This window comes from Streptomyces sp. NPDC006140 (genome assembly GCF_040628815.1).
Lineage (GTDB): Bacteria > Actinomycetota > Actinomycetes > Streptomycetales > Streptomycetaceae > Streptomyces.
Genome location: NZ_JBEXTS010000006.1, coordinates 57,672 through 115,150, shown reverse-complemented (window position 1 = coordinate 115,150; position 57,479 = coordinate 57,672). Strand labels below are relative to the sequence as shown.

Annotated in this window: 48 protein-coding genes (2 of these 48 cut by a window edge); 14 read left to right on the top strand and 34 right to left on the bottom strand. The window is 73.0% G+C overall.

Going from position 1 to position 57,479, the window contains the following annotated elements:
* From ABZ386_RS17985 to ABZ386_RS17960, 6 genes are all read left to right on the top strand, one after another.
* Nucleotides 1-1,052, top strand: partial view of a helix-turn-helix domain-containing protein gene (locus ABZ386_RS17985; RefSeq protein ID WP_358965063.1) — the 3' portion only. It extends 628 nt beyond the left edge of the window; the window shows 1,052 of its 1,680 coding nt (coding positions 629-1,680); its start codon lies beyond the left edge, outside the window; the stop codon is at nt 1,050-1,052.
* A gap of 102 nt (nt 1,053-1,154) precedes the next feature.
* On the top strand, nt 1,155-2,474 hold the full coding sequence (locus ABZ386_RS17980; RefSeq protein WP_351341071.1) for a vanadium-dependent haloperoxidase: 1,320 nt from the start codon (nt 1,155-1,157) through the stop codon (nt 2,472-2,474).
* Nucleotides 2,475-2,581: 107 nt separating this feature from the next.
* Entirely contained in the window at nt 2,582-4,075 is a 1,494-nt protein-coding gene (locus tag ABZ386_RS17975; protein WP_355726981.1) for an ABC transporter substrate-binding protein, read from the top strand.
* On the top strand, nt 4,072-5,832 hold the full coding sequence (locus ABZ386_RS17970; protein ID WP_358965062.1) for an ABC transporter permease subunit: 1,761 nt from the start codon (nt 4,072-4,074) through the stop codon (nt 5,830-5,832). Before ABZ386_RS17975 ends, ABZ386_RS17970 begins: the two co-directional genes overlap by 4 nt.
* A complete protein-coding gene (locus ABZ386_RS17965; protein ID WP_358965061.1) occupies nt 5,822-6,790 on the top strand; it encodes an ABC transporter ATP-binding protein in 969 nt (322 codons plus the stop codon). Before ABZ386_RS17970 ends, ABZ386_RS17965 begins: the two co-directional genes overlap by 11 nt.
* The gene (locus ABZ386_RS17960; RefSeq protein WP_358965060.1) at nt 6,787-7,467 is read left to right on the top strand and encodes a dipeptide/oligopeptide/nickel ABC transporter ATP-binding protein; all 681 of its coding nucleotides are present in this window, start codon (nt 6,787-6,789) and stop codon (nt 7,465-7,467) included. The genes ABZ386_RS17965 and ABZ386_RS17960 overlap by 4 nt, the downstream gene beginning before the upstream one ends.
* On the opposite strand, the gene ABZ386_RS17955 is transcribed toward ABZ386_RS17960, so the two are convergent.
* Nucleotides 7,454-8,032: a TetR/AcrR family transcriptional regulator gene (locus ABZ386_RS17955; protein ID WP_351341056.1), complete on the bottom strand. Its 579-nt coding sequence runs from the start codon at nt 8,030-8,032 to the stop codon at nt 7,454-7,456. The genes ABZ386_RS17960 and ABZ386_RS17955 overlap by 14 nt on opposite strands.
* Before the next feature lie 86 nt (nt 8,033-8,118).
* Between ABZ386_RS17955 and ABZ386_RS17950 the strand changes: the two genes are divergently transcribed.
* Nucleotides 8,119-9,654 (top strand): MFS transporter, encoded by a 1,536-nt coding sequence (locus tag ABZ386_RS17950; RefSeq protein WP_358965059.1) that lies wholly within the window; start codon nt 8,119-8,121, stop codon nt 9,652-9,654.
* A 106-nt stretch (nt 9,655-9,760) separates the two neighbouring features.
* Here the strand turns inward: ABZ386_RS17950 and serA are convergent, their stop codons facing one another.
* From serA to ABZ386_RS17920, 6 genes are all read right to left on the bottom strand, one after another.
* Entirely contained in the window at nt 9,761-11,350 is a 1,590-nt protein-coding gene (gene serA / locus ABZ386_RS17945; RefSeq protein WP_114255474.1) for a phosphoglycerate dehydrogenase, read from the bottom strand.
* Between the two features lie 220 nt (nt 11,351-11,570).
* Nucleotides 11,571-12,569 carry a ketol-acid reductoisomerase gene (gene ilvC / locus ABZ386_RS17940; protein ID WP_003993149.1) on the bottom strand — a complete coding sequence of 333 codons (999 nt, stop codon included), beginning with the start codon at nt 12,567-12,569 and terminating at the stop codon, nt 11,571-11,573.
* 121 nt (nt 12,570-12,690) lie between these two features.
* Complete coding sequence (ilvN, locus tag ABZ386_RS17935) at nt 12,691-13,215, bottom strand: acetolactate synthase small subunit (RefSeq protein WP_010048631.1); 525 nt, start codon at nt 13,213-13,215, stop codon at nt 12,691-12,693.
* A 36-nt stretch (nt 13,216-13,251) separates the two neighbouring features.
* Complete coding sequence (locus tag ABZ386_RS17930; protein WP_358965058.1) at nt 13,252-15,096, bottom strand: acetolactate synthase large subunit; 1,845 nt, start codon at nt 15,094-15,096, stop codon at nt 13,252-13,254.
* Nucleotides 15,097-15,326: 230 nt separating this feature from the next.
* A complete protein-coding gene (locus ABZ386_RS17925; protein ID WP_358965057.1) occupies nt 15,327-18,341 on the bottom strand; it encodes an EAL domain-containing protein in 3,015 nt (1,004 codons plus the stop codon).
* Nucleotides 18,342-18,765: 424 nt separating this feature from the next.
* Nucleotides 18,766-19,716, bottom strand: coding sequence for a 2-hydroxyacid dehydrogenase (locus ABZ386_RS17920; protein ID WP_351341041.1), 951 nt, complete (start codon nt 19,714-19,716; stop codon nt 18,766-18,768).
* 77 nt (nt 19,717-19,793) lie between these two features.
* Between ABZ386_RS17920 and ABZ386_RS17915 the strand changes: the two genes are divergently transcribed.
* Nucleotides 19,794-20,792 carry an aldo/keto reductase gene (locus ABZ386_RS17915; protein ID WP_358965056.1) on the top strand — a complete coding sequence of 333 codons (999 nt, stop codon included), beginning with the start codon at nt 19,794-19,796 and terminating at the stop codon, nt 20,790-20,792.
* Between the two features lie 124 nt (nt 20,793-20,916).
* Nucleotides 20,917-22,089 (top strand): PQQ-dependent sugar dehydrogenase, encoded by a 1,173-nt coding sequence (locus tag ABZ386_RS17910; RefSeq protein WP_351341036.1) that lies wholly within the window; start codon nt 20,917-20,919, stop codon nt 22,087-22,089.
* Between the two features lie 8 nt (nt 22,090-22,097).
* Here the strand turns inward: ABZ386_RS17910 and ABZ386_RS17905 are convergent, their stop codons facing one another.
* The 7 genes from ABZ386_RS17905 to ABZ386_RS17875 form a co-directional block, all read right to left on the bottom strand.
* Complete coding sequence (locus ABZ386_RS17905) at nt 22,098-22,286, bottom strand: DUF6191 domain-containing protein (protein WP_114255466.1); 189 nt, start codon at nt 22,284-22,286, stop codon at nt 22,098-22,100.
* Between the two features lie 50 nt (nt 22,287-22,336).
* Nucleotides 22,337-25,411, bottom strand: a complete 3,075-nt coding sequence (locus ABZ386_RS17900) for an AAA family ATPase (protein WP_356614786.1) — start codon at nt 25,409-25,411, stop codon at nt 22,337-22,339.
* A gap of 242 nt (nt 25,412-25,653) precedes the next feature.
* Nucleotides 25,654-25,839, bottom strand: a complete 186-nt coding sequence (locus ABZ386_RS17895) for a hypothetical protein (protein ID WP_351341033.1) — start codon at nt 25,837-25,839, stop codon at nt 25,654-25,656.
* Between the two features lie 197 nt (nt 25,840-26,036).
* Entirely contained in the window at nt 26,037-26,585 is a 549-nt protein-coding gene (locus ABZ386_RS17890) for a hypothetical protein (protein WP_114255463.1), read from the bottom strand.
* 35 nt (nt 26,586-26,620) lie between these two features.
* Entirely contained in the window at nt 26,621-27,193 is a 573-nt protein-coding gene (locus ABZ386_RS17885) for a GNAT family protein (RefSeq protein WP_355722426.1), read from the bottom strand.
* Nucleotides 27,171-29,417 (bottom strand): MMPL family transporter, encoded by a 2,247-nt coding sequence (locus ABZ386_RS17880; protein WP_355722423.1) that lies wholly within the window; start codon nt 29,415-29,417, stop codon nt 27,171-27,173. Before ABZ386_RS17880 ends, ABZ386_RS17885 begins: the two co-directional genes overlap by 23 nt.
* 158 nt (nt 29,418-29,575) lie before the next feature.
* Nucleotides 29,576-29,908, bottom strand: coding sequence for a hypothetical protein (locus ABZ386_RS17875; protein WP_355722420.1), 333 nt, complete (start codon nt 29,906-29,908; stop codon nt 29,576-29,578).
* Between the two features lie 188 nt (nt 29,909-30,096).
* On the opposite strand from ABZ386_RS17875, the gene ABZ386_RS17870 reads away from it, so the two are divergent.
* Nucleotides 30,097-30,900 carry a methyltransferase domain-containing protein gene (locus ABZ386_RS17870; protein ID WP_356502071.1) on the top strand — a complete coding sequence of 268 codons (804 nt, stop codon included), beginning with the start codon at nt 30,097-30,099 and terminating at the stop codon, nt 30,898-30,900.
* Between the two features lie 97 nt (nt 30,901-30,997).
* Here the strand turns inward: ABZ386_RS17870 and gatB are convergent, their stop codons facing one another.
* The 10 genes from gatB to ABZ386_RS17820 form a co-directional block, all read right to left on the bottom strand.
* Nucleotides 30,998-32,512 (bottom strand): Asp-tRNA(Asn)/Glu-tRNA(Gln) amidotransferase subunit GatB, encoded by a 1,515-nt coding sequence (gene gatB / locus ABZ386_RS17865; RefSeq protein WP_351341019.1) that lies wholly within the window; start codon nt 32,510-32,512, stop codon nt 30,998-31,000.
* Nucleotides 32,513-32,527: 15 nt separating this feature from the next.
* Nucleotides 32,528-32,767, bottom strand: coding sequence for a hypothetical protein (locus ABZ386_RS17860; RefSeq protein ID WP_114255457.1), 240 nt, complete (start codon nt 32,765-32,767; stop codon nt 32,528-32,530).
* Entirely contained in the window at nt 32,764-34,257 is a 1,494-nt protein-coding gene (gene gatA / locus ABZ386_RS17855) for an Asp-tRNA(Asn)/Glu-tRNA(Gln) amidotransferase subunit GatA (RefSeq protein WP_358965055.1), read from the bottom strand. Before gatA ends, ABZ386_RS17860 begins: the two co-directional genes overlap by 4 nt.
* A gap of 4 nt (nt 34,258-34,261) precedes the next feature.
* Nucleotides 34,262-34,558 (bottom strand): Asp-tRNA(Asn)/Glu-tRNA(Gln) amidotransferase subunit GatC, encoded by a 297-nt coding sequence (gene gatC, locus ABZ386_RS17850; RefSeq protein ID WP_031117542.1) that lies wholly within the window; start codon nt 34,556-34,558, stop codon nt 34,262-34,264.
* 171 nt (nt 34,559-34,729) lie between these two features.
* Nucleotides 34,730-37,006: a bifunctional diguanylate cyclase/phosphodiesterase gene (locus ABZ386_RS17845; protein WP_351341010.1), complete on the bottom strand. Its 2,277-nt coding sequence runs from the start codon at nt 37,004-37,006 to the stop codon at nt 34,730-34,732.
* Between the two features lie 257 nt (nt 37,007-37,263).
* Nucleotides 37,264-39,459 carry an NAD-dependent DNA ligase LigA gene (ligA, locus tag ABZ386_RS17840; RefSeq protein ID WP_358965054.1) on the bottom strand — a complete coding sequence of 732 codons (2,196 nt, stop codon included), beginning with the start codon at nt 39,457-39,459 and terminating at the stop codon, nt 37,264-37,266.
* Between the two features lie 15 nt (nt 39,460-39,474).
* Nucleotides 39,475-40,482 (bottom strand): methionine synthase, encoded by a 1,008-nt coding sequence (locus tag ABZ386_RS17835; protein ID WP_358965053.1) that lies wholly within the window; start codon nt 40,480-40,482, stop codon nt 39,475-39,477.
* 30 nt (nt 40,483-40,512) lie between these two features.
* The gene (locus ABZ386_RS17830) at nt 40,513-41,211 is read right to left on the bottom strand and encodes an SDR family oxidoreductase (protein ID WP_358965052.1); all 699 of its coding nucleotides are present in this window, start codon (nt 41,209-41,211) and stop codon (nt 40,513-40,515) included.
* Between the two features lie 18 nt (nt 41,212-41,229).
* The gene (locus ABZ386_RS17825) at nt 41,230-41,769 is read right to left on the bottom strand and encodes a TIGR00730 family Rossman fold protein (RefSeq protein WP_031117547.1); all 540 of its coding nucleotides are present in this window, start codon (nt 41,767-41,769) and stop codon (nt 41,230-41,232) included.
* Complete coding sequence (locus ABZ386_RS17820) at nt 41,766-42,569, bottom strand: class I SAM-dependent methyltransferase (RefSeq protein ID WP_358965051.1); 804 nt, start codon at nt 42,567-42,569, stop codon at nt 41,766-41,768. Before ABZ386_RS17820 ends, ABZ386_RS17825 begins: the two co-directional genes overlap by 4 nt.
* Before the next feature lie 198 nt (nt 42,570-42,767).
* On the opposite strand from ABZ386_RS17820, the gene ABZ386_RS17815 reads away from it, so the two are divergent.
* Nucleotides 42,768-43,550 (top strand): alpha/beta fold hydrolase, encoded by a 783-nt coding sequence (locus tag ABZ386_RS17815; RefSeq protein ID WP_351340995.1) that lies wholly within the window; start codon nt 42,768-42,770, stop codon nt 43,548-43,550.
* Nucleotides 43,551-43,609: 59 nt separating this feature from the next.
* On the opposite strand, the gene mnmA is transcribed toward ABZ386_RS17815, so the two are convergent.
* Nucleotides 43,610-44,740 (bottom strand): tRNA 2-thiouridine(34) synthase MnmA, encoded by a 1,131-nt coding sequence (gene mnmA, locus ABZ386_RS17810; protein WP_356502063.1) that lies wholly within the window; start codon nt 44,738-44,740, stop codon nt 43,610-43,612.
* 60 nt (nt 44,741-44,800) lie between these two features.
* Here mnmA and ABZ386_RS17805 point away from each other — a divergent pair, with 60 nt between their 5' ends.
* On the top strand, nt 44,801-45,466 hold the full coding sequence (locus ABZ386_RS17805) for a peptidoglycan recognition family protein (RefSeq protein WP_358965050.1): 666 nt from the start codon (nt 44,801-44,803) through the stop codon (nt 45,464-45,466).
* 70 nt (nt 45,467-45,536) lie between these two features.
* On the opposite strand, the gene ABZ386_RS17800 is transcribed toward ABZ386_RS17805, so the two are convergent.
* From ABZ386_RS17800 to ABZ386_RS17790, 3 genes are all read right to left on the bottom strand, one after another.
* Complete coding sequence (locus ABZ386_RS17800) at nt 45,537-46,706, bottom strand: cysteine desulfurase family protein (RefSeq protein ID WP_351340988.1); 1,170 nt, start codon at nt 46,704-46,706, stop codon at nt 45,537-45,539.
* A 140-nt stretch (nt 46,707-46,846) separates the two neighbouring features.
* On the bottom strand, nt 46,847-47,113 hold the full coding sequence (locus ABZ386_RS17795; protein WP_351340985.1) for a DUF4190 domain-containing protein: 267 nt from the start codon (nt 47,111-47,113) through the stop codon (nt 46,847-46,849).
* 37 nt (nt 47,114-47,150) lie between these two features.
* Entirely contained in the window at nt 47,151-47,315 is a 165-nt protein-coding gene (locus ABZ386_RS17790; protein ID WP_351340983.1) for a hypothetical protein, read from the bottom strand.
* Nucleotides 47,316-47,430: 115 nt separating this feature from the next.
* On the opposite strand from ABZ386_RS17790, the gene ABZ386_RS17785 reads away from it, so the two are divergent.
* Entirely contained in the window at nt 47,431-48,069 is a 639-nt protein-coding gene (locus tag ABZ386_RS17785) for a TetR family transcriptional regulator (protein ID WP_358965049.1), read from the top strand.
* 589 nt (nt 48,070-48,658) lie between these two features.
* On the opposite strand, the gene ABZ386_RS17780 is transcribed toward ABZ386_RS17785, so the two are convergent.
* Nucleotides 48,659-49,519, bottom strand: a complete 861-nt coding sequence (locus ABZ386_RS17780) for a thioesterase family protein (RefSeq protein WP_358965048.1) — start codon at nt 49,517-49,519, stop codon at nt 48,659-48,661.
* 143 nt (nt 49,520-49,662) lie between these two features.
* Here ABZ386_RS17780 and ABZ386_RS17775 point away from each other — a divergent pair, with 143 nt between their 5' ends.
* Nucleotides 49,663-50,898 carry an alpha/beta hydrolase-fold protein gene (locus tag ABZ386_RS17775; protein ID WP_356502059.1) on the top strand — a complete coding sequence of 412 codons (1,236 nt, stop codon included), beginning with the start codon at nt 49,663-49,665 and terminating at the stop codon, nt 50,896-50,898.
* On the opposite strand, the gene ABZ386_RS17770 is transcribed toward ABZ386_RS17775, so the two are convergent.
* The 5 genes from ABZ386_RS17770 to ABZ386_RS17750 form a co-directional block, all read right to left on the bottom strand.
* Entirely contained in the window at nt 50,789-51,463 is a 675-nt protein-coding gene (locus ABZ386_RS17770; RefSeq protein WP_114255439.1) for a trimeric intracellular cation channel family protein, read from the bottom strand. The two genes, ABZ386_RS17775 and ABZ386_RS17770, sit on opposite strands and share 110 nt — an antisense overlap.
* The gene (locus ABZ386_RS17765) at nt 51,415-52,566 is read right to left on the bottom strand and encodes a biotin carboxylase (protein WP_351340970.1); all 1,152 of its coding nucleotides are present in this window, start codon (nt 52,564-52,566) and stop codon (nt 51,415-51,417) included. Before ABZ386_RS17765 ends, ABZ386_RS17770 begins: the two co-directional genes overlap by 49 nt.
* Nucleotides 52,567-52,588: 22 nt before the next feature.
* Nucleotides 52,589-53,854 (bottom strand): MFS transporter, encoded by a 1,266-nt coding sequence (locus ABZ386_RS17760; protein ID WP_351340968.1) that lies wholly within the window; start codon nt 53,852-53,854, stop codon nt 52,589-52,591.
* Nucleotides 53,855-53,919: 65 nt separating this feature from the next.
* Complete coding sequence (locus ABZ386_RS17755; protein ID WP_358965047.1) at nt 53,920-57,099, bottom strand: PDZ domain-containing protein; 3,180 nt, start codon at nt 57,097-57,099, stop codon at nt 53,920-53,922.
* A protein-coding gene (locus ABZ386_RS17750) for a phenylacetate--CoA ligase family protein (protein ID WP_358965046.1) crosses the window boundary here: on the bottom strand, nt 57,096-57,479 show its final stretch. The gene runs 1,743 nt beyond the window's last position; 384 of the gene's 2,127 nt are visible here — the last part of the coding sequence; its start codon lies off the right edge, out of view; the stop codon is at nt 57,096-57,098. Before ABZ386_RS17750 ends, ABZ386_RS17755 begins: the two co-directional genes overlap by 4 nt.

Below are 57,479 nucleotides of genomic sequence, written 5' to 3'. Positions count from 1 at the left end.
CGACCGCCCTGTGCACTCTGCCGTGGGGGGCGACGGCCCAGTGCGTGGCCGTGCTGATCCGGCTGCGCTCCCCGGACGTCCTGACCCCGGCGACGACGGCGGCCGGCCGCCTGCTGGAGCGGGCGCGCGGGGGCACGGGGCAAGGCGAGCCCTCGACCCCGGGCGGAGCCGCCGCGGGCAGCGCCACCGGTTCCGGCGGAGCTTCGGCGGGTGGCACCACCACTTCGGGCAGAGCCCCGGCGGATGGTGCCACCGCTTCGGGCAGGGCCCCGGCGGGTGGCACCACCACCTCGGGCAGAGCCCCGGCAGGTGGCACCACCACCTCGGGCAGAGCCCCCGCAGGTAGCCCCACCACCTCGGGCAGAGCCCCCGCAGGTAGCCCCACCACCTCGGGCACAGCCCCCGCAGGTAGCCCCACCACCTCGGGCACAGCCCCCGCAGGTAGCCCCACCACCTCGGGCACAGCCCCCGCAGGTAGCCCCACCACATCGGGCACAGCCCCCGCAGGTAGCCCCACCACCTCGGGCAGAGCCCCCGCAGGTAGCCCCACCACTCCCGGCAGAACCCCCACCCCCGGCGGCTCCTCGGCGGCCGGCGCCACCAGCGCAGGCGGAGCCTCCGCCGGTATCGCCACCCCCCGCTCCGGCCTCGCAGAGCTCGGTGTCTCCTGGTGGGAGGCGTCGGCGGCGGCGCGGGCGGCGCTGGCCGAGCCGAGGCTGGGGCCGGTGGCGCAATGGGCGTCGATCGGGCCGTTCCGCCTGCTCACCGCGCTGCCCCCGGAGGTCGCCCGCGACCCCGTCGCCCGGACCCTGCTCGCCCCGGTCCACCGGGAACTCGCCCGCACCGCCGAGGTCTACCTCGACTGCGCCGGCCAGGCCGCCCGGGCCGCCGCCGAGCTGGGCATCCACCGCCAGACCCTCTACTACCGCCTCTCCCGCATCGAGAAGCTCACGGGGCTGGACCTGGACGACGGCGAGGACCGGCTGCTGCTGCACATGACGCTGAAAGGAGCCCGCCTCACCCCGGGTGACGCCATGGGGCCGTCCGGGTGAGTCCCGTCCCCCGAACGGGCGGTGTTCGGGACGGACCCGTACCCTCCGGCGCCGCGCGTGGTCACGGTTCTCCCGGTGTGCCATCGGCTGGGAGGAGTGCACGTGCGGAATCGACGCGCCTGGTCCGCGACGCGGACGGTGGTGGCGGGCCTGGCCTGCGGGGTGCTCGCGCTCGCCCTGCCGGGCGCCCACGCGAGCACCGGCCCAGGCCCCACAGAGCGCGCGGCGCCCGGGGACGAGCTCACCGGCCGGGGCGACCGGAACGCCTCGGTCGTCATCGAGTGGATGCGCACGGCCGATGACACCATCGACGCCGAGGCCCGCACGGGCCCACCCGAGTCGTTCATCTGGCAGGCGTACGTCTCCGCCGCCGTCTACAACGCCGTCGTCGGCGTCGAGGGCCGCTTCGCCCCGTACAAGTGGGACGGGCGGGCGCACCGCCCGGCCTCGTCGGCGGCTGCCGCCGCCTCGGCGGCGCACCACGTGCTGCGCCACCACTTCCCCGGCGCCGCACCCCGGCTGGACGCCGCCCTGGCCGACACCCTCGCGACCGTCCCCGACGGCGAGGCCGAGGAGGAGGGCGTCGCGTTCGGGAAGCGCGCCGCCGCCCACATCGTCGCACTCCGCCGGGACGACGGCCGCGGCGCGTCCGTGCCCTTCCCCGCGCCCCCGAGCCCCGGCGTGTGGCGGCCCACCCCGCCCGGACACCAGCCCTTCGCCAGTGCCTGGATGGGCAGGGTCCGGCCGCTGCTGCTGGACTCCCCCGGCCAGTTCCGCCCCGGCCCGCCGCCTCCGCTCCGCTCGGCCCGGTACGCCAGAGACCTCCACGAACTGGCGGCCTATGGAGGCCGCACCGGCTCGCACCGCACCCCCGAACAGACGGACACCGCCCGGTACTTCGTCGCCCTGGACCTGCAAGGCGCCCTCGGCGACCACGCGGCCCGGCACGGCTTCGGCATCGCCGAGACGGCGCGGCTGTACGCGGCGGCCAACACGGCCCAGGCGGACGCCGTCATCGCCGCCTGGGACGCCAAGCTCCACTACGGCACCTGGCGGCCCGTCACCGCCATCCGGGAAGCGGACACCGACGGCAACCCGGCGACCCGGCCGGACCGGCACTGGGAACCGCTGCTCAACACCCCGGCCCACCCCGACTACCTCAGCGGCCACGCCACCATGGGCGGCGCGCTGATGCGCATGCTGACCGGGATCCTCGGCACCTCCCGCGTCGACCTGCGCATCCGCTCGGTCACCACCGGCGCGACCCGCCACTACCACTACGCCGACGCGTACGAACGGGACGTCGTCGACGCCCGGGTCTGGGGCGGCATCCACACCCGGACGGCCGACGAGGCGGGCGCCGCCACCGGCCGGCAGCTCGCGGCCTGGGCGCTGCGGAAGTACTTCCGGCCGCTCTCCTGAGAGCAACGCCTTCAAGACACTATTCTGAAAACGATTGTCATCATGCTACGGTCGTGGCGCGTTCAACCATTGACCCTGTCTTGACCGTGCCTTGACCGAGGTGTTCCGTGCGCGTCCCCGTCCGTCTCGTCCCCCTCACCGCCGTGGTCGCGGCCTCCGCCCTGCTCACCGGCTGCTTCAGCGGCGCCGGGCAGGCCACGGACGACTCCGGCCCCGGCGGCAAACGCATACGCGTCGCCATGCTCCAGCCGCCCCGCTCCGGCCTCTCCCCGCTCTCCGACGACGCGTTCAAACTGTCGCGCTGGTCGACCGCCGAGACCCTGGTCAGGCTGGACGCCGAGGGCGAGGCACAGCCCGCGCTCGCCACCGGCTGGAAGCAGTCCGGGAAGACCTGGACCTTCACCCTCCGCGACGGCGTCACCTTCCACGACGGCACGAAGCTCACCGCCGAGGCCGTGGTCACCTCCCTCACCAAGGCCGCCACCGCCTCCCCCAAGCCCCGCATCCTCGACGGCGTGGACCTCACCGCGAAGGCCGACGGCGACCGAGTCACCGTCACCACCGCCACCGAGGACCCCCTGGTCCCGCAGCGCCTGAGCTCCCCGCAGCTGTCGATCCTGGCGGCCCGGGCGTACCGGGGGAAGACGGTCGACCCGATCGGCGCCGGCACCGGCCCGTTCGAGCTGACGAAGGTGAACGGCACCTCCTCCGCCACCCTCGACCGCTACGACGGCTACTGGGGCGAGAAGGCCAAGGCCCCCGGCATCGACGTGAAGTACGTGCCCGACGGCACCGCCCGCGCGGCGGCGCTGCGCAGCGGCGAGGCCGACATCGTCGAGGCGATCCCGGTCTCCCAGGCCGCCGTCCTCGACCAGGACCTCATCACCGAGGTGCCGATGCCGCGCACCAACACCCTGTACCTCAACACCGGGAAGGGCGCCTTCAAGGACCCCGCGGTGCGGGCGGCGGCCCGCGAGGCCGTCGACGCCAAGGCCATCGTGGACGGCGTCTACGAGGGCCGCGCCGACGTCGCCGAGGGCCTGCTCGGACCCGCGCTCCCCTGGGCGGCCGACCTGCGCACCCCGGTGAGGCACGCCGAGGCCGGCAAGCCGAACGGCCGGACCATCACCCTCGGCACGTACACCGACCGCTCGGAGATGCCCGAGGTCGCCGCCGCGCTGCAACAGCAGCTCCAGAAGGCCGGTTTCAAGGTGAAGCTGGACGTGCGCGAGTACGCGAACATCGAGTCCGACGCGCTCGCGGGCCGCTTCGACGCGTTCGTCCTCTCCCGCGCCACCGTCCTCGACTCCGGCGACCCGGCCGCGTACCTGTACAGCGACTTCGCGTCCGACGGCACCTTCAACCTCTCGGACTTCGCGGACCCGGAGGTCGACAAGGCCCTGCGGAAGGCCGCCGACACGCCGGTCGGGGACGCCCGCCGCAAGGCGATCGTCGCGGCCGAGGCCGCCGTGCTCGCCCAGGACGCGGCCGTCCCCATGCTCCACGAGCGCGTGATCCAGGGCGACGCGAAGGGGGTCGTGGGCGCCGCGCACGACCCGCGCGAGCGGGAACTCGTCACCGCCGACACCTACGTCAAGTGAAGTTCGCGGCGAAAGGGGCGGCCGGGCTGACCCGGGGCGTCGGACTCGTCGCCGTCCTGGCCGTCGTGGGGCTCCTGCCCTGGCTCTCCCGGCGGGACCCGGCGCTGACCGTACTGCGCGCCCGGTCGGCCGAGCAGGAGGCGACCGAGGAGGCGCTGTCGGCGATCCGCGCGGACCTCGGGCTGGACGCAGGTCCGCTGTCCCTGCTGGGCCGGTGGGCCGCCGGCCTGCTGCGCGGCGACTTCGGCACCTCCTGGGTGTCGGGCCATGAGGTCCTGCCGTCCGTGCTCGCCGGGCTCCAGGTGTCCCTGGGGCTGATGGGCGCGGCGCTCGCCGTGGCGGTGCTGCTGGCCGCCGCGCTGGTGGCGCCGGTGCTGGTGCGCGGGCGCGGCTCGGCCGGGGCGTTCGCCGCCATGCTGGCCGCCGTGCCCGAGTTCCTGCTGGCCACCGTCGCCCTGCTGGTGTTCGGGGTCTGGCTCGGCTGGCTGCCGACGTCCGGCTGGCAGAGCGCCGAGTATCTGGTGCTGCCCGCGCTCGCCCTCGGCGTCCCCGCGGGCGGGCTGCTCGGGCGGCTGGTCGCGGACGCGCTGCCCGCCGTGCTCGAGGAGCGGTGGGTGGAGCTGTGGCGGGGCGCCGGAGTGAGCCGGGCGCGGATCGCGGGGGCGGCGCTGCGGCGCGTCCTGCCGCCGCTGGTCCCGCAGTTCGGGATGGTCGCCGTCGGCCTGACCGGCGGGGCGGTGGCCGTGGAGACGGTGTTCGCGGTGCCGGGCATCGGCCGTACGGCCCTCGGCGCGGCCAGGTCGCAGGACCTGCCGCTGCTCCAGGGCGCGGTGCTCGCGCTGCTGCTGCTCGGCCTGGTCGCGGGCGCGCTCGCGGCGGGCGTACGGCGCCGGCTGCTCGGGCCCGCGCTGCGCGACGCCGGGCTGACGCTGCCGCCGGCCCGTCCGGTCCGCGCGCATCCGGCGGTACCGGTGGCGCTCGCCGCCGTCCTGCTGATCACCATCGGCTGGGGGCTGCTGCGCGACCCCTACACCGTGGACACCACCGTCCGGCTCGCCCCGCCCTCCTGGGCGCACCCGCTGGGCACCGACGGACTCGGCCGTGACGTGCTGGCCCGGCTCGGCCACGGCGCCGCCTCGACGGTCGGCACGGCGACGGCCGTCGGCCTGCTGGGCCTGCTGATCGCGCTGCTGCTGGGCTTCCTGCCGGGGATCGCGGCGGGCGCGGCGGACATCGCCAACGCGCTGCCGCCGGTGATCGTCGGGATCCTGGTCGCGGCGGCCGTCGGGCCCGGCACCGGCGGAGCGGCCCTCGCGGTCGCGCTGATCTCCTGGCCGGCCCTGTCCGCGCACGCGGCGGCGCTGGTGCAGGAGGTGCGGGCGTCGGCGTTCCTCACCGCCCAGCGCGCCATCGGCGCGAGCCCGTTCTGGATCCTCACCCGGCACGTCCTGCCGTCCGTGGCCGGCCCGGTCGCCCGGCACGCCCTGCTGCGCCTGCCGGGCATCGCCCTGGCCCTGGCCTCGCTGGGCTTCCTCGGCCTGGGCGCCCAGCCGCCCGCCCCCGAGTGGGGCCTGCTGCTGGAGGAGTCCCGGGCGTATGTGGAGCGCGCCCCGTGGGCGGCCCTCGCCCCGGCGGTCGCGCTGGCCCTGCTGGCCGGTCTCGCCGTGTCGGGCGCGGCGCTCACGCAGGGCCGCGGACCGCGGCGGGCCACCCGGGGCCCGGCCCCCGCCAGGAAGGAGGCCCCCGTTGGAGCCTGATGCACTGCTCTCCGTCAGCGATCTCCGTATCGCCTTCGACGGCGTGGAGGCCGTGCGCGGCCTGTCCTTCGACGTCCGCCCGCGCGAAGTGCTGGCGATCGTCGGCGAGTCGGGAGCGGGCAAGTCCCTCACGGCCCGCGCGCTTCTCGGCATGCTGCCGCGCGGCGCGACCCTGAGCGGCACGGTCAGCCCGGACCTCTCGGCCCACCGCGGCCGGCGCATCTCGCTGGTCCCGCAGGACGCCCTGTCCGCCCTGTCCCCCGTGCATCCGGTGGGCGACCAACTCGCCGCCGCCGTCCGGTCGGTGGCCGGGGTGTCCCGCAAGGAGGCCCGGGCCCGGGCGGTCGCGGCCCTGGACCGGGTCGGCATCCCGGACGCGGCGCGCCGGGCCCGCGCCTACCCGCACGAGTACTCCGGCGGCATGCGGCAGCGCGCGGTGATCGCCATGGCGACGATCAACGAACCGGAGATCGTGGTCGCCGACGAGCCCACCACCGCGCTCGACGAGGAGCGCCGCGAGCAGGTGCTGCGGCTGCTCGCCGAGCAGCGTGCGGCGGTCGGCGCCGCGCTCGTCCTGGTCACGCACGACATGGACGTCGTCCAGGGCCACGCGGACCGTGTGCTGGTCATGTACGCGGGCCGCCTCACCGAGCTCGGCCCGGCGGACGAGGTGCTGGCCCGCCCCCGCGCCCCCTACACCGCCGGTCTGCTGGCCTCCCTCCCGCAGCACGCGCCCGAGGGCCGTCGCCTCCCCGCCCTGCGCGGCACCCCGCCCGCCCCGGGCGCGCTCCCGCCGGGCTGCGCCTTCGCCCCGCGCTGCCCGCTCGCGGCCGAGGCCTGCCACACGGCGGAACCCGAGCCCCGGCCGGCCGCCGGCCGTCTGGTCGCCTGCCACCGCTGGGAGGAACTCCCCCACCCGGCGACCGAGTTGTTCCTCGAGGAGTGGCAGCCCGCATGAGTGATCCCCTGCTCGCCGTCCGCGACCTGGTCGTCCGCTACGGCCGGGTCACCGCCGTGGACGGCGTCTCCTTCTCCCTGGCCGCCGGCGAGACCCTCGCGCTGAACGGCCCGTCCGGCTGCGGCAAGTCCACCACGGCCCTCGCGGTGCTCCAGCTGCGCCGCCCGGACAGCGGCGAAGTCCGTTTCGAAGGGCGGGAGTTGACGACGCTGACGGAACCCGAGCTGCGTCCGCTGCGGCCCCGTATGCAGCCCGTCTTCCAGGACCCGTACGGCTCGCTCAGCCCGCGCCACCGCATCCGGGACGCGATCGCCGAGCCCCTGAAGGTCCAGGGCCGCTGGGACCCGGAGAAGGGCCCGGCCCGCGTCGCCGCGCTCCTCGACCGCGTCGGCCTCGACCCCGCCTACGGCGACCGGCGGCCGCACGAGCTGTCCGGCGGCCAGTGCCAGCGCGCCGGCATCGCCCGCGCCCTGGCCTCCGACCCTCGCCTGCTGGTCCTGGACGAGCCGGTGTCGTCCCTCGACCCGTCGGTGCGCGCGGGCGTGCTGAACCTGCTCGCCGACCTCCAGGACGACCTGGGCCTCGGCTACCTGTTCATCTGCCACGACCGGGCGGTCGTCCGGCATGTCGCGGACCGGGTGATCGAGATGCGGGAGGGGCGCCTCAGCGCTCCTTGACGCCCTCGATCACCCGACGGAGCCCCGCCGCCAGCTGATCGGCCTCGGGAGCGGTCTTCGGGTCGAAGGTCCACTGCGCCATGAGGCCCATCATCAGGGTCAGGTAGAAGTAGCCGAGGGTGTCCACCCGCTCCTCGGGGACGTCCTCCTCTCGCCCGCCGTGGAAGAGCGTGACGATGCCCCGCGCTCCCTCCCGCTGGGCCCGCGCCAAGTGCTCCCGCACCTCCGGCAGCTGATCGCCCATGGCCACGATCTCCATGCTGAGCCGCCACAGCGACCCGGGCTCGCGCATGGTGCCGATGATGTTCGTCCACACCTCGGCGAACCGCTCCAGCGAGCCCGGCTCCCCGCGCAGCTCGCCGCCGCCCTCGAAGGCCTCGGACATCCCCTCCACCATCTCGATGTACGCCTGCGCGAGCAGCGCGTCCTTCGAGCCGTAGTGGTAGCCGATCGACGCCAGGTTGGTCCCCGACTCCCGGACGATGTCGCGCGCGGTCGTGCGCAGGAAGCCCTTCGCCAGCAGGCAGCGCTTGGCGCCCTCCAGCAGATCCTCACGGTGTCCCATGCCGCCTCACTCTACTCCAGCATCCATACGCACGTCTTATACAGTCGTACTAGACAAGCGTTTAAGACGCTCGTACAGTCCTGCCCATGACGACGAAAGCGCACCCTCCCGCCCTCGCCGGCCGCCGCGAATGGACGGCTCTCGGCGTGCTGATGCTGCCGCTGCTGCTGGTCTCGATGGACGTGTCCGTCCTCTACTTCGCGATCCCCGCGATCAGCGCCGACCTGGAACCGAGCGCCACCCAGCAGCTGTGGATCTTCGACATCTACGGCTTCGTGCTGGCCGGCCTGCTGATGACGATGGGCGCGCTGGGCGACCGCATCGGCCGCCGCCGGCTCCTGCTGATCGGCGCCGCCGCCTTCGGTACGGCCTCCCTGGTGGCGGCCTACGCGAACAGCGCGGAGACCCTGATCGCGGCCCGGGCCCTGCTCGGCATCGGCGGCGCGACGCTGATGCCCTCGACGATGGCGCTGGTCCGCACGATGTTCACCGATCCGGGGCAACGGGCGAAGGCGATCGGCCTGTGGTCGGGCGTGATGACGGCCGGCATCGCACTCGGCTCCGTGATGAGCGGCGTCCTCGTCGAGCACTTCTGGTGGGGCTCGGTCTTCCTGGTCAACCTGCCCGCGATGGTGATGCTCCTGATCCTGGGCCCCCTGCTGCTGCCGGAGTCCAAAAACCCGCACCCCGGCCGCTTCGACTGGCTGAGCGTCCCCCTGTCGATGGCCGCGGTGCTCCCGGTGATCTACGGCCTCAAGGAACTCGCGTCGGAGGGCTGGCACGTCCGGTACGCGATGTCGGTGTCGGCGGGCCTGCTCTTCGCCGCGCTGTTCGTCCACCGCCAGCGCACGACGGCGTCCCCGCTGATCTCGCCGGAGCTGTTCCGGCGCCGCGGCTTCAGCCCGGCGCTGGTCCTCAACCTCGTGGCGGCCTTCGGCATGATGGGCTCGGCCTTCTTCACCACCCAGTACATCCAGTCGGTCCTGGACAAGAGCCCTCTCGAGGCGGCGCTGTGGAGCCTGCTGCCGTCGGTGCCCATCGGACTCGCGGCCCCGGTCAGCGCCCAGCTGGTGCAGCGGGGCGTGCCCCGCGCGTACGTCGTCGGCGGCGGCTTCGCGGTCACCGCGTGCGGCTACGTGCTGCTGGCCCTGACCAGCACCCGGTCCCTCTGGCTGCTGCTGGCCGCGTGCGCCGTCCTGGCCTGCGGCATCGTCGCCGTCATGTCCCTGGTGGTCGACATGGCCATGAGCGTCGCCCCGGTGGAGAAGGCGGGCGCCGCCTCGTCCCTGCTGGAGACCGGCACGGAGTTCGGCGGCGCGCTGAGCATGGCGTTCCTCGGCTCGATCGGCACGGCTGTCTACCGCCACCGGATTCCGGACGCCGCGCCCGGTCCGGCCCGCGAAACGCTGGGCGGCGCGCTGGCGGTGGCCGAACAGCTCCCGGGGCGCGCGGGAGACGCCCTGGCGGCGGCGGCACGCGAGGCCTTCACCAGCGGCATGCACGCGGCGGCGGTCACCGGGGCGGTGCTGCTGGCCGGCGCGGCGGCAGCGGCGGTCCCGGCACTGCGCCGGGCCCAGGTCGAGGACCCCGTGGCACCCGAGCGGGAGAAGGCGGCCGTCTGACGGCCCCTCGCAGTACGCCGAAGCGCCGGAGGGGCTGATCGAGTCAGCCCCTCCGGCGCTTGAGTTCAGAGCGAACGGAGGTCCGGGGGCTGAGCCCCCGGGAAGGTCACGCCAGGTTCACCGAGCGAGCGGACGTGGCGCCGATCTCCGCCGCCACCTCGGCCAGCACCGTGGCGGTCACCGTGTCGTCGACGGTCAGCACGGCCAGCGCCTCGCCGCCCGCGACCGCACGCGAGACCTGCATGCCGGCGATGTTGATGCCCGCCTCGCCGAGGATGCGGCCGACCGTGCCGACGACACCCGGCCGGTCCTCGTAGCGCAGCACCACCATGTGGTCGGCGAGCGCGAGGTCCACGTCGTAGTCCCCGACCGCCACGATCTTCTGGAGGTGCTTGGGGCCGGCCAGCGTGCCGGAGACCGACACCTCCTCGCCGTCGGCGAGGGTGCCGCGCACGGTCACCACGTTGCGGTGCTCGCTCGCCTCGGAGCTGGTCGTCAGCCGCACCTCGACGCCGCGCTCCTGCGCGAACAGCGGGGCGTTCACGTACGACACCGTCTCGTCGACGACGTCCTCGAAGACACCCTTGAGGGCGGACAGCTCCAGCACCTTCACGTCGTGCTGGGTGATCTCGCCGTAGACCTCGACGTCCAGGCGGACCGCGACCTCACCGGCGAGCGCCGTGAAGATCCGGCCCAGGCGCTCGGCGAGCGGCAGGCCCGGCTTGACGTCCTCGGCGATGACACCGCCCTGCACGTTCACCGCGTCCGGCACCAGCTCACCGGCGAGGGCGAGGCGCACCGAGCGGGCGACGGCGATACCGGCCTTCTCCTGCGCCTCGTCCGTGGAGGCGCCGAGGTGCGGGGTGGCGACGACCTGGTCGAACTCGAACAGCGGGGAGTCCGTGCAGGGCTCCTTCGCGTAGACGTCGAGACCGGCGCCGGCGACCCGGCCCTCCTTCAGCGCCGAGTACAGCGCCTCCTCGTCGACGATCCCGCCGCGCGCGGCGTTGACGATGCGCACGCTCGGCTTGACCTTGCGCAGCGCCTCGTCGCCGATCAGACCGAGGGTCTCGGGCGTCTTGGGGAGGTGGACGGTGATGAAGTCGGAGACCTCCAGCAGCTCGTCCAGCGAGAGCACCTTCACGCCCATCTGCGCGGCCCGGGCGGGCTGCACGTACGGGTCGTAGGCGACGACCTTCATGCCGAAGGCGGACATGCGCTGCGCGACGAGCGCGCCGATGCGGCCGAGGCCGACGACGCCGAGGGTCTTCTCGGCCAGCTCGACACCCGTGTACTTGCTGCGCTTCCACTCGCCGTTCTTCAGCGCGGCGTTGGCCTGCGGGATGTTGCGGGCCGTGGCGAGGAGCAGACCGCAGGCCAGTTCGGCGGCGGTCACGATGTTCGAGGTGGGGGCGTTGACGACCATCACGCCGGCCTTGGTGGCGGCTGAGACGTCCACGTTGTCCAGGCCGACGCCGGCTCGTGCGACGACCTTGAGCTTCTTCGCGGCGGCGATCGCCTCGGCGTCGACCTTGGTGGCCGAACGGATCAGGATCGCGTCCACGTCGGCGATGGCGGGGAGCAGCTCGGCGCGGTCCGCGCCGTTGCAGTGCCGGATCTCGAAGTCCGGGCCCAGCGCGTCGACGGTGGCGGGCGACAGCTCTTCAGCGATGAGTACGACGGGTTTCGAGCTCACGTGAGTCCTCACAAGTCCAGTGCTGCGGACGGCCGTCCCGACGGCCGCAGGCGGTGGAGGGGTGCTTGCCGCGTGGAAGACGCACGACGCTGTGGGCCTGACGCGTATATATGCAGCAGTGTAGTGGTGCGACAGGGGGCGCCTTACGCCTCTGCGGAAGGATCACCCGGACGAGAAAGGGCCCGGCCGCGGCATCGGTGCCGCAGCCGGGCCCAGGGGCTCACGCCTCCTCGTCGACCCAGCTCATGAGCTTGCGCAGCTCCTTGCCGGTGGTCTCCAGGAGGTGCTCGGAGTCCTGCTTCTTGTACTCGTTGTACTTCTTCAGGCCGCCGTGGTACTCGTCCATCCACTGCTGCGCGAAGGTGCCGTCCTGGATCTCGGCGAGGACCTTCTTCATCTCGGCCTTGGTGGCGTCCGTGATGATGCGCGGGCCGGTGACGTAGTCGCCCCACTCGGCGGTCTCGGAGATCGACCAGCGCATCTTCTCCAGGCCGCCCTCGTACATGAGGTCCACGATGAGCTTCAGCTCGTGCAGGCACTCGAAGTAGGCGATCTCCGGCTGGTAGCCGGCCTCGGTCAGCGTCTCGAAGCCCGCCTTGACCAGCGCCGCGGTGCCACCGCAGAGGACGGCCTGCTCACCGAACAGGTCGGTCTCGGTCTCCTCGGTGAAGGTCGTCTTGATGACGCCGGCGCGGGTGCCGCCGATGCCCTTGGCGTACGACAGGGCCAGCGCGAAGGCGTTGCCGGAGGCGTCCTGCTCGACGGCGGCGATGCACGGAACGCCGCGGCCCTCCTCGTACTGGCGGCGGACGAGGTGGCCCGGGCCCTTCGGCGCGACCATGCAGACGTCGACGCCGGCCGGGGGCTTGATGAAGCCGTAGCGGATGTTCAGGCCGTGGCCGAAGAACAGCGCGTCGCCGTCGCTCAGGTTGGGGGCGATGTGCTCCTCGTAGACCTGGGCCTGGATGGGGTCCGGGACGAGGATCATGATGACGTCGGCCTCGGCGGCGGCCTCGGACGGGCTCACCACGCGCAGGCCCTGCTCCTCGGCCTTGGCCTTGGACTTGGAGCCCTCGTGCAGACCGACGCGGACGTCGACACCCGAGTCACGGAGCGACAGCGCGTGGGCGTGGCCCTGGCTGCCGTACCCGATGACCGCGACCTTGCGGCCCTGGATGATGGACAGGTCGGCGTCGGCGTCGTAGAACAGCTCGGCCACTTTGGGTTCTCTCCTCGGGAGTGCAGGTGTTGCGTCCCACCGTATGACGGGGGGCGGAAGGGAAGTCTGGGGGTCTCGGAATACGGGCGGCCGACGGCGCGCCGACCGCCCGTTTTCCGTCTTACGCCGACCGGTCGAGGGCGCGCAGCGACCGGTCCGTGATGGAACGGGCACCGCGGCCGATCGCGATCGTGCCGGACTGGACGAGTTCCTTGATGCCGTACGGCTCCAGCATCTTCAGCATCGCGGACAGCTTCTCGCCGGATCCGGTGGCCTCGATGGTGACGGCCTCCGGGGAGACGTCGACCGTCTTGGCGCGGAACAGCTGGACGATCTCGACGATCTGGGAGCGCGTCTCGTTGTCGGCGCGCACCTTCACCAGGACGAGTTCGCGCTGGACGGCCTGCGACGGCTCCAGTTCGACGATCTTCAGCACGTTGACGAGCTTGTTGAGCTGCTTGGTGACCTGCTCCAGCGGCAGGTCCTCCACGCCCACGACGATGGTGATGCGGGAGATGTCGGGGTGCTCGGTGACGCCGACCGCGAGCGAGTCGATGTTGAAGCCGCGGCGGGAGAACAGGGCGGCGATCCGCGCGAGGATGCCGGGGGTGTTCTCCACCAGGACGGAGAGCGTGTGCTTGGACATGGTCTGCTTCCTCTGCTTGAAAGTCCTGGACGGCTCTCAGTCGTCTTCGTTGTCGCCGAAGTCGGGGCGGACGTCCCGGGCGGCCATGATCTCGTCGTTGGAGGTGCCGGCGGCGACCATCGGCCAGACCATGGCGTCCTCGTGGACGATGAAGTCGACGACGACGGGGCGGTCGTTGATGGAGTTCGCCTCTTGGATGACCTTGTCGAGGTCGTCCGGGGACTCGCAGCGGATGGCGTAGCAGCCCATGGCCTCCGACAGCTTCACGAAGTCGGGGACGCGGGTGCCGCGGGCCTGCGGGTTGACGTCGTCCGGGCCGGAGTGCAGGACGGTGTTGGAGTACCGCTGGTTGTAGAACAGGGTCTGCCACTGGCGGACCATCCCGAGGGCGCCGTTGTTGATGACGGCGACCTTGATCGGGATGTTGTTCAGGGCGCAGGTGGTGAGCTCCTGGTTGGTCATCTGGAAGCAGCCGTCGCCGTCGATGGCCCACACGGCCCGCTCGGGCGCCCCGGCCTTGGCGCCCATGGCGGCCGGGACGGCGTAGCCCATGGTTCCGGCGCCGCCGGAGTTCAGCCAGGTGCCCGGCTTGTCGTACTCGATGAAGTGGGCGGCCCACATCTGGTGCTGGCCGACGCCCGCCGCGAAGATCGTGCCCTCGGGCGCGAGCTGCCCGATGCGCTCGATGACCTGCTGCGGGGAGAGCGAGCCGTCGTCGGGCTGGTCGTAGCCGAGCGGGTAGGTCTCGCGCCAGCGGTTCAGGTCGTTCCACCACATGCTGTAGTCGCCCCGGTGGCCCTCGCTGTGCTCCTTCTGCACGGCCTGGATCAGGTCGGCGATGACCTCGCGGGCGTCACCGACGATCGGCACGTCGGCGGCGCGGTTCTTGCCGATCTCGGCCGGGTCGATGTCCGCGTGGACGATCTTGGCGAAGGGGGCGAAGCTGTCCAGCTTGCCGGTGACGCGGTCGTCGAAGCGGGCCCCGAGGGCGACGATCAGGTCGGCCTTCTGCAGGCCGGTGACGGCGGCCACCGAGCCGTGCATGCCGGGCATGCCCAGGTGCTGCGGGTGGTTGTCGGGGAACGCGCCGAGCGCCATCAGCGTGGTGGTGACGGGCGCGCCGGTCAGCTCGGCGAGGACCTTCAGCTCGGCGGTGGCCCGGGCCTTGAGCACGCCGCCGCCGACGTACAGCACGGGCCGGCGGGCCTGGGTGATCAGCTTGGCGGCCTCGCGGATCTGCTTGGCGTGCGGCTTGGTCACCGGGCGGTATCCGGGCAGGTCCATGGCCGGCGGCCAGGAGAAGGTCGTCTTCGCCTGGAGGGCGTCCTTGGCGATGTCGACCAGGACCGGGCCGGGGCGGCCGGTGGAGGCGATGTGGAACGCCTGGGCGATGATCCGCGGGATGTCCTCGGCCTTGGTGACGAGGAAGTTGTGCTTGGTGATCGGCATGGTGATGCCGACGATGTCCGCCTCCTGGAAGGCGTCCGTGCCGATCGCCTTGGACGCCACCTGGCCGGTGATCGCGACCAGCGGCACGGAGTCCATGTGTGCGTCGGCGATCGGGGTGACCAGGTTGGTGGCGCCGGGTCCTGAGGTGGCCATGCAGACGCCGACCTTGCCGGTGGCCTGCGCGTAGCCGGTGGCGGCGTGTCCGGCGCCCTGCTCGTGGCGGACCAGGACGTGGCGCACCCTGGTGGAGTCCATCAGCGGGTCGTAGGCCGGGAGGATCGCACCGCCGGGAATGCCGAATACCGTGTCGGCGCCGACCTCCTCGAGAGAGCGGATGAGGGACTGCGCGCCCGTCACCTGCTCGGGGGCGGAGTGTCCTCCGGATCGGGGCCGGGGCTGCGGGTGGTGGGCCCCGGTGGCCTGCTCGGTCATCGGCATTCTCTTCTCAGATGCTGAGGGTTTTTGCGAGGTTTGTGCGATTTTCGGCTGCTGCACGGACGGTGCCTGTGCAACAAAAAACCCCTCGTGCCATAAGGCAAGCGAGGGGAGCGCGCCGGGTGGGGTCGCTGAGCGGTCGAGGCTCAGCGTCAGCCGACGCGCTTTCCAAGTACGAGAATTCGGGTGCGCATGGCACAGACCCTCCCCCCGGCACGCACCTACTGTCAAGTGGGTGGGACGGGAGTCTCATTATGTGAGCGGAGAGCCGTGCCGCCTCCGATGACGGCGGAGACGCCCGAGCTGTACACCCGCGGGCCACCGCCCGCGAACGCCGGTTCGGCCGGTCCGTTCGGCACCGGATAGTGACCGGCGGCGAGCGCCCGGCGCAGCCGGTACTCGTCGAGCGGTCCGGAGAACGCCATGCCCTGCCCGTGGGTGCAGCCCATCGCGCGCAGGGCGACGACCTGCTCGGGCAGGTCGACCCCTTCGGCCACGGACTTCAGCCCGAGGTCATTGGCGATGCGCAGCAGCCCACTGGTGATCTTGTGCAGGCGGGCGGACTCGACGACGCCCTCGACCAGACCGCGGTCGAGCTTGAGGATGTCGACGGGCAGCCTCCTGAGGGCCGTGATCGCCGCACAGCCGCTGCCGAACCCGTCGAGCGCGATCCGTACGCCGACCCGCCGCAGGGCGCCGAGGCGCCGCTCCAGCTCGTCCAGCGGGACCCTCGGGTCGGCGTCGGACAGCTCGATGACCAGCGAGCCGGACGGCAGGCCGTGCCGGGTGAGCAGCGCCTCGACCGTGCCGAGCGGCATGGACTTGTCCAGCAGCCGGCGCGCGCTCATCCGGACGACGACCGGCACGGACAGCCCGGTCGCGTGCCGCTCCGCCGCCTGCTCGACGGCCTCCTCGATCATCCACCGGCCCAGCTCGGCGGTCTTGTCGCTGTCCTCGGCCACGCGCAGGAACTCCGCCGGGGTGAACAGCACCCCCTGGGAGGAGCGCCAGCGCGCCTGCGCGGACACCGACGCGATCCGGCCGTCCTCCAGGGACACCACCGGCTGGTGGAGCAGGGCGAACTCGCCGTCGTGCAGCGCGGCGCGCAGGCGCGTGGCCAGCTCCGCCTTGCGGACGACGTCCTGCTGCATCTGCGGCTTGTACAGCTCGACGCGGCCCTTGCCGGCGCCCTTGGCCCGGTACATCGCGAGGTCGGCGTTGCGCAGCAGCTCGCCCGCGCCGAGGCCGGGTTCGGCGAAGGCCACCCCGATGGAGGCGTTGACCCGGACATCGTTGCCGTCGATGACGTACGGCTGGGACAGCGTCGTCCTGAGCCGGTCGGCGAGTTCCAGTATGTGCCGCTGCCTCGCCTCGCGGTCGCGGGTGTTGTCCCCGACGATCAGGGCGGCGAACTCGTCGCCGCCCAGCCGGGAGGCGGTGTCGCCCTGCCGCACGGAGTCCTGGAGGCGGCGGGCGGCCTGGACGAGCAGTTCGTCCCCGGCCTGGTGCCCGATGGTGTCGTTGACGGCCTTGAAGCCGTCGAGGTCGATGAAGAGCACGGCCGTGTTCCGCAGGGCCACGCCCCGGTCGGAGGCGCGGCGGCCCGACAGCGCGTGCTGGACGCGCTTGGTGAACAGGGCGCGGTTGGGCAGGTCCGTGAGCGGGTCGTGCTCGGCGTTGTGCTGCAGCTGGGCCTGGAGCCGCACGCGTTCGGTCACGTCCCGGCTGTTGAAGATCAGCCCGCCGTGGTGGCGGTTCACGGTCGACTCGACGTTCAGCCAGCCGCCGTCGCCCGAGCGGAAGCGGCACTCGATGCGCGTGGTGGGCTCCTCGACCGGGTCGGCGGCGAGGAACCTGCGCACCTCGTGCACGACGCAGCCCAGGTCCTCCGGGTGGATGAGGCCGGCCAGTTCCGTGCCCACCAGGTCCTCGGCCGGGCGGCCGTAGACGCCGGCGGCGGCCGGGGAGACGTACCTCAGGATGCCGCTGGGGGCGGCGATCATGATGACGTCGCTGGAGCCCTGCACCAGGGAGCGGAAGTGGTTCTCCTTCTGCGCCAGCTCCTGGGTGAGGGTGATGTTGTCGAGCAGCATGATGCCCTGGCGCACGACGAGCGCGAGCACGACCGTGCCCCCGGTCAGCAGGACCACGCGGTCGACGCTGCGGCCGTTGAGGACGTTGTAGAGGATCCCCAGGGTGCACACGGCGGCCGCGAGATACGGCGTGAGGGCGGCGAGGGAGCCGGCGATGGGCCGGGCGGCCGGGTAGCGGCTGTGCTCGCCTCCGGGCAGGGACGGCGGGTGGTGCGGTCCGCTGCGCTGTCCGGGCACGTGCTCGTGCACCACGCGCGTGTGCCCCGCCGTGCCGTGCCGGTCCAGGCCCTGCCGGTCGGTCTCCGAGGTGCGGGGCGCGGCCCAGGGGGCGTAGGCCAGGAGCAGCGAGCCGGCGAACCAGCCCGCGTCGAGCAACTGGCCGGAGCGGTAGTCGTGGTGCATCAGCGGCGAGGTGAACAGGGCGTCGCACATCACGGTCAGCGCGAGCGCGCCGATGGCGGTGTTGACCGCCGAGCGGTTCACCGCGGAGCGCCGGAAGTGCAGCGCGAGCACCATGCTGACCAGCGCGATGTCGAGCAGCGGGTAGGCCAGCGACAGCGCGGTGTGGGCCACGCTCGGGCCCTCGGACTTCGCGGCCTGGGCGAGGGCGAGGCTCCACGCCAGGGTGAGCAGCGAGCCGCCGATCAGCCAGGCGTCGAGCCCCAGGCAGACCCAGCCGGCCTTGGTCACCGGCCGCTTGGCGAGCACGAGCAGTCCGACGATGGCGGGCGGCGCGAAGCACAGGAAGAACAGGTCGGCGTAGCTGGGGCTGGGCACGGGCAGCCCCAGGACCACCTCGTACCACCCCCAGACCAGGTTGCCCAGCGAGGCCATGGCCGAGGAGAGGCCGAACAGCAGCCAGGCGGATCGAAAGCGGGTCCGGCGGCTGCGGGCGTAGAGGAAGCATGAGACGGCGGCGGTGGCGGCCGCGGCGCTCAGCCCGAAGTCGCCCATGATCAGGGCCAGTTCGTGCGAACCCCAGCCGAGCGCGGAACCGAGGGCGTATCCCGCGCAGACCAGGGCGAGGACGAGTTGGAGGGCCAGGCCGGGCCGGTGGCCGGCGACCGGCGTGCGGGGCAGCAGCGCTCCCGGGGACGAAGGCTGTGCCCGCAGCGCTCCGTCCAGCGTGGGGGTCGGGGGCGCGCTCACCGGACCCTCCCGGTCCGTGTCGCCCCCGGGTCCCGCGGGCCCCTGTGCGCCGGCTGGGCATGCCTTCTGCGGCTGCCGGGCCTGCGCCGGTGATGGCTGTGGTCGGTGTGGTGGTCGCTGTGCTGGGTGTGGTGGCCGACGTGATCGGCGTGGTGACCGCGTCTGCCCGCGGCCGTCCGCCAGGGTCGCCGCCGGCAGCCCCGCCCCGTCGGATCGCTCGTCCATAGGCCGTGCATCGCCTGTCGCCCCCCTCACAGTCCGAAGTGTCCGTCCCCGGCGCCGAACGGTCCGCGGCGCATCCCCTGTCGGGACGATACACCAGTCTCGTCACTCAGGGACATAGGTTCTCTACTCTCCGTGACGATCAACAGATATATGAGTACCCACCGCACCCGGAGGATTGCGGACGGTACCCGAGGTCGGATCAGCCGGTTGGTGCACCCGTCGTAAGGATCACGTTCCGCAGCGGCTCCCGGTTCACATAACGGTTCAACTGGTCCACCAGGAGCCGCTTGGCGCGCGGGAGGAACGCGGAGGTGGGTCCGCCGACGTGCGGGCTGACGAGTACCCCCGGCGCACGCCACAACGGGTGTTCGCGCGGCAGGGGCTCCGGGTCGGTGACGTCGAGGGCGGCGGTGATGCGGCCGTTCTCCAGTTCGGCGAGCAGCGCCTTGGTGTCGACGACGGGGCCGCGGGCCACGTTGACCAGGAGCGCGCCGTCCTTCATCCGGGACAGGAAGTCGGCTCCGGCCAGGCCACGGGTGGTCTCGGTGAGCGGGGTGGACAGGATGACGACGTCCGCCTCCGGGAGCAGGGCGGGGAGTTCGGTGAGCGGATGCACCGGCCCGCGCGCCGTGGTGCGCTCGGAGCGCGCGACGCGCGCCACCCGCGCCACCTCGAACGGAACGAGCCGGTCCTCGATGGCCGCGCCGATCGATCCGTAGCCCACGATGAGGACGTTCTTGTCGGCGAGCGCGGGCCGGAAGCCGCCGAGCCACTCCCCCCGGTCCTGGGCGTGCACGAAATCGGGGATCCCGCGCAGCGAGGCCAGGATCAGCGTCAGGGTGAGTTCGGCGGTGCTGGCCTCGTGGACCCCCCGCGCGTTGCACAGCCGCACGCCCGGAGGCAGGTGCCCGAGGCCCGGCTCGACGTGGTCGATCCCGGCGGAGAGGGTCTGCACGACCTCCAGGTGGCTCATCCGCGGCAGGGGACGTACGCACAGCGGACTGGGCTTCATGTAGGGGACGACGTAGAAGACGCAGTCGGCCGGGTCGGCGGGGAAGTCCTCCGCGCCGTTCCAGAAACGGTAGTCCGGCCCCTCGGGGAGTCCGTCGATCTCGTCCGGCGGGATGGGCAGCCACACGTCAGCAGTCATGCTCTGGAGGCTATGTCAGGAGCGCGCCACGGCAGAGGTTAGGTTGGGGTGGCCGGAACAGGGAGGGTCACGACCAGGTGGAGCGCAGGACGATCGGCGCGGGCGCACTCGCGGTGGGGGCCGTCGGACTCGGGTGCATGCCGATGAGCTGGGCCTACAGCACCTCGCGGCAGCGCGGCGAGGAGTCGCTCAGGGCGGTGCACCGGGCGCTCGACCTGGGCTCGTCCCTGCTGGACACGGCCGACATGTACGGCCCCTTCACCAACGAACTGCTGGTGGGGCGGGCGTTGAAGGAGCGGCGGTCCGACGCGTTCGTGTCGACGAAGGTGGGGCTCCTCGTGGGCGACCAGCACATCGTCGCCAACGGCCGTCCCGGGTATGTGAAGCGGGCCTGCGACGCCTCGCTGCGGCGCCTCCAGACGGACGTCATCGATCTCTACCAGCTGCACCGGGCCGACCCCGAGGTGCCCGTCGAGGAGACCTGGGGCGCGATGGCGGAGCTCGTGCACGCCGGGAAGGTGCGGGCGCTGGGGCTGTGCGCGGTGGGTGCGCGGTCCTCGCGCAGGGGCGGGGCCCGGCTGCACGACGCGACGATCCGGCAGCTGGAGCGGGTGCAGCAGGTCTTCCCGGTGAGCGCGGTGCAGGCGGAGCTGTCGGTGTGGTCGCCGGAGGCGCTGGAGGCGCTGCTGCCGTGGTGCGAGACCCGGGGCGTCGGCTTCCTGGCCGCGATGCCGCTGGGCAACGGGTTCCTGACCGGCAGGCTGCGGCCCGGCGCGGGTTTCGAGGCGGACGACCTGCGCGCGCGGCACCCCCGCTTCACGGCCGAGATGATGGCCGCGAACCAGCCGATCGTCGCGGGCCTGCGCCGGGTGGCGCGCCGGCACGGCCCGGGCGTCACGCCCGCCCAGGTCGCCCTCGCCTGGGTCCTCGCCCAGGGCCGGCACGTGGTCCCCGTCCCGGGCGCCAAGCAGGAGCGCTGGGTCACGGAGAACGCGTCCGCGGCGGCGCTGCGGCTGGACTCCGCGGACCTCCGGGAGGTCGCGGAGCTGCCACCGGCCCAGGGATCCTGGGACTGAGCGGTCCTTCGGCCCGGGGGCGTAAGGGGCAAACCGCTCGTTCGGGCTTCGAGGTTCGGTGATCGGGAACCTGGGAAGCGCGGGCGGTGTATGACAGGGAGAACCCCGCCGCGTCGAAGGGACCATGATCGTGCAACGTCGAGCCGTCCCGGCCGTGTTGACCGCCGCAGCGCTCCTGCTGACCGCCGGCTGCTCCTCCGACGACGGGGGGACGTCCGGCGCCGCCGGGAGCGCCTCCCCGAGCCGTACGGCATCCGGCTCGTCCGCGCCGCCGCGGCAGGGCGCCGAGGAGACACCGCCCGCCAAGGGCTCGGTGAAGGTGGTGCGTACCGTCGCCGAGGGCCTCGATTCCCCCTGGGGCCTCGCTCCCCTGCCCGGCGGCGGCCTGCTGGTCTCCTCGCGGGACGACGGCACGATCGTCCGGGTCGACGAGAAGACCGGCAGGAAGACCGAGGTGGGCGAGGTGCCCGGGGTGTCCGCGGCCGGCGAGGGCGGCCTCCTCGGCATCGCCCTGTCCCCCGACTTCGCCTCGGACCGCATGCTCTACGCGTACTTCACCTCGGACGGCGACAACCGCATCGTCCGCATGATCTACGACGACGACAAGCCCGCCGGCGAGCAGCTCGCCGCGCCCGACACGGTCTTCCGGGGCATCCCCAAGGGCTTCATCCACAACGGCGGCCGGATCGAGTTCGGCCCGGACAAGATGCTGTACGTCGGCACGGGCGAGAGCGGCGACACCGGCCTGTCCCAGGACAAGGACTCCGTGGGCGGCAAGATCCTGCGGCTGACCCCGGAGGGCGAGCCGGCGCCGGGCAACCCCTTCCCCGACTCGCCGGTGTACTCGTACGGCCACCGCAATGTGCAGGGTCTGGCCTGGGACGGCAAGCAGCGGCTGTTCGCCTCGGAGTTCGGCCAGGACACCTGGGACGAGCTGAACGCGATCAAGCCGGGCGACAACTACGGCTGGCCCGAGGCCGAGGGCAGGTCCGACGACTCGGAGTTCCACAACCCGGTGGACCAGTGGACGACCGCGGAGGCCTCCCCCAGCGGCATCGCCTACGCCGAGGGCTCGATCTGGATGGCGGGCCTGCGCGGCAAGCGGCTCTGGCGGATCCCGCTGAACGGCACGGAGGCCTCGGCCGAGCCGCAGGCCTTCCTGGAGGGTGAGTACGGCCGGCTGCGCACGGTGGTCCCGGCGGGCGGTGACCGGCTGTGGCTCGTGACCAGCAACACGGACGGCCGGGGCGCTCCCAAGGACGGGGACGACCGGATCCTGGAGCTGCGGGTGACCTGACGGCGGGCTCAGGAGTCCTCGGGGGTCTCCGGCTCCTCGTGCGGCGGGCGTACGACGACCTTCCCGGAGGCCAGGTCTATCGGACCGCGTCCGGGGTCGCCGTCGCCGACGTCCTCCCGGGTCAGTTCCAGTCGCTTCTGTTCGTCGCGGGTGTGCTTGCGGCCGGGTGAGAACAGTTCCTCGAACACGTTGAACAACGGAGCCTCCCTGGCCGCGAGGGCTCGCGACGTCTCTTCCAGCGTATGCCTCAGCCCGCCGGTCGTGACGTGAGCGATCCGGCCGGAAACAGGCCCAGCCGGTGCGCCACCGCCGCCGCCTCGCCCCGGCCGGAGACACCGAGCTTGGCGAGGATGTTGGAGACGTGGACGCTCGCGGTCTTCGGGGAGATGAACAGTTCCTCGGCTATCCGGCGGTTGGTGTGTCCGGCGGCGACCAGGCGCAGCACGTCCCGTTCCCGGCTGGTGAGGCCGAGGGCCCCGGCGGGGTCGGTGGCGCCGGGGGCCGGTTCCGCCGTGGAGGTCTGCGGCAGGCGGGCGCGCCGGGCGAGCGCGCCGGCGGCGGCGGCGAGCGGCCGGGCGCCGAGGTGGCGGGCGACGGCGTCGGCGAGGCGGAGCAGTTCCGCGGCACGGCCGCGCTCGTCCTCGCCGCCTTCCGCCAGCAGGGCCTCGGCCAGCCGGTATCGGACGCGGGCGAGGTCGTAGGGCCGCTCCAGGGATTCGAAGGCGGTGACCACCTCCGACCAGGTGCCCGGGGTGTTCCGGCCCCCGGCGCGCTGGAGCTCGGCGCGGACCCAGTGCTCGTGGGCGAGCCAGACGGGCGCGTTCGTGGTGAGGCGCTTGACCGTGTCGAAGAGGCGGTCAAGCACCTCCTCGCGGCCGTCGCGCGCGGCGGGCAGCGCGCGGGCGTCGGCCTCGGCGGTGGCCGCTTCGAGCAGCAGGGGCCAGGCGTAGCGCTGGGTGCCGGGCGGGAAGCCGGACTCCAGGGTGCGGGCCAGTTCGGCGCGGGCGTCGGGGAGGCGGCCCTCGGCGACGGCGACGGCGATCGTGAGGCAGGAGATCGGCAGGTCGTGCTGCGGCATGGGATCGTGCGGCCCGTAGGCGGCGCGGCCCTCGGCCAGATACCGGGCCGCCTCGGACACCTGGCCGCGGGCGAGCGCGAGGAACGCCAGGCTGTTGGCGCCCGATCCGTGCGGACCGGCCGTCTGGCCCCGCCGCTGGGCGTTGCCCGCGGCCTCGGCCGCCTCGTCCCAGCGGCCCAGGGAGATGAGGGATTCCGCGAGGTTGCTCCAGATCCAGGCCTCGGCGTCGCGCAGGCCCATCTTCTCCGTGAGCCGCAGGCCCTCGTTCAGGATGCCGACGGCCTCCTCGGAGCGGCCGACGCCTTCCAGGACGGAGGGCAGGTTCACATGGCTGCGGCCCACGACCGACACGAGCCCCCGGGCGACCACCTCGTCCCTGACCTCGTACATGTGGGTGAGCCCGGCCTCGATCTGCCCGGCATCGACCATGAGTCCGCCGAGGGTGAGGCGGGCGTGGGACTCGATGTCGTCGGCGCCCACCATGCGCGCGTACTCGACGGCCCGCTCGGCGGCCGTCAGGGCCTCGGGTCCGGGTTCGTGGAGCATCGACCAGTGGGCGGCCGTGGCCAGCACCTCGGCGTGCACCTCGGACGGGGGCAGGCCTCTGACCAGGTCCTGCGCGGTGGCGATCTCCTGCCAGCCGTCGCCGCGGGCGAGCCCCTGCACCAGCCGGGAGCGCTGGATCCAGAACCAGGCCGTCCGCTGGGGGTCGCCCGCGTCGTCCAGCAGGCGCAGCGCCCGCTTGGTGATCTTCAGGGCGCGTTCGCGCTCCCCGCACAGCCGTCCGGCGACGGCGGCCTCGGCCAGCAGGTCCAGGTGGCGCAGGGCCGTGGTCGCCGCGTCGCCGCCGCCGGAGGTCGCCCCGCGCCGTTCGGGCGGTGAGGGAGGGTAGGCCTCGGCGTAGTCGACGGGGCGCAGGGTCTCGCGTACGGCGTCGGGGGCGGCGTCCCACAGTTCCATCGCCCTCTCCAGCAGCCGCAGCTGCTCGGCGTAGGCGTGGCGGCGACGGGCCTCGACGGCGGCGTCGAGGACGGCGGGCAGGGCCTTGGCGGCGTCGTGGGCGTGGTACCAGTAGCTGGCCAGGCGGGTCGCCCGCTGGTCGGCGGGGACGAGCGTCGGGTCGGCCTCCAGCGCTTCGGCGCAGCGGCGGTTGAGGCGGGAGCGTTCGCCGGGGAGCAGGTCGTCGCTGACGGCCTCGCGGACCAGGGAGTGGCGGAAGCGGTAGCCGTCACCGCCGGGCGCGGGGGTGAGGATGCCGGCGTTCACGGCGGCCCGCAGCGCCTCGATGAGGTCGTCCTCGGCGAGCCCCGCGACGGCGGCCAGCAGCCGGTGCTCGACGGTGGAGCCGCCCTCGGCGACGATCCGGGCGACCTGCTGGGCGGTCTCCGGCAGCCCCTCCACGCGGACGAGCAGCAGATCGCGCAGGGAATCCGTCAGGCCGGTGCGGCAGCCCTCGCCGGCGGCGACGGCCAGTTCCTCGACGAAGAAGGCGTTGCCGTCGGAGCGTTCGAAGATCGCGTCGACCTGGTCGGGGTCGGGTTCGTGGGCGAGGATGCCGGCGACCTGGCGGCCCACCTCCTCGCGGGTGAAGCGGGCGAGTTCGAGGCGGCGGATCGTGCGGAGCCGGTCGAGTTCGGCGAGCAGGGGCCGCAGGGGGTGGCGGCGGTGGATGTCGTCCGAGCGGTAGGTGCCGAGGACGACGAGGCGGCCGGTGCGCAGGGTGCGGACGAGATAGGTGAGCAGGTGGCGGGTGGAGGCGTCGGCCCAGTGCAGGTCCTCCAGGGCCAGGACGACGGTGTGCTCGGCGGCGACGCGCTCCAGCAGGCGGGCGGTGAGCTCGAAGAGGCGGGCCATGCCGTGCTCGTCGTGCCACCCGGTGGCGGAATCGCCCAGCTCGGGCAGCAGCCGGGCCAGTTCCTCCTCCTGGCCGGCGGCCGCGGCGGCCAGTTCGCCGGGGAGTTCGCGGCGCAGGGCGCGCAGGGCGGTGGAGAAGGGGGCGAAGGGCAGCCCGTCGGCGCCGATCTCCACGCAGCCGCCCAGCGCGACCACGGCTCCCCGGCGGCGGGCGGCCCCGGCGAACTCCTCGACCAGGCGGGTCTTGCCGACGCCGGCCTCCCCGCCGATGAGCAGCGCCTGCGGTTCTCCCCCGCAGGAGCGCAGGAGGGCGTCGCTCAGCGTGCCCAACTCCTCGGCACGACCGACGAACACGGGGCTGACGGACCTGGTTTCCACGGCCCCGAGCATCGCATGCGGGTCCGACAACGCGGCACCGGATTTCCGGAGACGACGAGTCGGGACACCGGCCGCGGTCGCCCTACGGACGGCCGCCGGACCGGCCACGGTCACAGCATCCGCAGCCACGGCACCGGCCGCGGTCGCCGTACCCGGCGCCACCGCACCGGCCGAGGTCGCCGTTGGCACGGCAACGGGACCGGTCGGCGCCCCGGCTGGAACAGCCTCGGTGCCGGCCGGTCCCGCCCCGGGGTTCACGCGGCCCGGGCGAACCGGGGCCTGCGGAAGCGGCGGCTATGGCTCTCGTGCTCGGCGGAGCCCTGGCCCGCTTCACCGCGGGCGGCGCGGCGGGCGCGGGTGGCCTCGCGGACGAGCCGCTCGTGCTCGGCCCGGCGGATCAGGTCGGCGGTGCGCATCTGCTGGAGCTCGTACTCGTACATGGCGTGTCCTTGGTGAGAGGCCGGTCACGGAGGGGCTTCTCCGCGATGTCTCCACCTTCGTCTCCCAGGCGGGGCGGCCACATCGGGAGAGTTCCGCATCTTGGGAGGCGGGCGGGGCCTTAGACACGCGTGAGGGGCCTCAGGGCCTCCGTAAGGTGCTTACGGAGGGCCTAAGACCCCTCAGGACCTGCGGTGACTCAGCTCGCGGACGGCAGTCCGAGCAGGACGCCGCTGTACTTCAGGACGGCCAGGAACAGGCCGATGACGCCGAGCGCGACGCCCGCCCAGGCGACGGACTTGATCCACGGGGCCTGGATCCTGCCGGGCGTGCCGAAGGCGGGCCGGGCGAGCACCGCGACGCCGACGATCAGGGCGACCAGGGCGAACAGGCCGCCCCACAGGGCCGTGGTCTGCCAGGCGTCGCCGTAGACCGCCTGGATCTGCTTGGCCACGCTCGCGTTCTGCGCGGTCTCCAGCTGACCGATGAGGTTCTGGCGCGCGGCGGCCACCGTACCCATCCAGCTGCCGGTGAGCGAGACGACGCCCAGCGCGGCGGAGACCACGGCTCCGGCGCCCTGGCCGACGCCGTAGGAGCTCTCCTCCTTGGCCTCCGCCTCGGTCTCCGGGGCCGCGGCCGGGGCCGGGACCTCGGTCTGGGGCACCTCGTCGGACTTGGTGGTGTCCACCGCCTTCTCGTCGGTCGTGGCCTCGGTGGCCTCGGTCTCGTCCACTGCGTTCGTTGCCATGTCTCGCACCGTAGGGTCGCTGTCTGAGAAGTCTCTTAATGATCGTTGTGACCGGCACGCGCGCGTGCCTCGCGCCACTCGGGCGCCAGCACGGACCAGACTTCGAGGTCGTGCCGTACGCCACCGTAGTGGTGGGCCTCGCGCCGCACACCGTCGCGGGTCATGCCGAGCCGCCGCGCCACGTTCAGGCTCGGCTGGTTGCCGGAGGCGGCGACCCACTCGACGCGGTGGATGCCGCGCTGCTCGACCGCCCAGTCGATCAGCACGAGCATCGCGCGCGTGACCAGGCCCCGGCCGGTCCCGGCGGGCTCCAGCCAGCAGCCGACCTCGCAGGTGCCGTTCGCCGCGTCGAAGTTCAGGAAGAGCACCCCGCCCACGAGCGTGCCGTCCAGCCACAGCCCGTGCAGGGACCCCGTGTCGGCGGCCCGCATGTCGGCGTACAGCTGGAGCTTGGCCCGGGCCGAGATCAGGTCGGTCTCGGTCGTCCCGAACGGGATGTACCGGCCGATGAACTCCCGGCCCCGCTCCAGGTGCGCCAGGAACTCCCCGGCGTGCCAGGGCTCCAGGGGTCGCAGTTCGGCGTCGTCACCCAGGGATATCGCGTACATCCCGCTGCCGCTCCTCCTCCGCCAGGACGTCCGCCACCTCGGCGTCCGTCGCGGCGGCCAGCCTCTCATGGGCGGCGCGGCTCTCGGGCGGTTCGATGCTGATGCGCGGCATGCGCTTGTCGAGCCAGCGGGGCAGCCACCAGTTGGCGCCGCCGAGGAGGTGCATCAGGGCGGGGACGAGGAGCGTGCGCAGGACGAAGGCGTCCAGGGCGACGGCGGCCGCGAGGGCGATGCCGAACATGGCGATCACGCGGTCGCCGCTGAGCACGAAGGCCAGGAAGACGGAGATCATGATGACCGCGGCCGAGTTGATCACCCGGCTGGTCTCGGCGAGGCCGACCCGGACGGCCCGCCGGTTGTCGCCGGTCTCCAGCCACTCCTCGTACATCCGGCTGACCAGGAAGACCTGGTAGTCCATGGAGAGGCCGAAGAGCACCGACACCATGATCACGGGCAGGAAGGGCTCGATGGGCCCCGCGCTGCCGAGGCCGAGCAGTTCGCTGCCCCAGCCCCACTGGAAGATCGCGACCACCACCCCGAAGGCGGAGGCCACGGCGGCGACGTTCATCGCGGCGGCCTTCAGCGGGATGCCGATGGACCGGAAGGCCAGCAGGAGCAGCAGACAGCCCAGGCCGATCACGACCCCGACGAAGACGGGCAGCTTGGAGACGATGACGTCGGCGAAGTCGTCGTAGCCCGCCGTCACGCCGCCGACCTGCACGTCGAGGGAGGTGCCCGCCTCGGCGCGCGGCAGCACCTCGTCGCGCAGCCGGTCGACGAGGTCGCTGGTCTGCTTCGACTGCGGGGAGGACTCCGGTACGACGGTCAGGTACGCCGTGTGGCCGCCGGAGTCGAACGTCACCGGCGTCACGGCGGCGACGCCCTCGGTGGCCTGGAGCGTGCCGTCGAGGTTGTCCAGGGCGAGCTTGTCCTCGGCTCCGTCGACCTTCGTGACGAGGGTGAGGGGCCCGTTCACGCCGGGTCCGAAACCGTCGGCGAGCAGGTCGTAGGCCTGGCGGGTGGTGGCGGTCTTCGGGTCGTTGCCCTGGTCGGAGGTGCCCAGATGCAGGGAGAACGTGGGCAGCGCGAGGACGGCCATGACGACCAGGGCGACCACGCCGAGCACCTTGGGGTGGCGCTCCACGAACGCCGACCAGCGGGCGGCGAAGCCGGTGGGCAGCTCCGGCTCGGGCCCATGCTCCGCCAGCCGGCGGCGCTCGCGGCGGCTGAGCGCGCGCATGCCGATGAAGGACAGCAGGGACGGCAGCAGCGTCACGGACGCGGCGACGGTGAGGACCACGGTCAGGCTGGCCGCGATGGCGACGCCGTTGAGGAAGCCGAGCTGCAGGATCAGCATGCCCAGCAGGGCGATGCAAACGGTGGCACCCGCGAAGACGACCGCCCGTCCCGTGGTCGCGACGGCGTTGGTGGCCGCCTCGGTGACGGACAGCCCGCGTTTGAGCCCGCGCCGGTGTCTGGTCACGATGAACAGCGCGTAGTCGATGCCGACGCCGAGCCCGATCAGCATGCCGAGCATGGGCGCGAAGTCGGCGACGGTCATGGCGTGCCCGAGCAGCACGATCCCGGCGTAGGCGGTGCCGACGCCGACCAGGGCGGTGGCGATGGGCAGCAGCGACGCGGCGAGCGAGCCGAAGGCGAGGAACAGCACGACCGCGGCGACGGCCACGCCGACGATCTCCGCGAGGTGCCCGCCGGAGGACTGGGTCAGCCCGACGGCGCTGCCGCCGAGCTCCACCTGGAGCCCATCGGTCTCGGCGCTCTTCGCGGTGTCGACGACGGCCTGCGCCTCGCCCTTGTCGATGTCCTGGGCCTGGTCGTCGAAGGTGACCGTGGCGTACGCGGTGCGGCCGTCCTCGCTGACGCGGCCGGTGCCCGGGCCGTCGTAGGGGCTGGTCACGGAGGCGACGCCGGGCAGGTTCTCTATCCGGTCCAGCGTGCGGCTCATCGTCTGCTCGACGTCGGCGGCGCGGACGCTGCCGGACGTGGTGTGCCAGACGACGGTGTCGCTGTCGCCGCCGAGCTGCGGGAAGCCCTCGTGCAGCAGTTCGGTGGCGCGGCCGGACTCGGTGCCCGGGACCTTGTAGTCGTTCGAGTACGTGGTGCCGGCGACGGCGGCGCCCGCGGTGACCCCCGCGAAGGCGAGGAGCCACAGCAGAACAGTGACCAGACGGCGTTGGACACACCAACGTGCGAGGGCTGCCACGAAACGTGCTCCCAGAGTTGCTTTGTGTGGATCTTTGACCGGGAGCAGTCGTCCATGAACTGAACAGCCCGCAAAGAACGCATGAGCAATGCGAAATCACTCTTGCAGGCTCAAGAGATCATTTGTCTGTTTCGTGGGCTTGTTCACAGCGGGCGCACTCAGTCGAACTGGTCCCCCAGCGCCATCACCATCACCCCGGCGATCAGCAGCCACAGGGCCCGCCGGGTCCGGCCCCGCGAGCCCAGCACGGCGGCGAGGGCGCAGACGGCGGCTCCGGAGGCGTACGCCGCCGGGACCAGGGCGGGGGCGGAGCGGGTGAGGCGGAGCAGTGCCGCGGCCAGGCCCGCGAGCGTCAGGGCGGCACCGGTGCCGACGGCGGTCCAGCGGGCCCGGCGGGCGTCTTCCAGGAGGTCTTCGGCATCGTCCTGCTCGGCGGTCGCCTCCGAGTCCGCTATCTCCGGATCGGTGTCGGAATCAGTGCGTCCACTCATGGCCGAGACGGTAGCGCGTCGGCGAGGAAAACCAGGTGCGGGGCCTGGGCGCAGGCTGTTAGCGTCCGCTGGTCCGAGGAACGCCGCGGCATCTCGCCGCCCGGCCGAAGCAGGTGCTTGTATGACGGTCCGACCGAGCTCCGACGCATCCCCTTTCTTCCTCAAGGACTCAAGGAGCCCGTTCACCGATGTCGGACATCACTTCCCGCACCTCGGACATCCCCCTCGCTGACCGTGTGAGCCACCCCGGCTACCCGCGCAGCAACGGCTACGACGCCCGCTGGACCATCGAGAACCAGATGGGCCCGCACGCGCTGTGGCTGCTGGAGTGGCTGGCGCCCGCCCTGGGGCTGGACACCCTGAGCCCCGGCTCGCGCGTGCTCGACCTGGGCTGCGGCCGCGCCATGACGTCGATCTTCCTCGCCAAGGAGTACGACGTCCAGGTCACCGCCGCCGACCTGTGGGTCAAGCCCGGCGAGAACGCCGGGCGCATCGCCGAGGCCGGCCTCGCCGACCGCGTCCTGCCCGTGCTCGCCGAGGCGCACGACCTGCCGTTCGGCGAGAACAGCTTCGACGCGATCGTCTCCGTCGACGCCTACCACTACTTCGGCACCGACGACCTGTACCTGCCCGAGCTGACCCGGCTGCTGAAGCCGGGCGGGCGGATCGGGGTCGTCGTACCGGCGCTGCGCGAGGAGATCGACGGCGTCGAGCCGCCGGAGCACCTCAAGCCGTACTGGGAGCCCGGGTTCTGGTCCTTCCACACCGCCGGCTGGTGGCGGCGCCACTGGACCCGCAGCGGGGCCGTGGAGGTCGAGACCGCGGACTGGCTGGAGGACGGCTGGCGCGACTGGCTGCGCTGGTGCGAGGTCGTCGCCGAGGAGCACACGGACGAGTTCCACATCCGGATGGCCGGACAGTGCGCCGAGATGCTGCGCCTCGACCAGGGCGGCACGCTGGGCTTCGTCCGGGTCGTGGGGCGTCGCGTGTAAGGAACCAAGTCGCCTGTAAGGAACTGAGAGGGGGGATGCACCGGGTTCCGGTGCATCCCCCCTCTTCCGGGTCCGCTCTGTCGGGTCCGCGGAGGGCTCAGCCCTCGCTGACGCCCAGCTTCTCCAGGATCAGCTCCTTGACGCGGGCCGCGTCGGCCTGGCCCCGGGTCGCCTTCATGACCGCCCCGACGAGTGCACCGGCGGCGGCCACCTTGCCGCCGCGGATCTTGTCCGCGATGGCCGGGTTGCCGGCGATGGCCTCCTCGACGGCGGTGGTGAGGGCGCCCTCGTCGGAGACGACCTTCAGACCGCGCTTGTCGACGACCTCGTCCGGGGTGCCTTCGCCCGCGAGGACGCCTTCGATGACCTGGCGGGCCAGCTTGTCGTTCAGGTCGCCCTTCGCCACCAGCTCGGTGACCCGGGCCACCTGCGCCGGGGTGATCGCCAGCTCGTCGAGCGCCTTGCCCGACTCGTTGGCGCTGCGGGCCAGCTCACCCATCCACCACTTCCGGGCGGACGCCGCGTCGGCCCCGGCCTCGATCGTGGCGACGATCGGCTCCAGCGCACCGGCGTTGAGGATCGCCTGCATGTCGGTGGCCGAGACGCCCCACTCCTCGCGGAGCCGGTTGCGGCGGACCAGCGGCAGCTCGGGCAGACCGGCGCGGATCTCCTCGACCCACTCGCGGGACGGCGCCACCGGGACGAGGTCGGGCTCCGGGAAGTACCGGTAGTCCTCGGCCTCCTCCTTCACACGGCCCGAGGTCGTCGACCCCGTGTCCTCGTGGAAGTGCCGGGTCTCCTGGATGATCGTGCCGCCGGAGGACAGCACGGCCGCGTGCCGCTGGATCTCGTAGCGGGCCGCGCGCTCCACGGACCGCAGCGAGTTGACGTTCTTCGTCTCCGAACGCGTACCGAACTTCTCGGTGCCGTGCGGGCGCAGCGACAGGTTCACGTCGCAGCGCATCTGGCCCATCTCCATGCGGGCCTCGGAGACGCCGAGCGCCCGGATGACCTCGCGCAGCTCACGGACGTAGGCCCGCGCGACCTCGGGGGCCCGCTCGCCCGCGCCCTCGATCGGCTTGGTGACGATCTCGATGAGCGGGATGCCGGCGCGGTTGTAGTCCAGCAGGGAGTGGGACGCGCCGTGGATGCGGCCGGTGGCGCCGCCCACGTGGGTCGACTTGCCGGTGTCCTCCTCCATGTGGGCGCGCTCGATCTCCACGCGGAAGGTCTCGCCGTCCTCCAGCTGCACGTCGAGGTAGCCGTTGAAGGCGATCGGCTCGTCGTACTGGGAGGTCTGGAAGTTCTTCGGCATGTCCGGATAGAAGTAGTTCTTCCGGGCGAAGCGGCACCACTCGGCGATCTCGCAGTTCAGCGCGAGGCCGATCTTGATGGCGGACTCGACGCCGGTCGCGTTGACGACCGGGAGCGCGCCGGGCAGGCCGAGGCAGACCGGGCAGGTCTGCGTGTTGGCGTCCTGGCCGAGGGCGGTCGAGCAGCCGCAGAACATCTTGGTCTTGGTGCCGAGTTCGACATGGACCTCGAGGCCCATGACGGGGTCGTACGACGCGAGTGCGTCCTCGTACGACACCAGGTCGGTCGTGGTGGTCACGGTGAAACTTCCCTCTCAGCCCAGCAGGACGTCGTCGTCGCCCAGCCGCTTCAGCTCGCGGTAGAGAATGGCCAGGTTGGTGACGACCGCCGCTCCGGTCACGACGGCGTCGATCAGCCGCAGCGTGTCGTTGTCTCCGCGGGCCTTCTTGATCTGCTTGTAGACACCGACGGCGCCGAACGCCGACGTGGCCATCGAGATGTACAGACCGGACTTGGAGCTCTTGAAGCCCTTGGCCTTGGACAGTGCGCTCACAGCGACGGAGCCTCCTCGATCAGCGGGTGGCCCCACCTTTCCACGAAGGCGGCCTCGACGGCGGCACCCACCTTGTACAGGCGGTCGTCCTTCATGACGGGGGCGATGATCTGCAGGCCGACCGGGAGGTTGTCCTCCGGGGCGAGGCCGCACGGCAGCGACATGGCCGCGTTGCCCGCCAGGTTGGTCGGGATGGTGCACAGGTCGGCGAGGTACATCGCCATCGGGTCGTCGGCACGCTCGCCGATCGGGAAGGCGGTGGTCGGGGTCGTCGGGGAGACGATCACGTCCACCTGCTCGAACGCCTTGTCGAAGTCCTGCTTGATGAGCGTGCGGACCTTCTGGGCGCTGCCGTAGTAGGCGTCGTAGTAGCCGCTGGACAGGGCGTACGTGCCGAGCATGATGCGGCGCTTGACCTCGGGGCCGAAGCCGGCCTCGCGGGTGAGGGAGGTGACCTCCTCGGCGGAGTGCGTGCCGTCGTCGCCGGTCCGCAGGCCGTAGCGCAGGCCGTCGAAGCGGGCGAGGTTGGAGGAGCACTCGGACGGCGCGATCAGGTAGTACGCCGACAGCGCCAGGTCGAAGGACGGGCAGTCCAGCTCGACGATCTCGGCGCCCAGTTCCTTGAGCAGCGCGACGGACTCGTCGAACCGCTGGATGACGCCGGCCTGGTAGCCCTCGCCGCGGAACTGCTTGACGACGCCGACGCGCATGCCCTGGACGCTGCCGTTGCGGGCGGCCTCGACGACCGGCGGGACGGGCGCGTCGATGGACGTCGAGTCGAGCGGGTCGTGCCCGGCGATGACCTCGTGCAGCAGGGCCGCGTCGAGGACCGTGCGGGCGCAGGGGCCGCCCTGGTCGAGGGAGCTGGAGAAGGCGACCATGCCGTACCGCGAGACGGCACCGTACGTCGGCTTCACGCCGACCGTGCCGGTGACGGCGGCGGGCTGGCGGATGGAGCCGCCGGTGTCGGTGCCGATGGCGAGGGGGGCCATGTGCGCGGCCAGTGCGGCGGAGGAGCCGCCGCCGGAGCCGCCGGGGATCTTGGTGAGGTCCCAGGGGTTGCCGGTCGGGCCGTAGGCGCTGTTCTCGGTGGAGGACCCCATGGCGAACTCGTCCATGTTGGTCTTGCCGAGGATGACGACGTCGGCGGCCTTCAGCTTCTGCGTGACCGTGGCGTCGTACGGCGGGATCCAGCCTTCGAGGATCTTCGAGCCGACGGTGGTGGGCACGCCCTCGGTGGTGAAGATGTCCTTCAGCGCGAGGGGGACGCCGGCGAGGGGGCCGAGCTTCTCGCCCCGCTCGCGCTTGTCGTCGACGGCACGGGCCTGGGCGAGGGCACCCTCGCGGTCGACGTGCAGGAAGGCGTGCACCTTCTCGTCGACGGCCTCGATGCGGGCGAGGTGGGCCTCGGTGACCTCGACGGCCGTGAGTTCGCCGGAGGCGATCTTCGCGGCGGTCTCGGCGGCGGTGAGCTTGATGATGTCCGTCACGGTCTTAGTCCTCCCCCAGGATCTGCGGCACCTTGAAACGCTGCTGCTCCTGGGCCGGGGCGCCGGAGAGCGCCTGCTCGGGGGTGAGCGAGGGACGGACCTCGTCCGGGCGCATGACGTTCGTCAGCGGGAGCGGGTGCGAGGTCGGCGGTACGTCTTGGTCGGCGACCTCGCTGACGCGGGCGACCGCGCCGATGATGTCGTCCAGCTGGCCTGCGAAGTGGTCGAGCTCTTCGGGCTTCAGCTCCAGACGCGCCAGCCGGGCGAGGTGGGCGACCTCCTCGCGCGTGATGCCAGGCATGCAGCGATCCTCTGGGGTGAGTGAATGTGGTTTGGCCCAATCCTATGGGGCCGGGGGGCGTGCCCGTGAAACGGTTTGCCCGCACCCACGGGGAGCGGCCGGGGGCTGAGCCCCTCGACGGTGTGCCGGCCCTCATGGGAAGGGGCGGCCGGCCGGGTCTCCCGGGCGGCCTCAGCCCACCCGGCCCGAGTCGTCCGCCGCGGCCGCCGGGAGCGCGGCCCGGGGGCGCTGCCAGCCCCGGGAGCCGCGGGCGCGGAGCCAGGCCGTGGTCTCGTCGGGCGGCATCGCGGCGGCGACCAGCCAGCCCTGCACGGCGTCGCAGCCGAGGTCGCGCAGGCGCTCCCAGGTCTCGTCGTCCTCGACGCCCTCGGCGACGACGAGCAGGCCGAGGGAGTGCGCGAGGTCGACCGTGCAGCGCACGATCTCCGCGTCCTCGTGGTCGAGCGCGAGCCGGGCCACGAACGAGCGGTCGATCTTCAGTTCGCTGACGGGGAGCCGGCGCAGGTGCACGAGGGAGGAGTAGCCCGTGCCGAAGTCGTCCAGGGACATCTTCACGCCGTGCCCGGTCAGCCCGTTGAGGGTGTCAGCGGCGCGCTGCGGGTCCTCCAGGAGGACGTGTTCCGTTATCTCCAGTTGGAGCGCTCCCGCCGGGACGCCGTGCCGGGCCAGCCGGGCGGCGACGGAGCCCGCGAACCCGGGGGTGTGCACATCGCGCGGGGAGACGTTGACCGCGACCGGCACGAACAGGCCCTGGGCGCGCCAGCGGGCGACCTGGCCGAGCGCGGTCTCCAGGACATACTCGGTGAGGTGCGGCATCAGGCCCGAGGACTCGGCGATCGCTATGAACTCGTCCGGCGGCACCTTGCCCCGCTCGGGGTGCACCCAGCGGACCAGGGCCTCCAGGCCCGCGACCTGTCCGTCGAAGCGGACCTTGGGCTGGTAGTGCAGATGCACCTCGTGAGCGTCGAGCGCCCGGCGCAGGTCTCCGAGCAGACCGAGCCGGTCCGGGGTGTTGGAGTCGCGCTTGGACTCGTACACCTCCACCCCCGTGCGGTCCCGCTTCGCCTGGTACATCGCCACGTCCGCCCGGCGCAGCAGTCCCTCGGCGTCCAGGGCGTGGTCGGGGAAGACGGCGACTCCGGCGCTGGCCTCCAGGACCAGCGTGAGGCCGTCGAGGTCGAGGGGGGAGCTGAGCGCGGAGACGAGGCTGCGGGCGACCCGGGTCGCGGACGTCGTGGAGTCGGCGACCGGCAGTAAGACGGCGAACTCGTCCCCGCCGAGCCGCGCGGCCTCCGCTCCGCGCGGCAGCGCCACCCGCAGCCGGTCGGCGATCTGCAGCAGCAGCCGGTCACCGGCCAGATGACCGAGCGTGTCGTTGACCGACCGGAACCGGTCGAGGTCGATCAGCATGAGGGCGGCGCGGGCGTCGATGCGCTCGGCGTCGTCCAGCGCGGTCCAGATGCGCTCCAGCAGCCACTGCCGGTTGGGCAGCCCGGTCAGCGGGTCGCGCAGCTGCTCCTCCGCCCGGGCCCGGGCTATCCACAGGGTGGAGTCCAGGGCGATGAGGGGGATGGAGAACAGCGGCAGCAGGATCGGCTTGGCCACGGCCACCACGCACACCAGCGGCGCGATCCCGAGCAGCGCGACCGCGACCAGGCCCTGTCTGACCAGGGCGGTGCGGGCGACGGTGGGCAGGCCGGGGCGCGGGGCGTGCAGGTACCAGAGCAGGACGCGGGTGACCGCCAGGTAGGCGATGGCGACGAGGGCCACCTCGGGCGCGGTGGCGAGTGTCCAGGCGCCGGGCTGGGCCGGGGACTCGACGGACGGCACCGTACCGAAGAGACCCAGCACCAGGGCGCCGGCGCCGATGCCGAGGAGGTCGACCGCGCCGTGCAGCACGCCTTGGCGCCAGCGGTTGCGGCGGGCTATGCCGACCAGCACGACGACGGTGAGGCTGACCATGCCGGCCGGGACCCAGCCGTAGAGCAGCAGCACTGCGAGGGTGAGGGCGGCGCCCGAGCCGGTGCCGCCCCACCAGCGGGAGCGGCCCAGCATGACGAGGTGGCCGACGATGATGCCGGTCAGCACGGCCAGCGCCCAGCCGGCCGTGCCCGACGGGAAGAGCGCGTGGCCGCCGGTGAAGGCGCGGTAGAAGCCGGCGCCGAGGACGAACCCGGCCGCCGCGACGACCGCCGCGGGCAGCGCGGGCCAGGACGGGTGCCGTTCCGTCTCCCCGTCCGCGCCGGTCAGCCCGGGGGTGTGCTCGGTGACGGGCTGTGCGGCGCGCCCCCCGGCGGCGCGTGAGTCCGCGGTGTACTGTCCGACGGCGCGCGCCTCCGCGCCCGGACGCCCCGCCGGCCGACCGGCCCCACGGACTGCGCGCCATGCGACCGCCATGCGGCTCAGGCGCAGCCGTGAGCCCGGCGCGGCGCTCTCGGTCGGTTCCATTCCCGTCCCTCTCACAGCCGGCGGTGCCCACGCCCGCGGCCCGGTGCCCGACAACCCTCAACGGCCCGCGCTGGAAAACCCTTCCCCGTGCCCTGCCCGAGCGCGACGATGCCCCGACCGCAGCTGGGCACGGCAGGCGCACATCTCAACAGTAGGCCGCAGAAGGCTTCCACGGGCAGCGGTCGCCGACGGTTGCCCGAATGCGCCCCGGCCACCCGTATGCATCTGGTATGCGCCGATCGGGTGGCCTTCAACCGCTACTCCTCGGACGAAAGGGCGACTTCGGCCGCCGCTTCCGGTCCCTGTTCCAACAGGACGCCGAAGCCCTCCTCGTTCAGGACCGGCACCTTCTGCTGCATCGCCTTGTCGTATTTCGATCCGGGGTTGTCACCCACGACGACGAACGACGTCTTCTTGGAAACCGAGCCGGTCACCTTCGCTCCCCGGCTCTGCAGCGCCTCCTTGGCGCCGTCACGCGTGAAGTGTTCGAGGGTGCCGGTGACGACGACCGTGAGCCCTTCGAGCGGGCGCGGCCCCTCGTCCTCGCCGGTGCTCTCCTCCTCCATGCGGACGCCCGCGGCCTTCCACTTACGGATGATTTCGCGGTGCCAGTCCTCGGCGAACCACTCCTTGACGGCGGTGGCGACGATCTCTCCGACGCCGTCGGTGTTCTTCAGCTCCTCCTCCGTGGCCTGGTCGATGCGCTCGATCGAGCGGAACTCGCGGGCCAGCGCCTCCGCCGCGACGGGCCCGACGTGACGGATCGACAGGCCGGTGAGGACGCGGGCGAGCGGGCGCTGCTTGGCCGCCGCGATGTTCTCCAGCATGGCGAGCGCGTTCTTGCGGGGCTTGCCCTCCTGGTTGGCGAAGATCGTGGCGACCTTCTCCTCGCCGGTCTTCGGGTCGCGCTTGGGCAGGCCGCTGTCCGGGTCGAGGACGTACGCCTTGATGGGCAGCAGCTGTTCGATGGTGAGGTCGAACAGGTCGCCCTCGTCCAGCAGGGGTGGGTCCTTCGGCTCCAGTGGCGAGGTGAGGGCGGTGGCGGCGACGTAGCCGAAGTGCTCGATGTCGAGCGCCTTGCGGCCCGCGAGGTAGAAGAGGCGCTCGCGCAACTGGGCCGGACACGTGCGGGCGTTGGGGCAGCGCAGGTCGACGTCGCCCTCCTTCATGGGCCGCAGCGCCGTACCGCACTCGGGGCACTCGCTCGGCATCACGAACTCGCGCTCGGTGCCGTCTCGCAGGTCGGCGACGGGCCCGAGGATCTCGGGGATGACGTCACCGGCCTTGCGCAGCACCACCGTGTCGCCGATGAGGACGCCCTTGGCCTTGACGACGTCCTGGTTGTGCAGCGTGGCGAACTCGACCTCGGAGCCGGCGACCGTGACCGGCTCGACCTGGGCGTAGGGCGTGACCCGGCCCGTGCGGCCGACGCCCACGCGGATGTTGATGAGCTTGGTGTTGACCTCCTCCGGCGCGTACTTGTACGCGATCGCCCAGCGCGGGGCGCGGGAGGTGGAGCCGAGGCGGCCCTGGAGGGGGATTTCGTCGAGCTTGACGACGACGCCGTCGATCTCGTGCTCCACGGAGTGGCGGTTCTCGCCGAAACGGGCGATGAACTCCCGGACGCCTGCCAGGCCGTCGACCACCTTGTTGTGCCGGGAGGTGGGCAGGCCCCAGGTCTTGAGCAGGTCGTAGGCCTGGGAGAGGCGGGTCAGGCCGGTGAAGCCCTCCAGGGCGCCGATGCCGTGGACCACCATGTGCAGGGGGCGGGTGGCCGTGACGCGGGGGTCCTTCTGGCGCAGGGAACCGGCCGCCGCGTTGCGCGGGTTGGCGAAGGGCTTGTCGCCGGCCTCGACGAGCCGGGCGTTGAGCTCCTGGAACTTCTCCATCGGGAAGTAGACCTCGCCGCGGATCTCCACGAGGTCGGGGACGGAGTCGCCCTTGAGGCGGTCGGGGATCTCCGCGATCGTGCGGACGTTCGGCGTGATGTCCTCGCCGGTGCGGCCGTCGCCGCGGGTCGCCGCGCGTGTGAGGCGGCCGTGCTCGTAGGTGAGGTTCACGGCGAGGCCGTCGACCTTCAGCTCGCACAGGAAGTGGTAGGCCTGCTCGCCCAGTTCGCGGGCGATGCGCTCGGACCAGGCGGCGAGCTCGTCGTCGTTGAACGTGTTGTCCAGGGAGAGCATGCGCTCGCGGTGCGCGACCGCCGTGAACTCCGTCTCGTAGGACCCGGCGACCTTCTGGGTCGGCGAGTCCGGTGTGCGCAGCTCCGGGTGCTCCTCCTCCAGCGTCTCCAGGGAACGCAGCAGCTGGTCGAACTCCGCGTCGCTGACGACGGGAGCGTCCTTCACGTAGTAGCGGAAGCGGTGCTCCTCGATCTGCTCCGCGAGGCGCGCGTGCTTCTCCCGTGCCTCGGCGGGCACCGCCGTCGTCTCCGCCTGCTTGTCGCCGGCCACCGTGTCGTCCTCCCGTTACTCTGGGTTGTCCGCGAGGGATCTCGCCGCCCGGACGCAGTGGGCGAGCGCCTGGCGCGCGTACCCCGGGGAGACCCCCGCGAGTCCGCACGCCGGGGTGAGCGTGACCGCCTCCGCGAGAAGCCCCGGTGACAGCCCCAGCCTGCGCCACAGCGTCCTGACCCCCATGACGCTACCGGCAGGGTCTGACAATGGGCCCTCCGCGGACGGGACGACACCGGCGAAGAGCCGGGTGCCGCCCTCCACCGCCTCGCCGATCGCCTCGTCGTCACGCTCGGTGAGGAGGGAGAAGTCGAACGAGACGGCCGCCGCGCCCGCCCGCCGGAGCAGGGCGAACGGGACGTCCGGGGCGCAGGAGTGGACGACGACCGGGCCGCCGGGGTGCGTCCCGACGAGGTCGCGCAGCGTCTGCTCGACGATCTGCCGGTCGACGGCCCGGTGGGTGCGGTAGCCGCTGGCTGTCTTCACCTGGCCGCGCAGGACGGCCGTGAGGGACGGCTCGTCGAGCTGGAGCACGAGCTGTGCGCCCGGGACGCGCCGCCCCACCTCGGCGAGGTGCTGGCGCACTCCCTCGGCCAGGGAGGCGGCGAGGTCGCGGCAGGCGCCGGCGTCCGACAGGGCCGCCTCGCCGTTGCGCAGCTCCAGGTGGGCGGCGAGGGTCCAGGGGCCGACGGCCTGGACCTTCAGCGGCCCCTGGTAGTCCTGCGTGAACTCCTCCAGCGCGTCGAGGTCCTCGCCGAGCCAGGAGCGGGCCCGCTTGGTGTCCCGCCCCGGCCGGTCGCCGAGCCGCCAGCCGCTGGGCTCCACGCGCGCGTACAGCTCGACGAGCATCCCGGCGGTCCGGCCGATCATGTCCGCGCCGGGCCCCCGGGCGGGCAGTTCGGGCAGGAAGGGGAAGTCCTCGAAGGTTCCGGTGGCGGTCTTGGCGGCCTCCCGGGCGTCGCCCCCGGGCAGGGAGCCGACACCGGTGGCCGCACCGAACCTGAACTGGCTGTTTTCGCTCACCGCAACAGCCTAGTGAACGGGGCGCCGCGGTCAGGCGCCCGGCCGCACCGTCAGGTCGTTGACCTCGGCGTCGCGCGGCAGGTCCAGGGCCATCAGGATCGTCGTGGCCACCGACTCGGGGTCGATCCACTTCGAGGCGTCGTACTCCTTGCCCTCCTGCTGGTGCACCTTGGCCTGCATGGGGCTGGCCGTGCGGCCGGGGTAGACCGAGGTGACCCGGACGCCGTTGCCGTGCTCCTCGTGCCGCAGGGAGTCGGCGAGGGCCTTCAGGCCGTGCTTGGAGGCGGCGTAGGCGGACCAGCCGGCGTGGGCGTTGAGGCCGGCGCCGGAGTTGACGAAGAGCACGTGGCCCCGGGCGGCGCGCAGCTGGGGCAGGAAGTGGCGGGTCAGCTCGGCGGGGGCGACGAGGTTGATGTTGAGCTGGTGGCGCCAGGTCTTCGGGGTGAGCTCGCCGACCGGGCCGAGGTCGACGACCCCGGCGATGTGCAGCAGCGAGTCCACGCGGTCGGGCAGCGACTGGTGGGAGAAGGCCCAGGAGAGCTTGTCGGGGTCCGCGAGGTCGCCGACCAGCGTCCTCGCGCCCGGGAACTCGGCCGCCAGTTCCTTCGCCCGGCCCGCGTCGCGCGCGTGCAGCACGAGGTCGTCCCCGCGCGCGTGCAGGCGGCGGGCCACGGCCGCGCCGATGCCGGATCCGGCCCCGGTGATCACATGAGTAGCCATGCCCGCCATGCTCGCATCAGGGCCGGGTCACTCGATGCCCCGGCTCTCCTCCAGGTAGGCCAGCGCCCCGACCGGCTCCTCCGCGAAGAACACCAGGTCGGTGAGCGGGCGGGGCAGGAAGCCCTCGTCCTCCATGCGGCGGAACTGCTCCTTCAGGCCGTCGTAGAAGCCCGCGGTGTTGAGCAGGACGACCGGCTTGTCGGTGTGCCCGTGCTTCTTCAGCTCCAGGATCTCGGTCGCCTCGTCGAGCGTGCCCGTGCCGCCGACCATGATGACCACGGCGTCGGCCTTCTCCAGCAGGAGCTTCTTGCGCTCGGCGAGGTCCTTGGCGACGACCATCTCGTCGACGCCCGGGCGGGCCTTGGCCGAGAGGAACTGCACGGAGACGCCGACGAGCCGGCCGCCCGCCTCCTGCACCCCGTCGGCGACCACCTTCATGAGGCCGACGTCGGAGCCGCCCCACACGAGCGTGTGGCCGCCCTTGCCCAGCAGCTTGGCGAACTCCCGCGCGGGGCGGGTGTAGCGCTCGTCGAGGTCGGCGGCGGAGAGGAAGACACAGATGTTCATGAACCCACCGTACGGGCCCGGTCCGCGGCCGTGGTCACCCGCATTTTGGACTGGCGGTGCGGCAGTTGCTCCCAGTCGTCCATGAACCGGGCGTTGAGGCCGTGCCGTGCGGCGAGTTCGGTCAGCGTCCGCGTCCGGTAGTAGAAGTCCTCGTGGAGCACCTGGTGCTCCACGCCCTCGGTGCGGTCGAACGTGAAGTCGAAGAACCCGCCCGGTGCGAGGATCCGGCCGACGTGCGCGAAGCACTCCTCGATGACGTGCAGCGGCGAGTGCGAGAAGACGCTGTGCGCGTGCACGACGTCGAAGTGCGCGTCGGGCAGGAAGGCGAAGGTGAGGTCGTCGGCGAGCGCCAGGTAGGGCAGCTTGGGCTGGAGCTTCTCGGCCACGAGGGTGTCCTGGGCGGCGAGCAGGATGTGCGGCGAGATGTCGATGCCGTAGTAGTGCCCGGTGTCGAGGTGGTCGATGAACAGCCGGCCGGCGCGCAGGTTGCCGCAGCCGATGTCCAGCATGCGGTGGTGCGGCTGGAGACCGTGTCCCACCAGGTAGTCGAACTGCATACGGCCGATGCGGGTCCACGACTCGCGCGAGGGGTTGTGCCCCACCGCCGCCTCCGCGCTGCGCGCCGCGTCCGAGGCCATCACGGCCCGGTAGTAGGCGATGTGGTCGCGGTAGCGCAGCCGCAGCCAGGCGTCCCGCACCGCGCGCCGGGCGTGCGCGGGCACACGCTCCGGGTGGCGCAGGGCGTAGCGGACCTGGTGGGCCAGGCTGCTGCGGTTTCCGGCCGGCTCAGTGGCGCGCACGGTGCCTCCTGTGGCGGGCGAGGAACGGGCGGGGGAAGAACTCCGCTCCAGCCTGCGCTGTACCCGAGGAGTCGGCTACCCGAGGAGGGGCGATCGTGACGGCAGGGCACCGCATCACCGTCGAACGGAGCACGTGATCGGCTGACGCACGGCCCGCCTCACCCATGAAGACCGCGCGGTGCGGCAGTCTCAACAGGCATGGACAACAAGATCCTTTCGCGCGACGGCACCCGCATCGCCTACGAGAGCACCGGCCGGGGTCCCGCGGTCGTCCTGGTGAGCGGTGCGATGTCGACGGGCGGCACCCTGGCGCCGCTGGCCGTGTCGCTGGCGGAGCGTTTCCAGGCCGTCGTGTACGACCGCCGGGGCCGCGGGGCCAGCGGGGACACGGCGCCGTACGCGGTGGAGCGTGAGGTCGAGGACCTGGCGGCGGTGATCGAGGCGGTGGGCGGCGAGGCGCTCCTGTACGGCATCTCGTCCGGCGGTGCGCTCGCCCTGGAGGCGGCGGCGAGCGGGCTGCCGGTGCGGCGCGTGGCGGTGTACGAGACGCCGTTCGCCATGTCGGAGGAGGGCGCCGAGGAGCGCGCGGAGTACACCCGGCGGCTGACGGAGGCGCTCGGCGAGGGGCGGCGCGGGGACGCGGTCGAGCTGTTCCTGCGGCTGACCGGCCTGGCCGAGGGGGTGATCCAGGGGGCCCGACAGTCCCCCATGTGGGCCGGCATGGAGGCGATCGCCCCGAGCCTCGCCTACGACGACGCCGTGATGCGCGACGGCCGGGTCCCCCGGGAGCGGCTGGGCTCGATCGCCGTCCCCGTCCTGGCGGTCGCGGGCGACGCGAGCCCCGCCTGGCTGCGCGAGGCGGCCCGGGCGATCGCGGACTCCGTCCCCGAGGGCACGTACCGCACGCTCCAGGGGCAGACGCACATGGTGGAGCCGAACGTGCTGGCGCCGGTGCTGGCGGAGTTCTTCGCCCAAGGGTGAGGGAGGGCTGAGCCGGGGCACGCGCGCGTGGAGTCGGCCTGCCCCGGGTGCCCTTCGGGTCAGGCCACGCCGGCCGTCGCCCGCTTCGTCGACGCGATCGTCGCCGAGCCCACCACGCGCGTGCCGTCGTAGAGCACGATCGCCTGGCCGGGGGCGACGCCACGGACCGGCTCGGTGAAGGTGACCTCCAGGGTGCCGTCGACGAGTTCGGCGGTCACCTCGGTCTCGCCGCCGTGGGCCCGGAGCTGGGCCGTGTAGGTGCCGGGGCCGGCGGGGGCGGCGCCGCACCAGCGCGGCTTGATCGCGGTCAGGGCGCTGACGTCCAGCGCGTCGGCCGGGCCGACGGTGACGGTGTTGGTGACCGGGGAGATGTCGAGGACGTAGCGCGGCTTGCCGTCGGGGGCCGGGGTGCCGATCCGCAGGCCCTTGCGCTGGCCGATGGTGAAGCCGTACGCGCCCTCGTGGGTGCCGAGCTTCGTGCCGGACTCGTCGACGATGTCGCCCTCGGACCGGCCGAGCCGGTCGGCGAGGAAGCCCTGGGTGTCGCCGTCGGCGATGAAGCAGATGTCGTGCGAGTCGGGCTTCTTGGCGACCGCCAGGCCCCTGCGCTCGGCCTCGGCGCGGATCTCGTCCTTGGTGGTGACCGTGTCGCCGAGGGGGAACAGGGCGTGGGCGAGCTGGCGGTCGTCCAGCACGCCGAGGACGTACGACTGGTCCTTGGCCATGTCGGAGGCGCGGTGCAGCTCGCGGGTGCCGTCCTCGCGGACGATCACCTTGGCGTAGTGGCCCGTGCAGACCGCGTCGAAGCCGAGGGCGAGCGCCTTGTCGAGGAGGGCGGCGAACTTGATCTTCTCGTTGCAGCGCAGGCAGGGGTTGGGGGTGCGGCCGGCCTCGTACTCGGCGACGAAGTCCTCGACGACGTCCTCGCGGAAGCGGTCGGCGAGGTCCCACACGTAGAACGGGATGCCGATGACGTCGGCGGCGCGGCGGGCGTCGCGGGAGTCCTCGATGGTGCAGCAGCCCCGCGCGCCCGTCCGGAAGGATTGGGGGTTGGCGGAGAGCGCGAGGTGGACGCCGGTCACGTCGTGGCCCGCCTCGGCCGCGCGGGCGGCGGCGACGGCGGAGTCGACGCCGCCGGACATGGCGGCCAGGACGCGGAGGGGGCGGGGGCGCTGCGGGGTTTCAGTCATAACCCCTCCAGGGTAAGGGGGCGCGGGAACCAGGGCCCGCGAGTATCCGTTGACGATCACATGGGACAGCGGAAGGCTCCGAAGGACGGCGACCGGAAGGTCGGGCGCCGGGCGTTGCTGATCGGTGGGGCGGCGGCAGCGGCGGGCTCGGCCGTGCTGGCCCGGGACGAGCTGGCGCGCCTGTGGTGGCGGACTCCCGGCGTGGAGAAGCCGCGCAAGGAGGGCGAGGTCGACTACGCGGGCGCGCGCTGGGTGGCGGCGTCGGACGCGAACTGGCGGCGGGCGGACCGCCCCGACGACTTCGGCATAGACATGGTGATCGTCCATGTCACGCAGGGCAGCTTCGACAGCGCGGTGAAGGCCTTCCAGGACCCGGGCCACAAGGCGGCCACGCACTACATCGTCCGCCAGGACGGGCACGTCGCGCAGATGATCCGCGAGCTGGATGTGGCGTACCACGCGGGCAACCGCGACTACAACGAGCGCAGTGTCGGCATCGAGCACGAGGGCTTCGTGGACCGTCCGCAGGACCTCACGGACGAGATGTACGAGGCCTCGGCGCGCCTGACCGCCCGGATCTGCGCGCGGTACGAGATACCCGTCGACCGCGAGCACATCATCGGCCACGTGGAGGTCCCGGGCACGGACCACACGGACCCGGGGCCGCACTGGGACTGGGACAAGTACATGCGGCTGGTGCGGGAGGCGCGTACGGGGCGGGCCTGATCCGGCCCGGCGGGCGGTGTCACATCAGCCCGGCCGTCATGGCAACCCGGCCCTCACATCAGCCCGGCCGTCACATCAGCCCGGCCGCCCGGGCCCGTTCCACCGCCGGGCCGATGGCCTTCGCGAGGGCCTCGACGTCGGCTTCGGTGGAGGTGTGGCCGAGGGAGAAGCGGAGGGTGCCGCGGGCCAGGTCGGGGTCGGTGCCGGTGGCGAGGAGGACGTGGCTGGGCTGGGCGACGCCGGCGGTGCAGGCGGAGCCGGTGGAGCACTCGATGCCCTGGGCGTCGAGCAGGAGCAGCAGCGAGTCGCCCTCGCAGCCGGGGAACGTGAAGTGCGCGTTGGCCGGGAGGCGGCCCGCCGGATCGGGGTCGCCGCCGAGGATCGCGTCGGGGACGGCCGAGCGGACGGCGGTGATCAGGCTGTCGCGCAGGGCGCCGATCTCGCGGGCGAACCACTCGCGCTGCTCGGCGGCAAGCCGCCCGGCGACGGCGAAGGAGGCGATGGCGGGGACGTCGAGGGTGCCGGAGCGCACATGCCGCTCCTGGCCGCCGCCGTGCAGCACGGGCACGGGGGCGTGCTCGCGGCCGAGGATCAGCGCGCCGATGCCGTAGGGGCCGCCGATCTTGTGGCCGGAGACGGTCATCGCGGCGAGGCCGGAGGCGGCGAAGTCCACGGGGATCTGACCGAAGGCCTGGACCGCGTCCGAGTGCAGCGGGACGCCGAACTCCGCGGCGGCGTCGGCCAGTTCGCGGATCGGCAGGATCGTCCCGATCTCGTTGTTGGCCCACATGACGGTGGCGAGGGCCACGTCGTCGGGGTCGCGGGCGATCGCCTCGCGCAGGGCGTCCGGGTGGACGCGGCCGTGGGCGTCGACCGGCAGGTACTCGATGGTGGCGCCCTCGTGTTCGCCGAGCCAGTGCACGGCGTCGAGGACCGCGTGGTGCTCGACGGGGCTGGCGAGGACGCGGGTGCGGGCCGGGTCGGCGTCGCGGCGTGACCAGTAAAGGCCCTTGACGGCGAGGTTGTCGGCCTCCGTGCCGCCCGAGGTGAAGACGACCTCGCTGGGGCGGGCGCCGAGGGCTTCGGCGAGGGTCTCGCGGGCCTCCTCGACGGTGCGGCGGGCCTGCCTGCCGGATGCGTGGAGGGAGGAGGCGTTGCCGGTGGCACCCAGCTGGGCGGTGAGCGCCTCTGCCGCCTCCGGAAGCATCGGGGTGGTCGCGGCGTGGTCGAGGTAAGCCATGGTGAGCCCGATTCTACGGCTCCCCTTCTCGCGGCCTCAGATCAAGCCCGGCCGAAGGTGAAACGCTGTCCCGCGCGGCGGCGGCCCGTCGTCCCCGGGCCCGGCCGCTGCGGGTCGGTCTCAGCTGGTCCGACGGTGGCTCAGAAGCTCCACGAGACCGTGCTGTCGACCTCCATGAAGGCCACCAGGACCAGCAGGTCGGCGACGCCCAGGCCCAGGCCCAGGAGCGCGCGGCCGCGGCGGTTGGTGCCGCGCCACAGGGCCACGCTCGCCAGCACGATGGCGAGCGGGCCGAGGAAGACGTTGAGAACCAGCAGGCCGAGCAGGCCGAGGATGAAGGACGCGACGGCCATGCCGTCGGTGTCGCGGATACCGGTGTGGCGCGAGGCCGGAGCGGTGAGCTGCATGGTGATCGACTCCCGGTGTCGGGTCGGAGGTAGGTGGTCAGTGCGCCTGTGTGTGGCGCCGGCGGTTGCGCTCGCGGAGCGCGAAGATGCCCAGCCAGGCGGCGATGACGACGCCGGCGGCGAGGGAGAAGGTGACCGGCGCGTGGGCGACGGTGCCCAGGACCACGCCCAGCAGCAGGAGTGCGGCGACGATGAACAGCATGGGAAACAGCCCCCAGGGTTCGGTGAACGGTTGTGGTTACAGTTGTTCACTGACTTCCCAGTCTACCGGCTCCCATGACTTTCCAATTCCAGAGAACAGTTGTTAACTGCATGGTATGAGTCACACTCTCGGCATCCGGCAGGCCCAGAAGCAGAAGACCCGGCAGGCACTCCTGGACGCGGCCCTGGGACTGCTGGAGGAGCAGAGCCTGAGCAGCCTCGGGCTGCGCGAGGTCACCCGCGCCGTCGGTGTCGCCCCGACCGCCTTCTACCGGCACTTCCGCTCCACGGCGGATCTGGGCGTGGCCCTGGTCGAGGAGGCGCTGGGCAGCCTGCACCCGATGATCCGGACGACGGTGTCCGACACGGGCGACCAGGAGGAACGCATCGCGCGTGCCATCGAGTTGATCGCCCGTCACGTCGACGGGTACCCCGCCCACGTCCGGTTCATCGCCCGGGAGCGGCATGGCGGGGTCCAGCCGGTACGGGAGGCCATACGGGACCAGCTGTCCCGGTTCGCCCGGGAGGTCAAGGACGAGCTGGCCAAGGACCCGGAGTCCGAGGGGTGGACCGAGGACGACCTGCTGATGCTCGCCAACCTCTACGTGGACCAGATGCTCATCACGGCGTCGCTCTTCCTGGAGGCGCTGGAGGGGCCGGAGGAGGGGCGCGAGGAGCGGAAGCGGGAGGTCGCCCGGGTGGCGACCCGGCAGATGCGGCTGATCGGCCTCGGTCGCCACCACTGGCTGGATTGAGCCGCACCCGACGACGCGCAGGGGCGGCGCGCCCGTCGCTCCTGGGCGCGCCGCCCCTGCCGTGCCCCCGGGCATCCCGGGGGCTCTTTTCCTTCTTCGCGCTCAGTTCGCCTGGCCCTGGCCGCCCCCGCCCGGAGCGCCGCAGCCGCCGCCCTGGCCACCGCCGGGACCGCCGCCGGGCCCACCGCTGGGCATGCCCGAGGGGACCCCGGACGGCGTGCCCGTGGGCTTGGCACCCCCGGAAGCGGCTCCCGAGGGAGCCCCGGACGGAGCCCCCGACGGCACACCGGAAGGCGCGCCCGACGGAGCCCCGGACGGCGCACCGCTCGGCCTCCCCGACGGTGCCTGGCAGGTCTGCTGCCCCCCGGACCCGCCCCCGCTGCCCGAGGACGACGGGGAGTCACCCGAGCCGCAGGCCACCAGGGCCAGGGGCGACAGCGCCAGCAGGGTCACAGCCGGGAGGAGACGCGCTCGCTTCATGAGAAACCACTCCAGGGAAGATGAGGAGGTCCTGAGGCAGGCACTCAACCAACGCCGCTCAGGACTCTCCTCGGACCGCCCTGTGACCGACCTGTCAGGCGGGCAAAGTTCAGCCCAGCCGGACCCGCGCCAGCTGCCGGGACTGCGCCACCAGCCGGTCCTCGCTGTCCCACACCTCGGCGTCCTCCTCCAGGAAGCCGCCGGCGAGGTTGCGGGTGGTGATCGACACGCGCAGCGGGCCCGGCGCCGGGCGGCAGCGGACGTGCACGGTCAGCTCGACGGTCGGTACCCAGCCCTTCAGCCCGAGTTCGAAGGCGGTGGGCGGCAGGGCGTCGACCGCCAGCAGCAGGGAGAGCGGGTCGGGCTCGCGGCCGTCCTTGAGGCCGAACCAGGCCCGCATCTCGCCCTTGCCGGAGGGCTGTCCGAGGGCCCAGCCGAGGGTCGACGGGTCGAGCTTGAGCATCAGCCGGTCGGTGATCGCCGAGCTGCCGTCGACCGGAGCCGGCCCGTCCTCGGGGCCGAAGCAGTGCTCGATCGGCGGGATCGCGGGCGGCCGGGCCGTCGTGCGGACGTCGTCGGGCAGGGCGTCCAGGTCGCCGTAGGAGGCGAGGACGCGGATGCGTTCGACCTCGCGGCCCTCGTCGTCGTACTGGAACAGGGAGGCCTGGCCGGTCGACAGGGTGCGGCCGGTGCGGACGACGTCCGTGCGGACGACCGCCGGGCCGGGCTGGGACGCGGTGAGGTAGTGCGCCGAGATGGTGAAGGGGTCGGCGTGCGGCAGGGCGTCCGCGAGCGCTCGGCCGAGGACGGCCAGCAGGTAGCCGCCGTTGACGGCACTGATGATCGTCCAGCCGGCGGAGAGGTCGATGTCGTAGACGCCGGGCGCGCGGCGGGTGAGCGCGGTGTCGCGGTCGAACTCGCTGTCGCCGATCGTGGCCCGGACGGCCGGGGCGGAGGCTGCTTCAGGCATGACTGAACAGTACAAGAACTAACTACTAAGCGGTAGCTTTCTACGTTCTGCCGGAGTCATGCCTTGGTGAGACACCGGCAACTTCTTGGTAAGTGTCCGACTCGTCCGTAAACCCTCTGGCTCGTTCCTCCCTCTGTAGGGGCATGAGCCTCACCGGGACACCGTTCCTCTGCACGCTGATCGTGCTGTCCGTCGTCGCCCTCGTCCTGCCGCTGTTCCTCTGGTCACGCGTCCGCGGACCCCGGGTCCTGCGTGCCGCAGCCCGGACGCTGATGCTGCTGTTCGCGCAAGGGACGGCCGTGGCCCTGGTGTTCACCCTGGTCAACAACGCCAACAGCCTGTACGACAACTGGGCCGACCTGCTCGGCACCGGTGACCACGTGCAGCAGGCCGCCAATCTGGGCGCCGACGGCACCGGCGGGATCGCGCTCAAGCGGCTGCCCAAGGTGCGCCAGACCTTCCAGCCCGCTTCCGGGCCGGGGATGCGCGCGGCCGGCGGGGTGCGGGTCACCCAGCTCAGGGGCCGGGTGTCGGGCGTGAACGCCGAGGTCTACGTCTGGCTGCCGCCGCAGTACCACGAACCGGCCTACCGGCACCACAGGTTCCCGGTCGTGGAACTCCTGCCCGGCTACCCGGGCTCGGCCAAGGCCTGGTTCGGCTCGCTGCACGCGCACGAGCAGCTGGAACCGCTGATGCGGGACGGCCGTGTCGCCCCCTTCATCCTGGTCGCGCCCCGCACGAACCTGCTGGCCGGGGTGGACACGGGCTGCGCCAACATCCCGGGCACGGTCAACGCCGACACCTGGCTGAGCGTCGACGTGCCGAAGATGGTGACGGACAACTTCCGCGCCGAGCCCGCCCCGCAGGGCTGGGCGGTGGCCGGCTACTCGGCCGGGGCGCACTGCGCGGCCAAGCTGGCCGTCGCCCACCCGGACCGCTACCGGGCCGCCGTCAGCCTGTCCGGCTACAACGACCCGATCGGCGAACGCGACTCGCTGGCCGCGCAGAGCCCCGCCCTGCGGGCCGAGAACAACCCCTACGTCCTCCTGCGCAGGGCGGCCGTCCCGCCGCGGATCGCGCTCTACCTCTCCGGCCAGCCGCACGACGGCTACGAGGCGGCCGTCGCCCTGGAGCAGGCCGCGAAGGCGCCGACGACCGTGCACGTGGTGTACATCCCGAGGAGCGCGGGCGGGCACACCATGGCGCTGTGGCGGCCGCAGGTGGTCCCCGCGTTCGAGTGGCTGACGCAGGAGATGGGCGCCCGTCCCGTCACGGCAGCACGGGCTGTTCCTCCTCGCTCACCGTCGACCGCCGGTGCCACGCCCGCGGAGCTCGCCAGTGGTACCGCATCGCGAGCAGGCGCAGTACGAAGGCGGTGATCACCGCGAGGGCGCTGGTGAGCGGGTTCAGGGCGTCGTAGCGGAGGCACAGGGCGACCAGGGCGGAGCCGACGATCGCCGGGACCGCGTACAGGTCGCGGTCCCAGCGCAGCAGGGACGGCACCTCGTTGGCGAGGACGTCCCGCAGCACACCGCCGCCGACGGCGGTGGTCAGCCCCAGGCCGGCCGAGGCGGTCAGGCCGAGCCCGTACTCGTACGCCTTGATCGTGCCGGCGACGCAGAACAGGCCGAGGCCGGCCGCGTCGAAGACGTTCACGGCGACCTGGATGCGCTCCACCTGCGGGTGCAGGAAGAAGACGAGGAGCGTGGCGAGCAGCGGGGTGAGGAAGTACCCCAGGTCCGTGAAGGCGGCGGGCGGTACGGCCCCGATGACCAGGTCACGGAAGAGCCCGCCGCCCAGCGCGGTGACCTCGGCGAGGACGGCGATGCCGAAGACGTCGAAGTTCTTGCGCACCGCAAGCAGGGCACCGGAGATCGCGAAGACGAAGATGCCGATCAGGTCGAGCGTGTGCTGGACGGACGGGCTGAAGAGTTGCTGGAGCACCCCGACATTCTCACCGGTGGGCGCGCGGGGCCTTCGTCCGCGCGGACGAAGGCCGCGGAACGCGTCCGCCGGTAGTCGCGGGCGGCCCGCCGGAAGAAGCGCTGGGGTGCCACGGAGGCGTCCACGGTCCACTCCAGCTGGCCGCTGCCGACGGCCCCCGCCACCAGCAGGGGCAGGTCCCCGCCCGACAGGTGGGCCCCGACCGTCAGCACGCACGGCCCCTCGGGGGTGAGTGCCAGCTCGGTGTGGGCCGGTCCGTGGCGCAGGCCGAGGATGTCGAGGGCGGCCAGCGTGTGCAGGACCAGCGCGTCCTGCTCCGGTCCGCGCCGGGACAGCAGGACGCCGCGGGACAGCCCCGGGGCCGCGTCCCGGTCCGGCGGCCGCACCTGCCAGATGTCGCACACGTGGTGCGTGCCGTCGAGGCTGACGGTGTTCACGTGGTACCTGCCGCGCGGCGGACACTCCCGGGCCAGCAGGGCCGCGGCCGGCCCGGCCGGCTCGGGCGCCGCGCCGACGAGGCCGCGGAACGCCGCGACGAGGTCGTGTTCGGTCGCGCACGGGATGCGCCGGGCGGGGCCGCAGCCGGTCCCCCCGAGGGTCTCCAGGGTCACCCGGCCGCCGACCGCGGCGTACCAGGCGAGCAGCCCGGCGAGGTCGCTGACCAGGAGTTGACGCGGCGTGCGCAGCCCGGCGGTCCGCAGCGCGTCCGCCATCCGGTAGCGGTCCCGGCGGACCTCACCGAGCCGGGTGTCGTTGCCGCGCAGGCGGAGCGCCTGCGCCAGGGCGTCGACGACGCCGGCGGCGCCGGGGCTCCCGGCCACCAGCGCCACGGGCCGGTGAGCGGCGACGGCGGGAAGGATCCGGCCCACAGTCCCGTCCCCCACGATCAGCTCGCGGTAGGCCTCCGGGCGGAAGCGGGCCAGGAGGTGCCCCGGAACCTCCTGGCCGCTGCGCACGTGCACGCAGGCGTGGCCGCGCTCGTCGAACAGGGCGGGCAGGTGGCGTGCCGTGCCGTAGCCGTCGACGATCACCACGACGGACTCACCGGCCGGCCCGCCCCGCGGCCCCTCGGCCGCGGCTCCCCGGGGTGCGCTGCAGGTCACCGCCCGTTCCCTCCTCTCCGCGCTACTCCTTGGGCACGTCCCGGAGCTTGCGCAGCGGGGAGAAGACGATGAACAGGACGGCCAGCCAGTCGCCGAGGGCCGAGACCGTCAGCATCGGACGGACGCCGACGTACGTGCCGAGCGCGCCGCCGGCCAGGGCACCGAGCGGCATGGTGCCCCACATGATCCAGCGCACCGAGGCGTTCATGCGCCCGAGCAGCTCCGGCGGGGTGATGGTCTGCCGGTAGGAGACCTGGGAGCTGTTGTAGAGCACGAAGATGACCATGAGCATCGTCATGCCGACGGCCACCAGGACGGTCGACCAGCCCGGCTGTGCCGCCGGGATGAGCAGTCCGGCCCAGCCGAAGCACAGCGCGGGGAGCCAGATCATCCGGGCGGTGCCGATCTTCTTGCCGACCCAGTTGGCGATCAGGCCGCCGGCCAGGCCGCCCACCGCCGAGCCGCCCATCACCAGGCCGATCACCCACGGTTCGGCCTTCAGCTCGCGGACCAGGTAGACGGTCTGGAGGCTGAGCACGATCGTGCCGAAGAAGTTGGAGACGGCGGTGGACGCGACGAGCTTGCGCAGGATCGGGTGGCCGACGACGAAGCGCAGGCCCTCGGCGATCTCGGTGCGCAGCCGGCGCTTCTCGGCGGGGCGCTCCGGGACCGGTTCGGGCGTGCGGATCAGCACCAGGGTGAGCGCGGAGACGCCGAACGACACGGCGTCCGCGGCCATGGCCTTGGCGGCGCCGAGCAGGGTGACCAGGGCGCCGCCGAAGCTCGATCCGGTGAGCTGCGCGAAGGACTGGGTGGCGCCGAGCTTGCCGTTGGCGTCGACGAGCTGGTCCTTGCCGACGAGCGAGGGCAGGTAGCTCTGGTAGGCGATCGCGAAGAAGACGGACAGCACGCCCATCGCGAGGGCCACGAGGTAGAGCTGGACGAGGGTCAGGACGCCGAGCACCGCGGCGACCGGGATGGATCCGGCCAGCACCATGCGGCCGAGGTCGCACCACACCATCAGGCGCCGCTTCATGACCCGGTCGACCACGGGCCCGGCGGGCAGGGCCACCAGCAGGAAGGGCAGGGTCGTCGCCGCGGTGAGCAGACCGACCTCGAAGGTGGTGGCGTCGAGCATGAGCAGCGCCACCAGGGGAAGCGTCAGCTGGGTGATGTTGGAGCCCACCTCGCTGACGGTCTGTCCGCTCCAGAGGAGCATGAAGTCACGGTGCCGCCAGAGACTCTGTGGCGGGGTCTCCTGCGTCGGTGGGGTCACTGCGGTCGTCATGGTTCTTCCTTGTCTCGTACATCTCGGGGAGGGCTCGGGGACGGTGGGCGTGCGGAGGCCGGGGATCAGTGGGCGGGAGGCACCGCCGCGGGGGTGAGGCGCAGCGCGGAGAGGGCCTCGCGCACGGCCGCCTCCAGTTGCGGGTCGCGGCCGGCCGCCCAGTCCTGGGGCGCGATCACGACCTCGACGTCGGGGTCCACGCCCCGGTTCTCCAGGCCCCAGCCGGGCCCGTCGAACCAGAACGCGTGCTTCGGCTGGGTGACGAGGGTGCCGTCGACGAGGACGCCGGGGTCGTCCATGCCGAGCGCCCCGCCCCAGGTGCGGGTGCCGACCACCCGGCCGATGCCGTGGTGGCGTACGGCGTGGACGGCCATCTCGGCGTCGGAGCCGGTGCGTTCGTCGGCGAGGACGACGACCGGGCCGCGCGGCGCCTCCTGCGGGTAGGGAGCGGGGCCGCAGCGGCGGGACACGTCCCAGCCGCTGATCCGGCGGCCGAGTTTCTCCAGCAGCAGCGGCGAGATGTGGCCGCCGGTGTTGCCGCGCAGGTCCACGAGCAGCCCGTCGCGGGCGAGTTCCGGTCCGAGGTCCCGGTGGAGCGCCGCCCAGCCGGCGGACATCATGTCCGGCAGGTGCAGATAGCCGAGCCGGCCGCCGGAGCGTTCGCGGACCGCGGCCCGGCGCCCGCGCACCAGGTCGTGGTACCGCAGCTCGGCGTCCGAGGCGAGGGGCACGACCACGACGTCGTGGTCGCGGCCGGCGCGGCGCAGGGTCAGGAGCACGGGCTCTCCGGCCCGGCCGGCGAGGGCCGCGGCGGGTCCGTGCACCGGGTCCACGGGCCTGCCGTGCACCGCGACGATCCGGTCTCCGGCCCGCGCGTCCACCCCGGGTTCGGCCAGTGGCGAGCGGGCCGCGGGCGCCGAGGACTCCCCCGGCAGGATCCGGTCGATGCGCCAGGCGCCGTCGCCGTCCGGTGACAGGTCGGCGCCGAGCAGCCCCGGGGCGGGGGTGGCCGGTGCCGGGGCGGGCGGCCGTACGTAGGCGTGCGAGGCGCCCAGTTCGCCGTGGAGTTCCCAGAGCACGTCGGTGAGTTCGGCCTGGGTGCCGGCCCGGTCCGCCAGCGCGGCGTAGCGCTCGCGGTGCCCGGCCCAGTCGGTCCCGGCGAGGTCGGCGCGCCAGAAGCCGTCCCGCATGAGCCGCCAGGCCTCGTCGAACATCTGCCGGCGCTCGGCCACGGGATCGACGGTGACGCGGATCCGGCCGACCGGCACCGGCGTCCGCGCGCCGCCCGGAGCCGCGGGCCCGGCCAGGAGGCGGTCCGCGACCCGTACGGCGAGGCGCAGTCCGTCGCCGGAGACGGCGTACCGGTCGGCGTCCCCGGCGAGCGTGCTGCACTGACGGGACGTCAGATCGTAGTGCTCCAGGCGGGTTCCGGTGCCGTCCGGCTCGGCCGCCGCCTCGCCGAGGTTGCCGGCCAGGGGGTGGCGGATCCACGCCAGGCCGCCGGCGACCGCGGTCAGGCCGGTGCGCAGGCCGGGACCGACCGGCACCGGGACGATCCGGTCGGCGAGGCCCTCGAAGTCCACGGTCGTCGCGGCCGGGTCGTCGTCCCCGCCGTGCGGCCGCGCCTGACCGGGCCCGTGCCCGGGTCCGAACGGCGAAGGGGTGCCGGCCGCGAGCGCCACCAGGTAGGGGCGGACGCCGGGCAGGAAGCCGAGGTCGAAGCTGTGCTGGTCGTAGACGGGGTCGAAGGTGCGGTTGGACAGGAACGCCAGGAACCTGCCGTCCCGGGTGAAGACCGGGTCGGTGTCGTTGAAGCGCGGGGCGGTGACGTCGGTGATCCGGCCGTCGGACAGCCGGGCGAGGCGGATGTGCGACCCCTCCGCCGGGGTCGACCCGTCCGACGGGCGGTACAGCTCCGCCCACGCGAGATGGCGGGAGTCCGGGGAGAAGGCCGGGCCGCGCACCTCGCGGTGGGCGCTGCGGGCGATCTCGGTGTTCTTGCCGGACTCCAGGTCGACGACGAGCAGGCGTCCGTCGTCGCAGGCCACCGCGCAGCTCCCGCCGTCCGGCGCCGCGGCCAGCGCGGTCACCCGGCCGAACTCGCCGTGACCGATCCGGCGGGGGCCGGCGACGTCCGGCCGGGCGATCTCCAGGCCGTCCTCGCCGCCGGCGTCGCTCACGCAGACGACGCCGCCGTCCGAGGGCAGCGCGACGGGCAGCCGCCGGCGCACCCCCGGGTCGTCGAGCAGGGTGCGCGGCACCCCGCTCGCGGCCGACAGCAGGTGGACGGTGCCGCGCACCTCGACGGCGAGGGTGTCCCCGGCGGCGTCCAGGGCGAAGTCGCCCAGCGCCTGTTCGCCGGTGACCTGGAACGGCAGCCGTCCGGCGCGCAGGCCGCCGAGCGCGATGCGCAGGCGTACGGGCGCGGCGTCGAGCGACGGCAGCAGCCACAGGTCGCCGCCGGCGGCGTAGACGACCCGGCGGCCGTCGGTCGTCGCGTGGCGGGCGTAGTGGCCCGTCGTCGGCGTGTGCCGGCGCAGCCCGGAGCCGTCCCGCGCGGTGGAGTACAGGGCGCCGGTGCCCTCGTGGTCGGAGAGGAAGGCGATACGCCCGTCCACCCACATGGGGTTGACGAGGTGTCCGCCGACGTCCGCGAGGATCCGGGTGAACTCGATACCGTCCGGCGCGTACCAGATCCGGCCGCCCATGCCGCCGCCGTACCGCTTCCAGCAGGCGGGGTCCCGGAAGACGGGGGTGCCCAGCAGGACCGCGCCGTCCGGCCCGTGCGCAACCTCGTCGGCGGGGCCGTACGGCAGGCAGCGCGCGGGGCGGTCCAGCGGCACGGCCCAGGCGCGGGTGCGCCACTTGCCGTGTCCGGGGCTGCTCCTGACGGCCAGCACCTCGGTGGGGGACAGCCAGCCCCGTACCGCGCAGTCGGCGTCACCCCAGTGGGTCAGGCGCCGGAACGGCTCGGAGCCGGCCAGGTCCGGCCCGGCCACCACGGCCGTGTGCAGGTCGTGGTCCGCCGTCCAGGCCACGCGCCGGGCGTCGGGGCTGAGCCGGGGGTGCGCGGCGGACGCGGCACCGGTGGTGACGCGCCGGGCGACCGCGGTCGTCCCGGTGGCGTCCGCGAGCGGGGCCAGCCAGACGTCGCCGTCGGCGACGAAGGTGACGAGGTCCCCGGCGAGGTGCGGATGGCCGAGATACGGCGCGGGGGCCGGGGTGAGGGCGGTGTCGTCCGTCATGCGTCCACCAGGCGGCGGTCGATGACGGGCTTGATCTTGCCGCTGGTGGCGTTGCGGGTGAGGCCGCCTTCCGGGTGGCACTCGACGACCAGCTCGAAGACGTCGAGGGCGTCGTCGAACAGGTGCTCCTGGTCGAGGGTCTTGAACTGCCGCGTCAGGTGGTCGCGGACCTCCCCGGCGTCCAGGGCCAGGGGCGACTCGACCCGGGCGATCACGGTCTCCCTGCCGTCCACGGAGACGATCTCGACCTGGAGCTGGGAGACCCGGAACACCTCCAGGGCCGCGAGCATCTCGGCGTGGGTGACGGTGGCGCCCTTGACCTTGACCTGTCCGTCGGCGCGGCCCAGGTACTCCAGCACGGGCCCGGACACCCCGCACGG

Bases quoted from the DNA above. Each gene is read 5' to 3' on its own strand.
- ABZ386_RS17960 (WP_358965060.1), top strand. From the start codon at position 6,787: ATGAGTGATCCCCTGCTCGCCGTCCGCGACCTGGTCGTCCGCTACGGC.
- ABZ386_RS17955 (WP_351341056.1), bottom strand. From the start codon at position 8,032: ATGGGACACCGTGAGGATCTGCTGGAGGGCGCCAAGCGCTGCCTGCTG.
- ABZ386_RS17825 (WP_031117547.1), bottom strand. From the start codon at position 41,769: ATGAACATCTGTGTCTTCCTCTCCGCCGCCGACCTCGACGAGCGCTAC.
- ABZ386_RS17890 (WP_114255463.1), bottom strand. From the start codon at position 26,585: ATGGCAACGAACGCAGTGGACGAGACCGAGGCCACCGAGGCCACGACC.
- ABZ386_RS17760 (WP_351340968.1), bottom strand. From the start codon at position 53,854: ATGACGACCGCAGTGACCCCACCGACGCAGGAGACCCCGCCACAGAGT.
- ABZ386_RS17900 (WP_356614786.1), bottom strand. From the start codon at position 25,411: ATGCTCGGGGCCGTGGAAACCAGGTCCGTCAGCCCCGTGTTCGTCGGT.
- ABZ386_RS17920 (WP_351341041.1), bottom strand. From the start codon at position 19,716: ATGACTGCTGACGTGTGGCTGCCCATCCCGCCGGACGAGATCGACGGA.
- ABZ386_RS17910 (WP_351341036.1), top strand. From the start codon at position 20,917: ATGATCGTGCAACGTCGAGCCGTCCCGGCCGTGTTGACCGCCGCAGCG.
- ABZ386_RS17790 (WP_351340983.1), bottom strand. From the start codon at position 47,315: ATGCTGTTCATCGTCGCCGCACTCCTGCTGCTGGGCGTGGTCCTGGGC.
- ABZ386_RS17870 (WP_356502071.1), top strand. From the start codon at position 30,097: ATGTCGGACATCACTTCCCGCACCTCGGACATCCCCCTCGCTGACCGT.
- ABZ386_RS17780 (WP_358965048.1), bottom strand. From the start codon at position 49,519: ATGCCTGAAGCAGCCTCCGCCCCGGCCGTCCGGGCCACGATCGGCGAC.
- ABZ386_RS17785 (WP_358965049.1), top strand. From the start codon at position 47,431: ATGAGTCACACTCTCGGCATCCGGCAGGCCCAGAAGCAGAAGACCCGG.
- ABZ386_RS17950 (WP_358965059.1), top strand. From the start codon at position 8,119: ATGACGACGAAAGCGCACCCTCCCGCCCTCGCCGGCCGCCGCGAATGG.
- ABZ386_RS17930 (WP_358965058.1), bottom strand. From the start codon at position 15,096: ATGACCGAGCAGGCCACCGGGGCCCACCACCCGCAGCCCCGGCCCCGA.
- ABZ386_RS17755 (WP_358965047.1), bottom strand. From the start codon at position 57,099: ATGACGGACGACACCGCCCTCACCCCGGCCCCCGCGCCGTATCTCGGC.
- gatC (WP_031117542.1), bottom strand. From the start codon at position 34,558: ATGCCTGGCATCACGCGCGAGGAGGTCGCCCACCTCGCCCGGCTGGCG.
- ABZ386_RS17775 (WP_356502059.1), top strand. From the start codon at position 49,663: ATGAGCCTCACCGGGACACCGTTCCTCTGCACGCTGATCGTGCTGTCC.
- ABZ386_RS17895 (WP_351341033.1), bottom strand. From the start codon at position 25,839: ATGTACGAGTACGAGCTCCAGCAGATGCGCACCGCCGACCTGATCCGC.
- ABZ386_RS17795 (WP_351340985.1), bottom strand. From the start codon at position 47,113: ATGCAGCTCACCGCTCCGGCCTCGCGCCACACCGGTATCCGCGACACC.
- ABZ386_RS17805 (WP_358965050.1), top strand. From the start codon at position 44,801: ATGGGACAGCGGAAGGCTCCGAAGGACGGCGACCGGAAGGTCGGGCGC.
- ABZ386_RS17800 (WP_351340988.1), bottom strand. From the start codon at position 46,706: ATGGCTTACCTCGACCACGCCGCGACCACCCCGATGCTTCCGGAGGCG.
- ABZ386_RS17845 (WP_351341010.1), bottom strand. From the start codon at position 37,006: ATGGAACCGACCGAGAGCGCCGCGCCGGGCTCACGGCTGCGCCTGAGC.
- ABZ386_RS17885 (WP_355722426.1), bottom strand. From the start codon at position 27,193: ATGTACGCGATATCCCTGGGTGACGACGCCGAACTGCGACCCCTGGAG.
- ABZ386_RS17830 (WP_358965052.1), bottom strand. From the start codon at position 41,211: ATGGCGGGCATGGCTACTCATGTGATCACCGGGGCCGGATCCGGCATC.
- ilvN (WP_010048631.1), bottom strand. From the start codon at position 13,215: ATGTCCAAGCACACGCTCTCCGTCCTGGTGGAGAACACCCCCGGCATC.
- ABZ386_RS17875 (WP_355722420.1), bottom strand. From the start codon at position 29,908: ATGAGTGGACGCACTGATTCCGACACCGATCCGGAGATAGCGGACTCG.
- mnmA (WP_356502063.1), bottom strand. From the start codon at position 44,740: ATGACTGAAACCCCGCAGCGCCCCCGCCCCCTCCGCGTCCTGGCCGCC.
- ABZ386_RS17815 (WP_351340995.1), top strand. From the start codon at position 42,768: ATGGACAACAAGATCCTTTCGCGCGACGGCACCCGCATCGCCTACGAG.